We start from the raw sequence: 56,238 nt of genomic DNA, 5'->3' as shown, positions 1-56,238 counted from the left end.
GCTAGAGCAGGGCAAGGCGAAAGTGGGCGAGGGAGCGGAGTTTGCTGCTGCAAATGAGCATCCCGAGCCCAGTTTCAACGCAGCCCTGCCGACGCGCAGTCGATCAGAGCAGGTTCTAAGCCGGTTAGCCGCCGGAGCAGCCATTACCCCACACCTGGTATTCGACGGTGTGGCGCTGACCCTGGGAGTCTTCATAGGTCATGCGTGCCGGCACGATGCCGCATTGGGTGGACACGTCCGTGGTGGAGATCACATGGGCGACGTCCAGCTTCATGTCGTAGGTGTACTGCTCCGCGGCCGCGCTTTGCGCCTGGTCGGCGGCGTTCACCTGCTCGGCCAGGGCGAGCGAAGAGAAGCCCAGCATGGCCAGGATGACTACAGCTTTCATGAATTTACCTGCCTTGTCCCGGTGTCCGGGCATGACCTGCCCGTGACGCTCAGCCGGAGCTGCGTCGGGAAGCGTTGGGGATGGTTACGGGTCTTGGATGGTGTTGCGGCGCGCGCTGTAACAGCACGGAAATAATAGGATTTGCCTGACTTGAGTCATATATCCAGGCGCCAACAAGACTTCGTACTCAGAGGCAACAATCCAGGCGCGGTGCGGGTCTGAGGAGAGGTCTTGCGGCGGGCTGTCGCAGATTCGAAGGATTCGCGCGGGGTTGCCGGCAGGCGTAGGAGCGGACTCCGTCCGCGATTGGTTCGCATCGCGGACGGAGTCCGCTCCTACGGAAGATGGCAGCGCTGTGCCGTGCGGTTCGCGAGCAAGCTCGCTCCTACGAAGAGCGCGCCGGCGCATACCCTGTAGGAGCGAGCTTGCTCGCGAGCCTGGGAGATCTCAATCGCGCAACGGCGATTGCGGATCGAGCAGCGAGGTGCGGATGAAGTGCAGGTAGCTGCACACCCGGCGCAGGGGCGAGGAGTCGAAGTGCGGCGGTCGACGGTCGTCGGTGCTGCGCGTCGCATGGATGGCATGCTCAACCGCGGCCAGAGCGCGCTGCCGGTTGCTCTCGCTGGGCTGGATGAACAGGCGGATCAGCGCCCGGCCCAGTGCGCGAATCGCGCGGCGCCAGGGCATGCGTTCGGCGTACCAGGGTTCCTTCGGCAAGGCCTCCTGCTCGCGGCGCAGCTCGATGATCGACAGGCCGATCTCCTGCACCTGGAAGGTCCAGCGCAACAGTCGGCGCTGCACGTCCGGGCGGCCTGTGGATAACCCGTAGGCCTGGTTCAGCAGGTCGCGGGTGCCGCTCTCGAAACTGGAGGACAGGCCCTTCAGCGGATCGCTGATCACCCGCACCACGCGCAGGCGCAGTTCGGCTTCCAGGCGTTCCCACAGCCACGGCCGGTTCGGCGGCAGGATGACGATCGAGGCGACCACCGCCATGCCCATCGACAGCAGCATCGCCAGGTACTCGTTGATGAAGGTGTAGGCGTCGTAGCGCGCCAGGTTTGCCGGCAGCGAGGCGATGCAGAACCACACCAGCAGGCCGACGCCGTAGCCACTCCACTTGGGACGGGTGATGAGGAAGGCGCCGAGGGCGAACACCGGAGCGAGCACGAAGCACAGCAGCGGGAAGCCATCGATGTGCGGCAGCACGCGGAAGGTGAGGATGAAGCCGAGCGTGGCGCCGAGCAGCGTGCCCAAGGTCAGTTGCAGTGACAGGCGTTTGGGATTGGGCGAAGCGGATGAAAGCGCGGCGATCAGCACGGAGGTCAGCGCGAAGGTGGCGCCGCTGAGCCAGGAGGTCTCGATCCAGAACACCCCGCCGACGATCACCAGCAGCGCGCAACGAAAGCCCGCGACGGCAGCGGCGAGGGCGTTGGCCTTGGGTGTGAAGCGCTCCTTCCACTGTTCGCGCTCATGCTTGTGCGCGGCCAGCGAAGCGTGGGTCTGGGCGTAGTTGTGCATATCGTCGGCGAAGCGGTAGAGCAGCTCGGCGGCGGTCTCGAAATCCAGCTGGTCGGCTTCCCGTGGGCAGGTATGGCCAAGGGTGGATCGAGCCTCGCGGATGCGCGGCATCAGGTGGTGCTTGCACAATTCCAGCTGCACGCTGAGCCGCTCGGCGTCGGCTTCAGTGAGCGGCCGGCAGTGCCAGCTGGAGAGCAGTTCGCTGACGTCGATCAGGCACGGCATCAGCACTTCCAGCACGTTGCTGGCCTGGCGCTGACGCAGGCGGTCGAGCAGGCGCTGCAGGGCGTGGAAGCGTGTGGTCAGCTGCATGAACTCGCTGTTCAGACGCGCCAGGCGGCCGCTGCGCAGGCGCATGTGCGGGTCTTCGAAGGCGGTGACGTTACGCAAGCTTTCCAGACCGACCACTTCGGCGGCGATGCGCGCGCTGGCCTGTTCGAAGCGCTCGGGGTCGAGGGTGCCGTTGAGGCCGGCGCTGGCGAGGCCGGCGAAGTCGCCGAAGCGGGTGTTCAGCGCGTTGCGCAGGGCGGCGGTGCTGGTCTGCGGCAAGACCACGGCGCTGACCACGCCGGTGCAGAGAATCCCCAGGGTGATCTCGATCACCCGCCACAGCGCCTGCATGAAGGCACCTTCGGGGTGCAGGGTGGCGGGGATACCGATCATCACCGCGGTGTAGCCGGCGAGCAGACAAGCGTAGGCGCGGAAATCCCGGTAGCGCGCCGCACCGGCCGTGCACAGGCCGACCCAGATCGCCACGCAGAGCAGGAACAGCACGCGCTCCTGGGCGAACAAGGCGATGAAGGTGACCATCACCGTCAGCCCGGCCAACGTGCCGAGGATGCGGTAGAAACTCTTCGCCAGCACCTGCCCGCTCTGCGGCTGCAGCACGATGAAGGCGCTCACCAGCACGGTATTGGGCTGCGGCAGCTCCAGGCGATAGGCCAGCCACAGGGCGGTGAAGGCGGTGATCAGCGTCTTGAGGATGAACATCCAGGTAACGCCGTCGGTATGCGCCCAGTCGGACAGGGCGAAGCGCAGCGCGGCAGCCTTGGGCAGGCGCACGGAGAGACTGCTCATCGGGCTTATCTCGTCTGGCTTTGGGTGGGGATCAGGCCTTCAGGGCCTTGTAGTCGGGAGATAGAGCGAAGGGGTGGAAGCACGTTGCGCGAAAGGCGGAGCACGGCTGCTTGTCCTGGGGCGTGGCGGGAGACCGCGTTGGGGACGGCGATTCTAGAAGTGCGCCGGGGGCAGGATAAGCTGACGGATGGGCGAATTATTGTTACCTGAAAGTACAATAATCCCCGCGCGACACCTGTGCGACAATTCGCCGCCTGTCATGAATCTGTAACAAGGCGTTGCTCGGTCGAGCGCCGTTGCAGAGGCCGCCCGCCGTGGTGCGCCGACAGGCTCTTATGGAGAAATGATGGACCTGCTGCACAACATGCGTGCTTTCGTCTGTGTCGCCGAGACCGGCAGTTTCACCGCCGCCGCCCAGCGCATGGACCTCACCACCGCGTACGTCTCGCGGACGGTGGCCAAACTCGAAGCGCACCTGCGCACCCGCCTGCTGCACCGCACCACCCGCCGCATCGCCCTCACCGAAGCCGGCCAGCGTTACCTGCAGCGCTGCCAGCAAATCCTCGGCTACATCGAGGAGGCCGAGGCCGAGGCGGGCGACGCCCACGCCCGGCCCCATGGCAAGGTGAAGGTGCATGCCATGACCGGCATCGGCCAGCACTACCTGATCCGCGCGATCTCCCAGTACTGTGAGATCTACCCCGAGGTCAGCTTCGACCTGACCCTGGCCAACCGCATCACCGACATCCTCGACGAGGGCTACGACATCTCCGTGGTCATCGCCCAGGAGCTGCCGGATTCGGGCTTCGTCTCCAAGCGTATCGGCAAGACCTACAGCGTGCTCTGCGCGTCGCCCGAGTACGTGGCGCGCAACGGCATGCCGACAAAGCTGGCCGAGCTTACCGATCACCGTTGCCTGCGCCTGGTGAACTCGGTGATGTCCCTGGACAAGTGGCTGTTCGATGGTCCGGATGGCCAAGAGTTGGTGGGGGTCAACCACAGCCATTTCCAGGTCAACACCGCCGATGCCATGACCGAGGCGGTGCGCGCCGGCATGGGCATCGGCGCGCTGCCGGTGTATTCCGCCGTGCAGGGCCTGAAGGACGGCAGCCTGGTGCGCGTGCTGCCCGACTACAGCCTGTTCCACCTCAATGTTTATGCGCTGTACCCGTCGCGGCAGTACCTCGACGCGAAGATCCGCACCTGGGTGGAGTTCCTGCGTGACTGCGTGCCCGGCATGCTCGAGGAGCACGAAAGGATGATGGTTCAGCACGGGCGTACGGCTTTGGTCTGAGGTCGCTACAACCGCCAGAAGTCGCACTTATGGGGCTCATCAGTACAGGGCCCCGAGTGGTAAGACCATGGTCGAATGGTTCGGAGGAGGGTGTCGCCGTTACAACTGACGGCAACAAAAACAACACTCTTCACCGAGGTAGAACGCCATGACTGCGGCATCCGTGTACCCCGTGCGTCCCGAAGTGGCCGCGACCACTCTGACCGACGAGGCCACCTACAAGAAGCTGTACCAGCAGTCGGTGGTCAACCCCGACGGCTTCTGGCGCGAACAGGCCCAGCGCATCGACTGGATCAAGCCGTTCACCAAGGTCAAGCAAACCTCCTTCGACGACCACCACGTCGACATCAAGTGGTTTGCCGACGGTACCCTGAACCTCTCCTACAACTGCCTCGACCGCCACCTGGCCGAGCGCGGCGACCAGATCGCCATCATCTGGGAAGGCGACGATCCTTCCGAGCACAAGGAAATCACCTACCGCGAACTGCACGAGCAGGTCTGCAAGTTCGCCAACGCCCTGCGCGGCCAGGACGTGCACCGTGGCGACGTGGTGACCATCTACATGCCGATGATCCCGGAAGCCGTGGTCGCCATGCTGGCCTGCGCCCGCATTGGTGCGATCCACTCCGTGGTGTTCGGCGGCTTCTCTCCCGAAGCCCTGGCCGGCCGCATCATCGATTGCCGCTCCAAGGTGGTGATCACCGCCGACGAAGGCGTGCGCGGCGGCAAGAAAACCCCGCTGAAAGCCAATGTCGACGACGCGCTGACCAACCCGGAAACCAACAGCGTGCAGAAGATCATCGTCTGCAAGCGCACCGGTTCGAACATCAAGTGGAACCAGCACCGCGACGTGTGGTTCGAGGACCTGATGAAGGTCGCCGGCTCCACCTGCGCGCCGAAGGAAATGGGTGCCGAGGACCCGCTGTTCATCCTCTACACCTCCGGCTCCACCGGCAAACCCAAGGGTGTGCTGCACACCACCGGCGGCTACCTGGTCTATGCCTCGCTGACCCATGAGCGTGTGTTTGACTACCGTCCGGGCGAAGTCTTCTGGTGCACCGCCGACATCGGCTGGGTCACCGGCCACACCTACGTCGTCTACGGCCCGCTGGCCAACGGCGCGACCACCGTGCTGTTCGAGGGCGTGCCGAACTACCCGGACATCTCCCGCGTTGCGAAGATCGTCGACAAGCACAAGGTCAACATCCTCTACACCGCGCCGACTGCCATCCGCGCCATGATGGCCGAGGGCAAGGCCGCGGTCGAAGGCGCCGACGGCTCCAGCCTGCGCCTGCTGGGTTCGGTGGGCGAGCCGATCAACCCGGAAGCCTGGCAGTGGTACTACGAGACCGTCGGCCAGTCGCGCTGCCCGATCGTCGACACCTGGTGGCAGACCGAAACCGGCGCCTGCCTGATGACCCCGCTGCCGGGCGCCCATGGCCTGAAGCCGGGCTCCGCCGCCAAGCCGTTCTTCGGCGTGGTGCCGGCGCTGGTGGACAACCTGGGCAACATCCTGGAAGGGGCCACCGAGGGCAACCTGGTGATCCTGGATTCCTGGCCGGGCCAGGCGCGCACCCTCTACGGCGACCACGACCGCTACGTGGACACCTACTTCAAGACCTTCAAGGGCATGTACTTCACCGGCGACGGCGCCCGTCGCGACGAGGACGGCTACTACTGGATCACCGGCCGCGTCGATGACGTGCTCAACGTCTCCGGCCACCGCATGGGCACCGCCGAGATCGAGAGCGCCCTGGTCGCCCACCCGAAAGTGGCCGAGGCCGCAGTGGTTGGCGTGCCGCACGACATCAAGGGGCAGGGCATCTATGTCTACGTCACCTTGAATGCCGGCGAGGAAAACAGCGAGCAACTGCGCCAGGAACTGCGTGCCTGGGTGCGCAAGGAAATCGGCCCGATCGCCACCCCGGACGTGATCCAGTGGGCGCCCGGCCTGCCGAAGACCCGTTCGGGCAAGATCATGCGCCGCATCCTGCGCAAGATCGCCACGGCCGAATACGACGCCCTGGGTGACATCTCCACCCTGGCCGATCCGAGCGTGGTGCAGCATCTGGTGGAGACACACCAGTCCATGCGCGCGGCCTGATCCTAGGCTCCATGAAAGACGCCCCGCTTGCCGGGGCGTTTTTCTTTTCGGGGTGGGGCTCTTCGTAGGAGCGAGCTTGCTCACGAACCCTGCCTGACGCCGGCCTTGCCGGCGGGTCTCGGGCAGAGTCCGCTCCTACAGGCTGGGCTCGGTACATCTCCTGTAGGAGCGGACTCCGTCCGCGATACTTTTTGTTCTTGTTTGGGTGTCCATGCGCCGCTTCGGCGTTTGCTGGGGCTTTTTGTTTCGCCCCCTCGGGCGAGTCCCTTTTGGGGCCCAAAAGGAACCAAAAGGCCTTGCCCCTGCATCCGGTTTTTCGCTTAGGCGAAAAATGCCCTCGCTCCATCGAAGTTTCATGGGCCCGCCGTGAAGGGCCATCCCTGGCCCATCACGGCTCTCGCGACATCCATGTCGCTCAACCCCTGAAACTCCGATTCCACTCAGGCCTCCTGAAGGGGCGCTCCGGTGCGTGCGGAGATTTCTCTGGAAGTCTTTAAATCCAGAGCCAGATCCAGGGCTATGTGGTGCGTATTCCCGTAGGAGCGGACCTTGTCCGCGAAATCCCTCGCGGATGAATCCATTTCCACAGGGGGGGGGGACGGTGCTTTGCGCTTGCGTAGGAGTGGACTCTGTCCACGATGAGGCGGTGCGGTGCGGTGCGGTGCGGTGCGGTGCGGTGCGGTGCGGTTCGCGAGCAAGCTCGCTCCTACAGTGTGTCTTGTGCTCCCCGGTAACATTTCAGCGCGACAAATTGAGGCGCTAGGGAACAAATCGCACAGTCTCTGTGCGCTTTTTCTGTCGACTTCGATCGGGTCAATATTCCGCAGCCCGCATGAATACTGAGCAGCTAAGTTGTTGGCCTGATAACTGCAAGTAAAATTGGTTTTACTACTTACTTCTGCATCACGTATTATCCGCGCCGTCAAGCTGCAGGGGCTCTGTCTCCAGCGCTTCTATAATTACTTGTCGCATTGAAGAAATAACCTCTCAGGGGCTGTCGCTAGAATGCCGTTCACCCCGGTAGGCGTGCTTTTCCACGAGAAACACGCCGGCAATGCGCAGAGAAACAATAACCTTCACTTCTGCCGGGCAGCCTGGGCCAACCCCTTTTCTCCTGCCAATCGAAGTCTTACCCTCGAAGGAGTTACTGATGAAGAAGTTTGCACTTCTCGGTGCGCTGGCCCTGTCCGCGCTTTCCCTGGTTGCCCACGCTGACGACAAGCCGGTCCGCATCGGCATCGAAGCCGGTTACCCGCCGTTCTCCTTCAAGACGCCCGACGGCAAGCTCGCCGGTTTCGACGTGGATATCGGCAACGCCCTGTGCGAAGAAATGAAGGTCAAGTGCACCTGGGTCGAGCAGGAATTCGATGGCCTGATCCCGGCGCTGAAAGTTCGCAAGATCGACGCCATTCTCTCGTCCATGACCATCACCGACGAGCGCAAGAAGTCCGTCGACTTCACCAACAAGTACTACCACACCCCCGCGCGCTTCGTGATGAAGGAAGGCGCCACCCTGGCCGATCCGCTGAAGGATCTGAAGGGCAAGAAAGTCGGCGTGCTGCGCGCTTCCACCCACGACCGCTACGCCACCGACGTCCTGGCTCCGGCCGGCATCGAAGTCGTGCGCTACAACTCCCAGCAGGAAGCCAACATGGACCTGGTCTCCGGCCGCCTCGACGCGGTCATGGCTGACTCGGTCAACCTCGACGACGGCTTCCTGAAAACCGACGCCGGCAAGGGCTACGCTTTCGTAGGTCCGGAATACAACGATCCGAAGTACTTCGGTGGCGGCGCCGGCATTGCCGTGCGCAAGGGTGATACCGCCCTGGCCGAGAAATTCAACGCGGCCATCGCCGGCATCCGTGCCAACGGCAAGTACAAGCAGGTACAGGACAAGTACTTCAAGTTCGACGTCTACGGCGAGAACTGATCAACGTCCACGAAAGTGGCGCAAACCCGGGCCTGTTCCTGAAGTTTGTGCCACTTTTTTATTGGGTGCGATCCCGCGTCGGGTGATCGCCCTGCAGCGTCCGTACGGTTGCGGACGGCGTCCGGTCTAGAGGTGCGAAACTATGTTCAATGGCTACGGAGCCACCATCGTCGATGGTGCCTGGCTGACGCTCCAGCTGTCGTTGCTGTCGATGGCGTTGGCGATCGCACTGGGCCTGCTCGGTGCGGCCATCCGCCTGTCGCCGGTGAGGTGGCTGGCCTGGTGCGGCGACCTCTATGCCACCGTGATTCGCGGCGTGCCGGACCTGGTGCTGATCCTGCTGATCTTCTACGGCGGCCAGGCTGCGGTGAACTGGGTCGCGCCCATGGTTGGCTATGAGGATTACATCGACCTCAATCCCTTCGCCTCCGGCGTCGGCACCCTGGGCTTCATCTTTGGTGCCTACCTGTCCGAGACCTTCCGTGGCGCCTTCATGGCCATTCCGAAAGGGCAGGGCGAGGCCGGCTTCGCCTATGGCATGAGCCCGCTGCAGGTGTTCTTCCGCATCCAGGTGCCGCAGATGATCCGCCTGGCCATCCCCGGCTTCACCAACAACTGGCTGGTGCTGGTCAAGGCCACCGCGCTGATCTCCGTGGTCGGCCTGCAGGACATGATGTTCAAGGCCAAGCAGGCCTCGGACGCCACCCGCGAACCCTTCACCTATTTCCTCGCCGTGGCGGCGCTGTACCTGGTGGTCACTACCGTTTCCCTGGTACTGCTGCGCTTGCTCGAACGCCGCTATTCGGTCGGCGTGAAAGTCGCCGAGCTTTGAGTCAGAGGACGCCATCGTGATATTCGACTTCTCCGTCATCTGGGACAGCCTGCCGCTCTACTTCAGCGGCCTGCTAGTGACCCTCAAACTGCTGGCGATCTCGCTGTTCTTCGGCCTGGTCGCGGCGGTGCCGCTGGCGCTGATGCGCTGCTCGAAGAACCCGGCGGTGAACCTGCCGGCCTGGCTGTACACCTACGTGATTCGCGGCACCCCGATGCTGGTGCAGCTGTTCCTCATCTATTACGGCCTGGCCCAGTTCGAGGCGGTACGTGAAAGCTCGCTGTGGCCGCTGCTGTCCAACGCCACGTTCTGCGCCTGCGCCGCGTTCGCCATCAACACCAGCGCCTACACCGCCGAGATCCTCGCCGGCAGCATTCGCGCCACCCCGCACGGCGAGATCGAAGCGGCCAAGGCCATGGGCATGTCGCGGATCAAGATGTACCGCCGCATCCTCCTGCCCTCGGCGCTGCGCCGCGCCCTGCCGCAGTACAGCAACGAAGTGATCATGATGCTGCAGACCACCAGCCTGGCGTCCATCGTGACCCTGGTGGACGTCACCGGCGCCGCGCGCACCGTCTACTCGCAGTACTACCTGCCGTTCGAGGCGTTCATCACCGCCGGCATCTTCTACCTGATCATGACCTTCACCCTGGTGCGCCTGTTCAAGGCCGCCGAGCGCCGCTGGCTGGCCTATCTCGCGCCGCGCAAGCACTGAGGAGTCGACTGTGGAACGTATCGATCATCTGTTGCCGTGGAGCAGCCTGGGTAGCGAGCGCCGCCTGAGCGTGTTCCGTTACGGCAAGGGCCCGCGCAAGGTCTACATCCAGTCCAGCCTGCACGCCGACGAGCTGCCGGGCATGCGCACCGCCTGGGAACTCAAGCAGCGCCTGGCCGACCTCGAGTCGCGCGGGCAACTGAACTGCGTTGTCGAGCTGGTGCCGGTGGCCAACCCCATCGGCCTGGGCCAGACCTTGCAGGCCAGCCACCTGGGCCGTTTTGAATTCGGCAGCGGGAAGAACTTCAACCGCGATTTCGTCGAGCTCTCCGCGCTGGTGGCCGAGCGTGTCGGTGACAAACTCGGTGCCGATGAAGCCGCCAACGTCGAGCTGATCCGCCAGGCCATGCGTGACGGCCTCGATGCGCTGCCGCCGGCCGCGTCCGAGCTGCAGGGCATGCAGCGCGTCCTGCTGCGCCACGCCTGCGACGCCGATGTGGTACTCGACCTGCACTGCGACTTCGACGCCGCCATCCATGTCTATGCGATCCCGCAGCACTGGCCGCGCTGGAAATCCCTGGCCGCGCGACTCAAGGCCGGTGTGGCGCTGCTCGCCGAAGATTCCGGCGGCAGCTCCTTCGACGAATCCTGCTCGCTGCCCTGGCTGCGCCTGTCGCAAGCCTACCCGCAGGCGGCGATTCCGCTGGCGTGCCTGGCGACCACCGTCGAGCTGGGTGGCGTGGCCGATACCCGTGTCGACCAGGCCCGGGACAACGCCGAAGCCATTCTCGGCTTCCTCGCCGAGCAGGGGCTGATCGCAGGCGACTGGCCGGCGGCCCCGACCGAATGCTGCGAAGGCATGCCCTTCGAAGGCACCGAATACCTCCACGCGCCCCATGCCGGTGTCGTGAGCTTCCTGCGCAAGGCGGGGGAGTGGGTGGAGAAGGGCGACGCGCTGTTCGAGGTGGTCGACCCGCTGAACGACAAGGTCAGCACCGTTTGCGCCGGGACTTCCGGCGTGCTGTTCGCCATCGAGCGTGGGCGCTATGCCCAGCCAGGGCTTTGGCTGGCCAAGGTGGCCGGGCGTGAGCCGTTCCGCAAGGGCCGGCTGATCAACGACTGAATTCGAGAACCGACACCATGTACAAACTGGAAATCCAGGACCTGCACAAGCGCTACGGCAACCACGAGGTGCTCAAGGGCGTCTCCCTGGCGGCGAAGGCGGGCGACGTGATCAGCATCATCGGCTCCTCCGGCTCGGGCAAGAGTACCTTCCTGCGCTGCATCAACCTGCTGGAGCAGCCCCACGCCGGCAAGATCCTGCTCAACGGCGAGGAGCTCAAGCTCGTACCGAACAAGGACGGCGCACTCAAGGCCGCCGACGCCAAGCAGTTGCAGCGCATGCGCTCGCGCCTGTCGATGGTGTTCCAGCACTTCAACCTGTGGTCGCACATGAGCGCCCTGGAAAACGTCATCGAAGCGCCGGTCCATGTACTGGGCGTGTCGAAGAAAGAGGCGCTGGAAAAGGCCGAGCACTACCTGGCGAAAGTCGGTGTGGCGCACCGCAAGGATGCCTATCCCGCGCACATGTCTGGTGGCGAGCAGCAGCGCGTGGCCATCGCCCGTGCCCTGGCGGTCGAGCCGGAAGTCATGCTGTTCGACGAACCGACCTCGGCGCTGGACCCGGAACTGGTCGGCGAAGTGCTGCGCGTGATGCAGGACCTTGCCCAGGAAGGTCGCACCATGGTGGTGGTGACCCACGAGATGGGCTTTGCCCGTGAGGTTTCCAACCAGCTGGTATTCCTCCACAAGGGCTTGGTGGAAGAGGCGGGCTGCCCCAAGGAAGTCCTCGCCAATCCGCAATCGGAACGTCTCAAGCAGTTCCTTTCCGGCAGCTTGAAGTAAGCTGTCTGTCATCCCGTGTCGCCTGGTGACCTCGTCGCATGACTGCACAACGCATCGGATTCCTCCTCTGGCCGCACACCCGCGCGCTGACCCTGGCACTGGCCGAGGAGGCCCTGCGGGTCGCCCGCCGGCTGCATCCGGAGGCGCTCTACGATCCGGTGTTCATGAGCGCCGAAACGGTCGCCGAGGCCGACGGCTGGCGCCTGCCGGGGCAGCCCTGGGCCGGAGCGCTGGAGCAGTGCCAGCGCATTTTCCTGGTCGCCGATGAAGTTCCCCATACGGTCTCCGCACCGCTGGCCTCCGCGCTCAAGCAGCTGTCGCGCAGCGGCGTGAGCATCGGTGCGCTGTCCGCCGGCATCTACCCGCTGGCGCAGCTCGGCTTGCTCGACGGCTACCGCACCGCCGTGCACTGGCGCTGGCACGACGACTTCACCGAGCGTTACCCCAAGGTCATCGCCACCAACCATCTGTTCGAATGGGACCGCGACCGCCTGAGCGCCTGTGGCGGCATGGCGGTGCTCGACCTGCTGCTGGCCGTGCTGTCCCGCGACCATGGTGCGGAACTGGCGGGCGCGGTGTCCGAAGAACTGGTGGTCGAGCGCATCCGCGAAGGCTCCGAACGCCAGCGCATCCCGCTGAAGAACCGCCTCGGTTCCAGCCACCCGAAGCTCACCCAGGCGGTGCTGCTGATGGAGGCGAACATCGAGGAGCCGCTGACCACCGACGAGATCGCTCAGCACGTGTGTGTCTCGCGCCGCCAGCTGGAGCGCATCTTCAAGCAGTACCTGACCCGTGTGCCCAGCCAGTACTACCTGGAACTGCGCCTGAACCGCGCGCGGCAGATGCTCATGCAGACCAGCAAGTCGATCATCCAGATCGGCCTGTCCTGCGGCTTCTCCAGCGGTCCGCATTTCTCCAGCGCCTACCGCAATTTCTTCGGCGTGACCCCGCGCGAAGACCGCAACCAGCGTCGCGGGCAGAGCGCCGCCGAGGCTGCTCCGGTGGTCGCCGAGCGCGGCTGAAGCTGCGCTTTTCGTAGGGCGGCTAACCTGGAACAGGTTATCCGCCGCTGTGGCCGCGGCGGATAACGCTGGCGCGTTATGCGCCCTACGAGTCTCCTGCCGTAAATGCGAACAATCTTGTCGGATACGCCGGTTTAAAGCGGTTCGCGAGCAAGCTCGCTCCTACGAAAACTCCCTCTGCTTTATTTCTGACCGTTCATTCGCCACGCGAACAAATTCCACGTCCCCGTGTACCCGCAGCAGTCCGCAGGCCTTACACTGCGCCTTCCCGACGCTTTCTGTCGCATTTCCATAAAGCTCGGCAATCCGCGGGTTGGCGCTATAACAAGTTGTCGCATGGCGACAATGCCGACCCGACAATCGTCCCTACAATCCTTCCAACGATAGCCGCCTCAACCAGGCAGGAGAACACCGATGTCCGCTCCGCAAGCTCAGGTCCAACGTTCCGATTTCGACCAGGTCATGGTTCCCAACTATTCGCCGGCCGCTTTCATTCCGGTGCGTGGCGAGGGTTCCCGAGTCTGGGATCAGAGCGGCCGAGAGCTGATTGACTTCGCCGGCGGCATCGCAGTGAACTCCCTGGGCCACGCCCACCCGGCGCTGATGCAGGCGCTGACCGAGCAGGCCGGCAAGATCTGGCACGTCTCCAACGTGTTCACCAACGAGCCGGCCCTGCGCCTGGCCAAGAAGCTGATCGATTCGACCTTCGCCGAGCGCGTGTTCTTCGCCAACTCCGGCGCCGAGGCCAACGAGGCTGCGCTGAAGCTGGCCCGTCGTTATGCCCACGATGTCTACGGCCCCGAGAAGTACGAGATCATCTCGATGGTCAACAGCTTCCACGGCCGTACCCTGTTCACCGTCAACGTCGGTGGCCAGGCCAAGTACTCCGACGGCTTCGGCCCGAAAGTGCAGGGCATCACCCACATTCCGTTCAACGACCTGGACGCGCTGAAGGCCGCTATCTCCGACAAGACCTGTGCTGTGATCATCGAGCCGGTGCAGGGCGAGAGCGGCGTGCTGCCGGCCGACCAGGCTTACCTGGAAGGTGTGCGCAAGCTGTGCGACGAGAACAACGCACTGCTGATCTTCGACGAAGTGCAGAGCGGTTTCGGTCGTATCGGCTACCTCTACGCCCACCAGTACTACGGCGTGAACCCGGACATCCTGTCCAGCGCCAAGGGCCTGGGCGGCGGCTTCCCGATCGGCGCCATGCTGACCACCGCGAAGATCGCCGAACACCTGGTCGTCGGCACCCACGGCACCACCTACGGCGGCAACCCGCTGGCCTGCGCCGTCGCCGGCGCGGCCTTCGACGTGATCAACACCCCGGAAGTGCTCGAAGGCGTCAAGGCCAAGCACGAGCGCTTCAAGGTCCGCCTGGAGAAGATCGCCGCCGAGTACGGCATCTTCACCCAGGTTCGCGGCATGGGCATGCTGATCGGCGCCGTGCTGGCCGACGCCTGGAAAGGCAAGGCCAAGGACGTGCTGAACGCTGCCGAGAAAGAGGCCGTGATGGTCCTGCAGGCCGGCCCGGACGTGGTGCGCTTCGCCCCCAGCCTGGTAATCCCGGATGCGGACATCGACGAGGGCCTGGATCGCCTGGAGCGCGCCATCGCCAAGCTGACCCGCGGCTAACAGCTGCGACTAAGCTGAATCTGCGGCGGAGCGATTTCGCCGCGCCACCGGCCGGGACACCCCGGCCGGTCTTCCGAATGCCCTGGTGAGTGCGGCACAGGTTGTGTCGCGCCCGCGAATCATGAACTTTTGTCTGGTTAGAGGAGTGACGCCATGCTGGTGATGCGCCCCGCCCAAGTGGCCGACCTGCAGCAGGTGCAGCGTCTCGCCGCGGACAGCCCGGTCGGCGTCACGTCGCTGCCGGACGACGCGGAACGTCTGCGGGAAAAGATCCTTGCCTCGGAGGCCTCGTTCGCCGCCGAAGTGAGCTTCAACGGTGAAGAGAGCTATTTCTTCGTGCTGGAAGACAGCCTCAGCGGTCGCCTGGTCGGCTGCTCGGCGATCGTCGCGTCGGCCGGCTTCTCCGAGCCGTTCTACAGCTTCCGCAACGAGACCTTCGTGCACGCTTCCCGCGAGCTGAAGATCCACAACAAGATCCACGTCCTCTCGCTGTGCCACGACCTCACCGGCAACAGCTTGCTGACCAGCTTCTACGTCGAGCGCGACCTGGTGAACACGCCGGTCGCCGAGCTCAACTCCCGCGGCCGCCTGCTGTTCATGGCCAGCCATCCGGAGCGCTTCGCCGACGCAGTGGTGGTGGAAATCGTCGGCTACAGCGACGACCAGGGCCAATCGCCGTTCTGGAACGCCATCGGCCGCAACTTCTTCGACCTCGACTACTCCGAGGCCGAGAGGCTTTCGGGCCTGAAGAGCCGCACCTTCCTCGCCGAGCTGATGCCGCACTACCCGATCTACGTGCCGCTGCTGCCGGACGAGGCGCAGGAGTCCATGGGCCAGGTGCACCCGCGTGCGCAGATCACCTTCGACATCCTGATGCGCGACGGCTTCGAGTCCGACAACTACATCGACATCTTCGACGGCGGCCCGACCCTGCACGCGCCCATCTCCAGCATCCGTTCCATCGCCCAGAGCCGGCAGGTACCGGTGCGTATCGGCGAAGGCGGCAAGGGGAATCGCGGCTACCTGGTCACCAACGGCCAGCTGCAGGACTTCCGCGCCATCGTCGCCGAACTCGACTGGGCACCCGGCAAGCCGGTGACCCTGAACCAGGAAGCCGCTGACGCCCTGGGCGTCGGCGAGGGCGCCAGCGTGCGCCTGGTCGCGATCTGAGGGGAGAGAACATGATCGTCCGTCCCGTAACCAGCGCCGACCTTCCGGCCCTGTTCGACCTGGCCCGCAGCACCGGCACCGGCCTGACCACCCTGCCGGCCAACGAGCAGCGCCTGCAGCACCGCGTCAGCTGGGCCGAGAAGGCCTTCCGTGGCGAGGCCGAGCGTGCCGACGCCGACTACCTGTTCGTCCTCGAGGATGACGACGGCAAGGTGGTGGGGATTTCCGCCGTGGCCGGCGCCGTCGGCCTGCGCGAGCCCTGGTACAACTACCGTGTCGGCCTGACCGTCAGCGCCTCCCAGGAACTGGGTATCCACCGCGAGATTCCTACGCTGTTCCTTGCCAACGACCTCACTGGTCAGTCCGAGCTGTGCTCGCTGTTCCTGCATGCCGACCACCGCACCGGCCTCAATGGCCGTCTGCTGTCCAAGGCGCGTTTCCTGTTCATCGCCGAGTTCCGCGAACTCTTCGGTGACAAGGTGATCGCCGAGATGCGCGGCATGTCCGACAGCGAAGGCCGCTCGCCGTTCTGGGAGAGCCTGGGCCGGCACTTCTTCAAGATGGAGTTCAGCCAGGCCGACTACCTGACCGGCGTGGGCAACAAGTCCTTCATCGCCGAGCTGATGCCCAAGTTCCCGCTCTACACCTGCTTCCTCTCGGAAGAGGCGCGCGCGGTGATCGGCCGCGTACACCCGGACACCGAGCCGGCGCTGGCCATGCTCAAGGCCGAAGGCTTCAGCTACCAGGGCTATGTCGACATCTTCGACGCCGGCCCCGCCATCGAGGCGCCGACCGACAAGATCCGTCCGATCGCCGACAGCCAGACCCTGGTGCTGGCCATCGGTACGCCGGGCGACGACGCCGAACCCTTCCTGATTCACAACCGCAAGCGCGAGGAAAGCCGCATCACCGCGGCTCCGGCGCGCGTGGCTGCCGGCTCGCTGGTGGTCGACGCGCTGACCGCCAAGCGCCTGCGCCTGTCCGCCGGGGCTTCGGTCCGCGCGGTGCCTCTCTCCGGAAAACGCAACTGATGCCGCGAGGCGTCAGGGGAGTCTGATGATGAATACCCACTACATTGCCGGCCAGTGGCTGGCGGGCGAAGGCGAGTCGCTGGAGTCCCTCTGCCCGGTCAGCCAGACCGTGGTCTGGAGCGGCCGCGCCGCCTCGGCCGCGCAGGTCGGCGCCGCCGTTGCCGCCGCACGCGCCGCTTTCCCGGCCTGGGCCCGTCGCCCGGTGGAAGAGCGCATTGCCGTGCTGGAGCGCTTCGCCGCTGCCCTCAAGGGGCGCTCCGAGGAACTGGCCCGCGCCATCGGCGAGGAAACCGGCAAGCCGCTGTGGGAAGCCGCCACCGAAGTGACCAGCATGGTCAACAAGGTCGCCATCTCGGTTCAGGCCTTCCGTGAACGTACCGGCGAGAAGAGTGGCCCGCTGGCCGACGCCACCGCCGTGCTGCGCCACAAGCCCCATGGCGTGGTCGCCGTGTTCGGCCCGTACAACTTCCCTGGCCACCTGCCCAACGGCCATATCGTGCCGGCCCTGCTGGCAGGGAATGCCGTGGTGTTCAAGCCCAGCGAGTTGACCCCGAAGGTCGCCGAGCTGACCCTGCAGGCCTGGATCGAGTCGGGCATTCCCGCCGGCGTGATCAATCTGGTGCAGGGCGCCCGCGACACCGGCGTGGCACTGGCTGGCAACGACGACATCGACGGCCTGTTCTTCACCGGCTCCAGCCGTACCGGCAACCTGCTGCACAGCCAGTTCGGCGGCCGTCCGCAGAAGATCCTGGCGCTGGAGATGGGCGGCAATAACCCGCTGGTGGTCGACGAAGTGCAAGACGTGGACGCCGCCGTCTACACCATCATCCAGTCCGCCTTCATTTCCGCCGGCCAGCGCTGCACCTGCGCCCGCCGCCTGCTGGTACCGCAGGGCACCTGGGGCGACGCGCTGATCGAGCGCCTGGTGGCCGTGGCCTCGACCATCAAGGTCGGCCGCTTCGACGAGCAACCGGCGCCTTTCATGGGCTCGGTGATCTCGCTTGCCGCCGCCGAACACCTGATCAAGGCCCAGGAGCAACTGCTGGCCAAGGGCGCCAAGCCGCTGCTGGCGATGACCCAGCCGCTGGCCGGTGCCGCGCTGCTGACGCCGGGCATCCTCGATGTCACCGCCGTGGCCGAGCGCCCGGACGAAGAATTCTTCGGCCCGCTGCTGCAGGTGATCCGCTATGCCGACTTCGACGCCGCCGTGCGCGAAGCCAATGCCACCCAGTACGGCCTGGCCGCCGGCCTGCTGTCGGATTCCCGCGAGCGCTATGAGGACTTCCTCATCGAGAGCCGCGCCGGCATCGTCAACTGGAACAAACAACTGACCGGCGCCGCCAGCAGTGCGCCCTTCGGCGGCATTGGCGCCTCGGGCAACCATCGCCCGAGCGCCTACTACGCGGCCGACTACTGCGCCTATCCGGTCGCCTCGCTGGAAAGCGAAAGCTTGAGCCTGCCTGCAACCCTGACCCCGGGAGTGAGCCTGTGATGACCGCCTATGAAATGAACTTCGATGGTCTGGTCGGACCGACCCACAACTACGGTGGCCTGTCCTACGGCAACGTTGCTTCGCAGAGCAACAGCCAGGCGGCGTCCAACCCGCGCGAAGCGGCGAAGCAGGGCCTGTCGAAGATGAAGGCGCTGATGGAGATGGGCTTCAAGCAGGGCGTATTCGCCCCGCAGGAACGCCCGGCCGTCGCCTCGCTGCGCGCCCTGGGCTTCTCCGGCACCGACGCCGAGGTCATCGCCAAGGCTGCCAAGGAGGCCATGCCGCTGCTCGCCGCCACCAGTTCGGCGTCCTGCATGTGGACCGCCAACGCGGCCACCGTCAGCCCCGGCGCCGATACCGCCGATGGCCGCGTGCATTTCACCGCCGCCAACCTGAACTGCAAGTTCCACCGCTCCATCGAGCATCCGCAGACCAGCCGTATCCTCGCGGCGATGTTCAACGACGAGAAGCACTTCGCCCACCACGCCGCTCTGCCGGCGGTCGCCCAGTTCGGCGACGAGGGCGCGGCCAACCACACGCGCTTCTGCAAGTCCTATGGCGAAGCCGGCGTGGAGTTCTTCGTGTTCGGTCGCAGTGCCTTCGACAGCCGCTTCCCGGCGCCGCAGCGCTACCCGGCGCGGCAGACCCTGGAAGCCTGCCAGGCGGTGGCCCGCCTGCACGGCCTGAGCGATGACGGCGTGGTCTACGCCCAGCAGAACCCGGCGGTGATCGACCAGGGCGTGTTCCACAACGACGTGATCGCAGTGGGCAACGGCGAAGTGCTGTTCTACCACGAAGATGCCTTCCTCGACACCGAGCGCGTGCTCGCCGAGCTGCACGACAAGCTGGGTCGCCGTGGCGGTCGCTTCCAGGCCGTGTGCGTGCCGCGCGACCAGGTCACGGTCGAGGACGCGGTGAAGTCCTACCTGTTCAACAGCCAGCTGCTGACTCGCGCGGACGGCAACATGCTGCTGATCGTCCCGGAGGAGTGCCGCAAGAACGAGCGCGTGTGGAACTACCTGTCGCGCCTGACCAGCGAGGACGGCCCGATCCGCGAGGTGAAGGTGTTCGATCTCAAGCAGAGCATGCAGAACGGCGGCGGCCCTGCCTGCCTGCGCCTGCGCGTGGCGCTGACCGACAAGGAGCTGGCGGCGGTCAATCCGGGCGTGATCATGACCCCGACCCTGCACGACACGCTGGTCACCTGGGTCGACAAGCACTACCGTGATCGGCTGTCCGAGTCCGATCTGGCCGACCCGCAACTGCTCATCGAGTGCCGTACGGCGTTGGATGAATTGACCCAGATCCTTAAACTGGGCTCGGTTTATCCCTTCCAGCAGATTTGAGTAACTGACATGACCGAAAGCCTCCCGCTGATTCTCGAAGACAACAAGGGCGAGCGCCGCGAGACTCACACCGCGCGCCTGGCCATTCGCCTGGAAGGGCGCGAGCTGTGGCTGGAGGCCGATGGCAAGGGCGGTTTGGTGATCTACGCCGACTCCCATGAGGACGACACCGAGATCCCGCTGCTGGTGGTGCGCCCGCAGGCAGTCAACCAACTGGGCCTGACTCTGGAGCTGGAAGCCGCCGAAGTCCACGAACATGGTCCAGACTGTGGATGTGACCATCACCACTGATCGCGGAGTCCACGGCCCGATCCGGCCGTGGGACTGATGGAGGCGTCCGCATGCTAGCTCTGGGCAAACTGCTCGAACTGACCCTCGCCGGCCGTGAGCCGACGGAAAAGATCCAGCTCACCGCAGACGGCACCCGCCTGCACTGGCTGGCCGAGGGCGCCCTGGAAATCAACCCGTCCACGACCCGCGACCAGGGTGGCGACCTGCTGCTCTCGGCTGGCATTCATGGCAACGAGACCGCGCCCATCGAGCTGCTCGACCGCCTGGTGCAGCGTATAGCCCGTGGCGAGCTGAAGCCGGCGGTGCGCATCCTGATCCTGCTCGGCAACCCCGAAGCGATGCGCCGCGGCGAGCGCTACCTGGAGCAGGACATCAACCGCCTGTTCTGCGGTCGCCACGAAGAGGGCAGCGGCAACGAAGCCCTGCGTGCGTCCGAGCTGGAGCGCCTGGCCGCTGCGTTCTTCGCCCGCGAAGGGCGCACGCGCCTGCACTACGACCTGCACACCGCTATCCGCGGCTCGAAGATCGAGCAGTTCGCCCTCTATCCCTGGAGCGAAGGCCGCCAGCACTCCCGCGACGAACTGGCGCGTCTGCGCAGCGCCGGCATCGACGCGGTGCTGCTGCAGAGCAAACCGGGCATTACCTTCAGCGCCTACACCTACAGCCATCTGGGTGCCGAGGCCTTCACCCTGGAACTGGGCAAGGCGCGGCCGTTCGGGCAGAACCAGGCAGTCAATCTCGATCGCCTTGAAAGCATGCTGCAAAGCCTGATCCGTGGCGACGCGCCGGAGGCTGATGGCAGCCATCTCGACGGCCTCAAGCTGTTCGCCGTGTCCCGCGAGGTGATCAAGCACAGTGACCATTTCCGCCTGCACCTGGACGATGCTGTGGATAACTTCACCGAGCTGGATCAGGGCTACCTGCTCGCCGAGGACATCGGCGGCACCCGCTGGATCGTGGAAGAGCAGGGCGCACGGATCATCTTCCCCAACCCTCGGGTGAAGAACGGATTGCGTGCCGGCATCCTGGTCGTCCCCACCGAGCTCTGACCGCTTTTTGCTCTCGTAGGAGCGAGCTTGCTCGCGAACGGAATTGTCGGCGGCTCCTGCGCTGGGCGGTTCGCGAGCAAGCTCGCTCCTACAGTTATCCAACCCTTGTCCCGCCACTGGCGAGCGCTTAGCATCGGCCTTTCCGCCTGATGCCCGAGGAGCCCGCCATGTCCATCATCGACCTTCGCAGCGACACCGTGACCCTGCCCACCGCCGGGATGCGCGAGGCCATGGCGCGCGCCGAACTGGGCGATGACGTGTATGGCGAAGACCCCACCGTCAACCGCCTCGAAGCGTCCCTGGCCGAGCGCCTGGGGTTCGCCGCCGCGCTGTTCGTGCCCACCGGCACCATGAGCAACCTGCTCGGCCTGATGGCCCACTGCGGCCGGGGCGACGAGTACATCGTCGGCCAGCAGGCGCACACCTATAAATACGAAGGCGGTGGCGCTGCAGTCCTCGGCTCCATCCAGCCGCAACCCCTCGATGGCGAAGCCGACGGTTCGCTCGACCTGGCCAAGGTCGAGGCGGCCATCAAGCAGGACGACTTCCACTTCGCCCGCACCCGCCTGCTGGCGCTGGAAAACACCATGCAGGGCAAGGTGCTGCCCCAGGCCTATCTCGCCGCCGCGCGAGAAATGACCCGCCGCCGTGGCCTGGCCCTGCACCTGGACGGTGCGCGCCTGTACAACGCAGCGGTGAAGCTGGGTGTGGACGCCCGCGAGATCACCCGCCACTTCGACTCCGTTTCCGTGTGCCTGTCCAAGGGGCTGGGCGCGCCGGTGGGTTCGGTGCTGTGTGGCGATGCCGAGCTGATCGGCCGGGCGCGCCGTCTGCGCAAGATGGTCGGCGGTGGCATGCGTCAGGCCGGCGGCCTGGCGGCCGCGGGGTTGTATGCGCTGGACCACCAGGTCGAGCGCCTGGCCGAGGATCACGCCAATGCCGAGGCGCTGGGCCGTGGTCTGGCCGAACTGGGCTATGCCATCGAGCCGGTACAGACCAGCATGGTCTACGTCGGCCTCGGTGAGCAGGCCGGCGCGCTGGCGACTCACCTTGCCGAGCGCGGCATTCGGGTCAGCCCGGCGGCACGCCTGCGGCTGGTCACGCATCTCGACGTGAAATCGGCGGATATTCCGCGTATCGTCGCAGCTTTCGCCGCCTTTCGTCGCAACTGAGCAAGCGTAAGGCGCAATAGCCGCCGGCTATCGCACAAACACACTGTACCGAGCACGCAGGGCCGATCATAATGCGGCCCTTTGCCGGCGATTTGTGGCCGCATTTTTCCGTGGAAGAATCTATGAAAAGCGCTGAAATCCGTGAAGCCTTCCTCCGCTTCTTCGAAGAGAAGGGGCACACCCGCGTAGCGTCCAGTTCGCTGATCCCCGCGAACGACCCGACCCTGCTGTTCACCAACGCAGGCATGAACCAGTTCAAGGACTGCTTCCTGGGCCTGGAAAAGCGCGCCTACACCCGCGCCACCACCAGCCAGAAGTGCGTACGCGCCGGCGGCAAGCACAACGACCTGGAAAACGTCGGCTACACCGCGCGCCACCACACCTTCTTCGAGATGCTGGGCAACTTCAGCTTCGGCGACTACTTCAAGCGCGACGCCATCACCTACGCCTGGGAATTCCTGACCTCCGACAAGTGGCTGAACCTGCCCAAGGAAAAGCTCTGGGTCACCGTCTACGCCACCGATGACGAGGCCTACGACATCTGGACCAAGGAAGTCGGCATCCCCGCCGAGCGCATGGTCCGCATCGGCGACAACAAGGGCGCACCCTACGCCTCGGACAACTTCTGGGCGATGGGCGACACCGGCCCCTGCGGCCCCTGCACCGAGATCTTCTTCGACCACGGCGCCGACATCTGGGGCGGCCCGCCCGGCTCGCCGGAAGAAGACGGCGACCGCTACATCGAGATCTGGAACAACGTCTTCATGCAGTTCAACCGCACCGCGGACGGCGTCATGCACCCGCTGCCGGCGCCGAGCGTGGACACCGGCATGGGCCTCGAGCGCATCAGCGCCGTGCTGCAGCACGTCCACTCGAACTACGAGATCGACCTGTTCCAGAGCCTGCTGAAGGCTTCCGCCGACGCCATCGGCTGCGCCAACGACAACGCGCCGTCGCTGAAAGTCGTTGCCGACCACATCCGTTCCTGCGGCTTCCTGATCGCCGACGGCGTGCTGCCGTCCAACGAGGGCCGCGGCTACGTGCTGCGCCGCATCATCCGTCGCGCCTGCCGCCACGGTAACAAGCTGGGCGCCAAGGGCACCTTCTTCCATAAGATCGTCGCCGCGCTGGTGGGTGAGATGGGCGAGGCCTTCCCGGAGCTCAAGCAGCAGCAGGCGCACATCGAGCGCGTGCTCAAGACCGAGGAAGAGCAGTTCGCCAAGACCCTGGAGCAGGGCCTGAAGATCCTCGAGCAGGACCTGTCCGAACTCAAAGGCAGCGTCATCCCCGGCAACGTGGTGTTCAAGCTGTACGACACCTACGGCTTCCCGGTCGACCTGACCAACGACATCGCCCGCGAGCGCAGCCTGACCCTCGACGAGGAAGGCTTCGAACGCGAGATGGAGGCCCAGCGTGAGCGCGCCCGCTCCGCCAGCGCCTTCGGCATGGACTACAACAGCCTGGTGAAGGTCGACGGCGACACCCGCTTCCTCGGCTACCAGGGCGTTTCCGGCGCCGGCCAGATCATCGCGCTGTTCAAGGACGGCAAGGCCGTCGAGCAGCTGGGTGAAGGCGAGGAGGGCGTGGTCGTCCTCGACCAGACCCCGTTCTATGCCGAGTCCGGCGGCCAGGTTGGCGACTGCGGTTACCTCGCCGGTGCCGGCGTGCGCTTCGACGTGCGCGACACCACCAAGGCCGGCGGCGCGCACCTGCACCACGGCGTGGTCGCTCAGGGCAGCCTGAGCGTCGGCGCCGCGGTGAAGGCCGAGGTCGACGCCAGCGTGCGCCAGGCCACCGCGCTGAACCACTCCGCCACCCACCTGCTGCACTCCGCGCTGCGCCAGGTGCTGGGCGATCACGTCCAGCAGAAGGGCTCGCTGGTGAACAGTCAGCGCCTGCGCTTCGACTTCAGTCACTTCGAGGCGATCAAGCCTGAGCAACTGAAGCAGCTGGAAGACATCGTCAACGCCGAGATTCGCAAGAACACCGAAGTCGAGACCGAAGAGACCGACATCGACACCGCCAAGGCCAAGGGCGCTACCGCGCTGTTCGGCGAGAAGTACGGCGACCTGGTGCGCGTGCTGAGCATGGGCGGCGACTTCTCCGTCGAGCTGTGCGGTGGCACCCACGTGTCCCGTACCGGCGACATCGGCCTGTTCAAGATCACCAGCGAGGGCGGCGTGGCCTCCGGCGTGCGTCGTATCGAGGCGGTCACCGGCGCTGCGGCACTGGCCTACCTGAACGGTGCGGAAGAGCAGCTCAAGGAAGCGGCCGGCCTGGTCAAGGGCAGCCGTGACAACCTGCTGGACAAGCTGTCCGGCCTGATCGAGCGCAACCGTCAGCTGGAAAAGGAGCTGGAACAGCTCAAGGCCAAGGCTGCCAGTGCGGCCGGTGATGACCTGGCTTCCTCGGCCATCGAGGTCAGCGGTGCCAAGGTGCTCGCCGCGCGTCTCGACGGCGTGGACGGCAAGGCGCTGCTGGCGCTGGTCGACCAGCTCAAGAACAAGCTCGGCAGCGGCGTGATCCTGCTCGGCGGCGTGTTCGAGGAGAAGGTCGTGCTGGTTGCCGGCGTGACCCAGGACCTGACCGCCAAGCTCAAGGCCGGCGATCTGATGAAGCAGGCCGCTGCGGCCGTGGGCGGGAAGGGCGGTGGTCGCCCGGACATGGCCCAGGGCGGCGGCGTTGACGCCGGCAAGCTGGACGAGGCTCTGGCGCTGGCACGCAGTTTTGTCGAACAGGGCCTCTAAGGCCCTGAAATACCGGGGTCCGCAGCGCGTCCGGCGGACCTTGGCAGCATGCGGTGATGCATGTTAAATGGGCGCCCTTCAGGAATCAGGCGGCTTTTGAAATGGCTTTGATCGTACAGAAGTTTGGAGGGACCTCCGTCGGCACCGTCGAGCGAATCGAGCAGGTGGCCGAGAAGGTGAAGAAATTCCGTGAGGCGGGCGACGACATCGTCGTGGTGGTGTCCGCCATGAGCGGCGAGACCAATCGCCTGATTGGCCTGGCGAAACAGATCATGGACCAGCCGATTCCGCGCGAGCTGGACGTGATGGTCTCCACTGGCGAGCAGGTGACCATTGCACTGCTGAGCATGGCGCTGCTCAAGCGCGGCGTGCCGGCGGTGTCCTACACCGGCAACCAGGTGCGTATCCTGACCGACAGTTCCCACACCAAGGCGCGTATTCTGAGCATCGATGATGCGAACATTCGCGCAGATCTGAAGGCCGGCCGCGTTGTCGTGGTCGCAGGCTTCCAGGGTGTGGACGAGCACGGCAACATCACCACCCTCGGCCGTGGCGGTTCCGACACCACCGGCGTGGCCCTGGCCGCGGCGCTGAAGGCCGACGAGTGCCAGATCTACACCGATGTCGATGGCGTCTACACCACCGATCCGCGCGTCGTGCCGCAGGCGCAGCGTCTGGACAAGATCACCTTCGAGGAGATGCTGGAAATGGCCAGCCTCGGCTCCAAGGTCCTGCAGATCCGTTCGGTCGAGTTCGCCGGCAAGTACAACGTCCCGCTGCGCGTGCTGCACAGCTTCCAGGAGGGTCCGGGCACCCTCATTACCCTTGATGAAGAGGAATCCATGGAACAGCCGATCATCTCCGGCATCGCCTTCAACCGCGACGAAGCCAAGCTGACCATCCGTGGCGTACCGGATACCCCCGGCGTTGCTTTCAAGATCCTTGGTCCGATCAGCGCTGCGAACATCGAAGTCGACATGATCGTGCAGAACGTTTCGCACGATAACACCACCGACTTCACCTTCACCGTGCACCGCAACGATTACCAGGCCGCCCTGGATATCCTCAAGCAGACCGCCACCAGCATCGGTGCGCGCGAAGCCACCGGCGACACCAATATCGCCAAGGTTTCCATCGTCGGTGTCGGCATGCGTTCCCACGCCGGTGTCGCCAGCCGCATGTTCGAGGCTCTGGCCAAGGAATCCATCAACATCCAGATGATCTCCACCTCGGAAATCAAGGTGTCCGTGGTCATCGAAGAGAAGTACCTCGAACTGGCGGTCCGTGCCCTGCACACCGCGTTCGAACTCGACGCCCCGGCCCGACAGGGCGAGTAAGGCGGGATATACCGAAAGGCGCGGCTACCCCGCGCCTTTTGTCGTTTTTGACTGGCTGACAGGAACTTTCATTCCGACAGGACTGGTCAATACTTGGTGAAGGATTCGCGCACTTGATCTTCACGAATCTGCCACCATTTCTATTTTTGCAGACTGTTTATCCGTAATTCGTAAGGAGAAAGGAATGCTGATTCTGACTCGCCGGGTCGGAGAGACCCTGATGGTCGGTGATGACGTCACCGTGACTGTGTTGGGTGTCAAAGGAAATCAGGTGCGAATCGGTGTGAATGCGCCGAAGGAAGTCGCTGTGCACCGTGAGGAAATCTACCAGCGCATCCAGAAAGAGAAAGACCAAGAACCAAACCATTAATTTTCTTAAAAATTTTCTTTGCAAACGGGGAAAACATGGTTATCATGCGCCCCGTGTTGCGGAGAGGTGGCCGAGTGGCCGAAGGCGCTCCCCTGCTAAGGGAGTACACCTCAAAAGGGTGTCGGGGGTTCGAATCCCCCCCTCTCCGCCATTGCATCCTCTGGTGCGATGAGTTGTCCGGTTACGTAAGTGACTGAAATGATTGAAAAATCTTGTTGACAGCTCAGAAAAATCGCTCTAGAATTTGCGCCCTCATCAGCGCACTCATAGCTCAGCTGGATAGAGTACTCGGCTACGAACCGAGCGGTCGGAGGTTCGAATCCTCCTGAGTGCGCCATATACGAGGCAACGCGAAAGCGGGGCTTCAGTGGCGAAAGGGCTGAAAAGCCATTAGCTGCAACCAGTTGGTGAATCTGGTTAAACTTTGCCAACGACGCACTCATAGCTCAGCTGGATAGAGTACTCGGCTACGAACCGAGCGGTCGGAGGTTCGAATCCTCCTGAGTGCGCCACATACGAAAGGGCCTGCAGAAATGCAGGCCCTTTTTCTTTGTGCGGTAAAAAGCCTTTGTACGGTAAAAAGCCTTTGTGCGGTAAATAGCCATTGCACAGTCAAAGGCCTTTGTGCTGTGGAAAGTTTCCCGCAGACGCTTCGTGTCGCGAATTTCAGCGTTTTTTCTTGCCCGCCACGCAGCCGTCCTCGTCGAAGGTCACGCTGCGCGCGCCGCGCTTTTTGTCCGCCTCGTAGTGATAGCGCAGCGTCCCATTATGCTGGCTGACCTTGTCCGGCCTGCCGAGGGCGCTTTCCACGTCGCTGCGGGTCATCCCGGTCCTGATCCGGCCTTCGATGATCGCCTTGCGCCGGGCTGCTCCGGTCACGCGATTGCCACAGCCGTTCTGCTGTTCGCCAACCACGACCACTTCATTGTCGATTTTCTGGTCTTTCCCGCGCGCTGCGGCACGGGGTTGCGCTGCGGGCTTGGGATTCGCCAGCGGCACCGGTTCGCCGCTGCCGGGCGTGGCGTTGAAGGCTTCCTGTTGGTCCTGATGCTGGTCGCCGGGGCAGCCATACTGGCTGAAGAGGACTTTTCCGCCGGCGGATGTGCAACGGAACACCATTGCCGCTTCGCTGGTCGGTAACAGAAGCAAGGTCGAGAAGAGCAGGGCGGGCAGGCGCATGGTGTCCTCCGTGACGGCGGGTCTGCCAGGAGCCTAGGTGGCGGGTTTGTAATCCGGGTCCGGGTGTCTTGTCGGGGATTTCGCGCGTCGAACCGACCGATGAACCTGCACTGAGCTTTCGGGCGCAAGCGATTGTTCTTGCCGCGATTTTGTAACGCGTACCGACCCCCGGAGTGTTATCATTTCCCGCATCTGCCCTTGATGGGCGCATGGGACAACCACCATGGACTTACCCAGTAGTTACTCAGAACCCCGATTGCGTACACACGACCTGATGTATTGATCCCCAATGGCGCGTTCTGCCACTGGGGGTGGAGCGTGCTATGACCGAAGTAGAAGCCAAGAAGCCGCAGGAAAGCCTGCAGGACCGCCTCAGCCAGGTGGTCGACCTGCTGCACAAGCACAAGCTGGTGGAAGACCTGACGCACCGTCAGGAAGGCCAGCATCACGATCTCGTCGAAAACCTGGTCCACCGCCAGAATCTTGCCGAACTTCAGCGCAAGCTGGATGAGCTGCACCCGGCCGACATCGCCCACATCCTCGAATCCCTTCCGCTGGATGACCGCCTGACGGTCTGGCAGCTGGTCAAGGCCGAGCGCGACGGCGACATCCTCCTCGAAGTTTCCGACGCTGTGCGGGAAACCCTGATCGCCGACATGGATGATCACGAGATTCTCGCCGCCGCCAAGGACATGGATGCCGACGAGCTCGCGGACCTGGCGCCGGAGCTGCCGCGCGATGTAGTCCATGAGCTGATGGAAAGCCTCGATGCGCAACAGCGCGAGCGCGTGCGTTCGGCGCTGTCCTACGAGGAAGATCAGGTCGGCGCGCTGATGGACTTCGAGATGGTCACCATCCGCGACGACGTCAGCCTGGAAGTGGTACTGCGCTACCTGCGTCGCCTGAAGGAGCTGCCGGGCCATACCGACAAGCTCTTCGTGGTTGACTACGACGGCGTGCTCAAGGGCGTGCTGCCGATCAAGCGCCTGCTGGTGAACGATCCGGAGAAGGACGTGGCCGAGGTCATGGCTACCGATCCGGTGACCTTCACCCCCGACGAGGACGGCTACGATGCCGCCCAGGCGTTCGAGCGCTACGACCTGATTTCCGCCCCGGTGGTGGACAAGAACGGCAAGCTGATCGGTCGTCTGACCATCGACGAGATGGTCGACCTGATCCGTGAGGAGAGCGAGAGCGAAGTGCTGAGCATGGCCGGTCTGCGCGAAGAGGAAGACATCTTCGCCTCGGTCTGGAAGTCGGTACGCAACCGCTGGGCCTGGCTGGCCACCAACCTGATCACCGCCTTCATCGCCTCGCGGGTGATCGGCCTGTTCGAAGGCTCCATCGAGAAGCTGGTGGCGCTGGCCGCGCTGATGCCCATTGTCGCCGGCATCGGCGGCAACTCCGGCAACCAGACCATCACCATGATCGTTCGCGCGATGGCCCTGGACCAGATCCAAACCAACAGCGCCAACCGCCTGCTGCGCAAGGAACTGGGTGTGGCTTTGGTCAACGGCCTGGTGTGGGGCGGTGTGATCGGCCTGGTGGCCTACTACCTGTATGGCAACTGGGAGCTGGGCGCGGTGATGACCGGCGCCATGACCCTGAACCTGCTGCTGGCGGCGTTGATGGGCGTGCTGATCCCCATGACGCTGCTGCGCCTGGGGCGCGATCCGGCCATGGGCTCCAGTGTGATGATCACCGCCATGACCGACAGCGGCGGCTTTTTCATCTTCCTCGGGCTGGCCACGCTGTTCCTCATGTAGCAACCAGCCCCGCCGAAAAGGCCGCCCGCGAGGCGGCTTTTTTGTGCCCGGAACAAAAGCGGCAGGCATGAAAAAGCCGGCGCGAGGCCGGCTGTTTCGGTGCTGCGTACGACTCAGGCGTCGTTCTGCGCCATTTCGGCGTCGTGCGCGATCAGGGCGATCAGCGCGTTCTGCTGACGATGGGTCAGCTGGCGGAAGCGTTGCAGCAGTTCGCGTTCGTGCAGGCTCAGCTCCGGGCTGTCCAGACGAATGCCGAGATTGTCTTGCAATGCGCCTTCCTGGAGCAGGCTCTGCTCCAGGCGCGCGATGATCTCGGAGTTCATGCTGCGATGGTGGCTGCGAGCAACTTCAGCGATGCGCTCGCGCATGCCTTCCGGCAGACGTACGACGAATTTGTCAGCGGTGCGGCTGGAGTAGGTAGGGGTTGCCTGTTTCATTGGGCGCATACATTAAACCTGTAAGTCAGGGAGGCCGATGCCATGGGTCAGCGTTCGTTCAGGCCCTTTGACAGCAATTTCTGTTGGCCGTTCAGCGCGTCGTCAACGGTTTCGAAAAAACCAATAACTTGACGTCAAATCTGCGACATATTGTGGCGTGGGTGAAGGCTAAATGCCAGCACCAATCATCCGAAATGCGACGTCTTCGGCAGACCTTTCTTTCGATGGGTTGAGGCGACGTCAGGCCCGATGTTGACAGCTTAGTCGAACGAATGACGGCTCCGCGCCAGCACTGCGACGGGGGGCGGCGTGTATCCGATGAGGGGCGCGCATGATGGCACAGCTGAGGTTATATGGGGGCGTGTCGGCGAAAATCCAGGCGAGATTCGCTGATTTCGTACAAGGCCGCGAGTATCATGCGTCAGGCGGATCAGAATCGATGTATCGCCGAGCCGCCGGCCCCTCCAGAGAGTGTCATGACCCCAGGCAGACTCATTTACCTGATGGGCCCTTCGGGCTCCGGCAAGGACAGCCTGTTGCAGGCCGCCAGCGTTCCCCTGGCGGCGCGGGACTGCCGGATTGTCCGGCGCGTCATCACACGCTCCGCCGAGGCGCGAGGGGAAGAGGCGCATTCAGTGAGCGTCGAGGAGTTCGCACGGTTGGAGCAGTCCGGTGCCTTCGCCATGAGCTGGCGCGCCAACGGCCTGCACTACGGGATTCCCCGCGAAATCGATGACTGGCTCGCTGCTGGGCACGACGTGCTGGTTAATGGTTCGCGCAAGTACCTGCCTGAAGCGCGGCGCCGCTATCCCAGGCTGATTGCAGTGTTGCTGCGGGTCGAGCCCGAGGTGCTGCATCAGCGTCTGCTCAAGCGCGGACGCGAGACGCTGGCAGAGATCGAGGAGCGCTTGGCCCGCAATGCGCATTTCGCCGATGGCCTGCCCGGCCCCCTGGTGGAGCTGGACAACTCGGTGTCCCTGGATGTCACCGTCGGCCATCTGCTGGACCTGCTCGATCCGCCGGATGCCCAGGCGAGCTGAGGGTCAGTCCAGCTGCAGCGACAGGCTCACGCCGTGGGGAGCGAAGCCCATCGCCGCATAGAAACGATGGGCCATCTCCCGGTCCTGGTGGCTGGACAGCGCCAGCTTGTAGCAGCCCCAGCCGCCGGCCCATTCCACCGCACGCCGGATCAGTGCCTGGCCTATGCCCTGGCCGCGGGCGCGGCTGTCCACCACCATGTCTTCGAGGATTGCCGAACGGGCGAAGCCGTGGGCGATGTGCTCGATGAGGTGAAGGGTGCAGGTGCCCAGCAGGGTGCCGTCGCGCTCGGCCACCAACGTGACCCGGGTCGGCCGCTGCTGGCCCAGCTCCAGCGCCAGCAGTGCGACGTCCGGGCTCGGGTCATGGAGGCCCAGTTGCTGCAGCAGTGGCGCGAGGGCAGGGGCATCGTCCGGCGTGGCGACGCGCACGTCGAAGGTGGCGAATGGCGAATCGGGTGTCGCTTCGTGGTCCGGTGAGCTGGTGTTCACGGCAGTCCTCCACAGTTGGAAAAATTATGGACCCGTCCGGTGGCAGCGACATGACAAATTCGCCATCGGTGGTTAACATGCCGACCCGATCGTGTCCCGGTAGCTCAATTGGATAGAGCGTCCCCCTCCTAAGGGGAAGGTTGGAGGTTCGACCCCTCTCCGGGACACCAATAAAATCAATGGATTAAGAGTTTTTGGCCTTCCGTTGATGTTTGAGTTTTAAAGAATTTTCCCCGCTCGTTCCCCGTTTCGCGAGCAGGCAAAAAGAAGCCGCCAATAGGCGGCTTTTTTGTTGTCTCGACTTTCAACTGGATGCCAGATGATGGACCTGGACAGCAAGTTCTTCCTGTCCAGCCGCACGTAGGGCGGCAGCGGCCAGCGCAATGGCCTGGCGGCGCCGATCAGGTGGATCGGAAAGGAAGCGCGGGCCTAGTAACTGCCGCACCAGGTCGTCCCACAGGGCGGTGTCATCGTCGCGGGTGACACCGCAGCGCTGCAGCATCGTTGGTTTGTTCGTGCTCATTCGCCAGGCTTCGGCGGGATCGGTTCGGACGGGTCTAGGTCGTAGTCCCGTAGCGCAAAGGCTGTTGGCTTGATCGACTCGCAGAGTCTGCGGATGCTTTCTCCGCGCTGGCGGGCTTCGGCGGGCAGGCGCCAGTCATCTTCGATACGGCGAGCAAGCGCGAGCGTATCGGCGATCTGCTGGTGCATATTCATTCGACAGACTCACCAGCGCGATGGATGAGGCTCAGAACCTCCAGACCGATATCGCCGCGACCAGCACGCACCAGGTGCTCGATAGATTGGCGCAGCAGTTCAACACCTCCGCAGAGAGCATCTTCGCGCTCGATTGGCGAGGCGTATGGAGGCAGCAGAAACACCATGGCGTTCTTGGCGGCTTGATTCACTTTGTCATTCATTTTCGGACAGTTCCTTTTCGGGGGTGTAATCGGCTGCTGCTTGCAGCGCCAGGGAGATTTCTTCGCGCAGCACTTTCTTTAGGCGGCGTTCGTCGGTTTCGCCGACGATGGCCCCAGCGATGCGATTCGGGATGTTCAGCATGTTGCTACGCAAGACGACACAGAATTGCTCCCATGCCTTTTCACACTCCGACAGCGGTGCAACCAGGTCCCTGGCACGTGCATATTCCAGTTCGGCCAGGTTGGCGTCGGCGCGGAGCTTGCGAACTCGTTCGGCGGTCAGTTCGCTGGCCTTATCTCCCCCGGACATTTCCTCGACCAGGGCGGCGAAGGCTTCGCCCAGCTCGTAACGGTTACGGCCGACGCGGGTCAGTCGGCCGGCCTCGGCCAGTTGACGAATGCGGCGCGTGCTGACGCCCGCCACGGCTGCTAACTGGGCGTCGGTGACTTCCAGCATGGCGAGGTTTTCAGCGCTCACAGGCCGAATCCTGGCGCGTTGATATCTCCAACAAGGCAGCCACGTTTAAACATGTCACGGCGCGCGCGTTGTCCAGGGCTTGAGTGGCGGCTCGGCTTCCACTTCGGGCGGCTGGCCATTTCCTTGGCGTGCTCGGCGTCGGCGTGCTCCACCAGGGCTGTAGCCAGCTGCTGAGCGGCAGTCTTTAGACTGTCGGCATTGCGGCGCAGATCGCGTAGGACCTGCGGCAAGTCAGCATTGAGCGGGTTGGTTTTGAGCGAGACTTTCACGGTCTTGGCTTCATGAAACAGCCTTGCGGCAATGTCTTCAGCGTTCTGTTGCAGCCGGAAAAGCTCGGCCAATGTTTCTTCTGGTGACGGCATGTGGTTGCACTCTGGAAAAAAGGTGCCGGGGCGGGCGAGCACCCGGCAAGTCCGAGGAAGGGGATTCTTTTACTGCTGCATTCCACGTTCCATAGCGCGCGCGGCAGCGGCGCTGATGCTCACCTTGAAGCCGGTAGCGGCGGCGATCTTCTTGCGTTCGTCTTCCAGTCGCTCAAACTGCGCGTGACTCAGCAGGACGGTAATCGGGCGAGGTTCTGCTTCGTGTTTCATGTTCGTGGTTTTCATATCGTCACCAGTCAATTTCACCAACGGTTCACCCAGCTGCTGCGCTTCGTCTCGCCGCCGTTATCGACCATGCGCAAATGGTGATTTCTCACCAGGCTGGACAGATAACGGCAGGCTCGCTGCAGCTGGGCTTCGGTCAATTCGGGGAATGCTCTGGTAAGGCGCTCGGCGTCGTTATCGCCGTGAACCCAGCCACTCAGGCCGGCAGGCTGCACAACAATGCGCGGTTCGCCGTCGTCACCAGGTTGGCGCTGATGGAAACTCGCGCCTTCCAGGGCGGCCAAGACTTCGGCCGGCAGGGCGGTGGATTCCACCGCCTCGCCTTCCTTGCACTTGTCGCGCAGCATCACGCGGTCACCTTGAAGAACGCACCAGGCAGCGGCAGCAGGGCCTGAGCGTTCAGCCACGCCGTGAGAACCAACTCACCCTGTTTGCTCGTCCTTTCCGCGACGAGCCGGATGTCTTCATGCACCGCGACGGCGGCGCGGCTGAAGCTGCCTACGATGGTTTCAGCGCTTGCCGGAGTCAGCTCGGCCAGCACGCCAGCGGCGCGCAAGGTGCCGTCCTGGCCGACTGCGGCACCAGTGCCAGCTGTGCCGACCAAGGCGCGCAGCTCAGAGAACTCGACGCCCAGCGCAGCGGCTGCGCCAAGGCTGAAGGTGGCCGGAGTGCTGGCGTTGATCGCGGACAGCAGCACCTGGTCGGCGACGCGGGCGAGGCCCAGGGCGATGCTGACTAGGGCGTGGTCAGATAGTTGGCCTTCTTCGTAGGCCTTCTGCTCGGCGCGGGACAGGGCGACGCGGAAGCCGTAGGCCGGCATGGTGTCCAGGTCGATCATGTCGCGGTAAACCGGCAGCGCACTGTCGGACACATCGGCGCCGTCGGCGACCAGGGCGAAATCGGCGGCTTCGACCAGGGTATAGCCGGCGTTGCGTTTCACTAGGGCGATGCCGCCGCCGGGAATCTGCTGGGCGTCGTCGGCTTCCGCCACCAGGATGATGCGGGCGCCGGCCTGCGACACACGGCTGGCTTGCAGAAGCACGCTGCTGAAAGTGATTTTCTTGCCGGCCTCGGTGCCCAGCGGGACACGCACCTGGTGCAGACCCTGCTGGGCCAGGAACGGCGGCAGGCTCATTTCGCGGATGCTGCGGGACATCATGCTGGCCGGAGCCTTGGGGATCACATGGCGGACGTTTCCGGCGTTGTCGTAGATGACGTTGGCAGCCGATTGGCGGCTGGCGTCTTGGAGTAGCTTGCGAATTGGCATTTTGGGCGTGGCCTCGGGTCGTGGGCGGTAGTTGCTGGCCAAGATACGGATGCCTCTGCCGCCGTTCCTCTTGGGTTTTTTCCAGAGTTGTTCTGGAGCGAGGCCAGTTTGTGAGACCTGTTGAGGGGAATCCTCTTGTGGGATTTCCATGGCACGGCTCAGGCGTGACAGAGCTGAAAACTGGAAATTGGAAGCGCGAATTGAGGGCACGCAGAGGACAAGTGTCGCGGATCGTTGCGACCCGCATGGGGTATGCCGTCAGGGAGGACCCGAAGCCATTCAGGGGGGGGGGCATACTTGGTTTGGGTGCAGAATCCGGTTGTCGCTTGAGTGCGGCCTTGGCATCGTCTGAGAACCCCAACAGAGGAGATGCGCGATGCAGCTACCGGAACGCTACAAGGTGAATGGCTATTGGGTTATGAGGGTTGCTGATGGGTGGGAAGTCGGAAACGACGACCGGCGCCTTGATGGTCCATTCGCTATAAAGGCTGGAGCTGTCGCTGCTGCGGAGCGGCGTCCGTCGAAGGGGTGATAAGCAGCTAGCCCTCTGCGGCTCGTTAGCATTGTCACTGGACTGCCAGGCGCGCTGTGGTGTGGTGGGATGGAGGGATAGTGGTGGGATAGAAAAACGCATCCCACCACGCCTCTAGCCATAGTGCCACGCTGGCTAGAGACTGATGTGGTGGGATGTGGTGGGATATTTCTCTAAAGAGCGTGTGGGGTATCGAATTTCGCTTTTCAGAAACGCTTCCACATACCCCACACGTTTGTTTTTGAATTTATCCCACCATATCCCACCACTTTGCCTTTCAGGTGCTCTATCTCAAAGGTTTCAGGCGTGGTGGGATAGCTGGATTTATCCCACCACTATCCCACCACTCACGCCCTATCCCACCACGCGATAGCATGAAAAAGCCCCGCTTGGTGGCGGGGCTGTCGTGTTCGTGCTGGTGGCCAACAGTTCTGTTCGCAGCCTGCTGCGCCGGCAGTCGGTGCTGGCGCATGGTCTGAGATTAGAAGGGGCGGTCTGCATATCGATCGCTGCCCACTACAGCCAGGCGACGCGCCTCCATCGCGGCAGTTGGCATGTGGTAGACGGTCACGCCACGGCTGACCTTGCAGGTGAACAGCTTGCGGAGGATGGTGCCGGCCTTTCTGGTGTCGCCCACCTTGGCGTTCTGCACGCCAATTTCGTTCAGCACGTCGCTGGCGGATAGGTAGCGGCTGCGAATGGCGGCGGGATCGTAGAGGGACAAAATCATTTCCTCTACGCGGTCCTTACTGCGGAATGCTTCGTTGTGCTCGCCGATGGCGCGGTTCTCGTCCTGGTCCAGGTGCCAGGTTTCGCCAGCCTCGACGCGAGCCAGCGCCTCTGCCCATGCCTGCTGCACGTCGATGTTGTGCTGATAGTCCACACCGACCACCTGAATTGGCCAGAACCTGCGGTTGTTGGTGTCATCCATCAAGAACTGCACGCTGTTCACGCTGCCGAAAAATGCCGTGCGGCGCTGGTAGCGGTTGGCGGCGCGCGCATAGGCAGGACGCAGTTCGTCAGTGTCGCGGCTCAGGAAGGCTTTCAGGCTCTCGATGTCGGACTTGCTGAAGGTTGCGCCGATTTCGCCCAGCTCCACCAGCCATTTGCTGACCACCTGCAGCACGCTGTCCTTGTCGTCTGGATTCAGTGTGATGCCATCGGCCTGCAAGTCCTTCGGGCTCAGGGTGTTGAAGAATCGGGTTTTGCCGATGCCGCCCATGGGATCGACCAGGACTAGGACGTGTTCAAACTTGCGAGCCCTACCGCTCAAGATGGCAGCGGCGCCAAGGAACCACTTGCGGAACAGCGTCCAGCTGACTTCTGCCTTCGATTTGTCGGCCAGGGTTAGGCAGTCGAACAGGGCGCGGATGTTCTCGCCGCCGTTCCACGGCTGCGACTTCACCCAATCCAGCGCGGGGTTGTAGGCGTCCTGCGCGGCTATCCTGTCCAGGTGGCCAGCGGCAGCGGTGTAGGGATATTCGTTGATACGGCACAGGTCCTCGACGGTGGACAGCGACACGTTGCGCGCCAGGTCGCCAGCTGGCAGCTTGCCGTTCACGCTGATTTCCACGTCGCGCGACAGCTCGTTGTAACGGATGCGCACGCCATAGGCTCGCACCAGGCGCGCCAGGTTCTCGGCTGTGCCCTTCGCCTGGTGGAATGCCCACTCACCAGTTTCCTTGTCGCGCTTCCAGCTGATTTGGTCGGGGTGATAGATGGCTTCTGGAGCATCCAGCGGTCTGTCCAGCGGCTGCGCTTCGTTGTCGTTTGCCGGCGGCGGCAGGTTCTCGGCCATCGCCAGCAACTCGGCGGCATTGTGGCCAGCGTCTAACCAGTCGGACACGTCGCCTTTCTGCGGCAGGCCTGGCAACTCCAGGACGCGAACGGATGCGGCCACGCCAGCCAGCTTGCCAGCAACCATGGCAGCGTGACTGCGGCCGGCGTCGTCGTTGTCGGGCAGGATGACGACGTGACGGCCGGCGAAGTGAGGCGCCAAGGCGTTCGGCCACTTGTTGGCGCCCCCGGCGTTACAGGTGGCCACCAGGCCAGCTGCGGCCAGCGCGTCGGCGTCCTTCTCACCCTCGACAACGAACACCAGGGCGTCTGGCTGTTCCAGCATCTGCGGCAGACGGTAGGGCACCTGCTGCACACCCTTCACGGACCAGGACCAGCCGCTGCCGTTCGGCTTGCGCTGACGGAAGTCCTTCGGGTCCATGCGGCAGACCTGGAAAAGCAATTCTCCGGTCTCGCTCACGTAGTCGTAGGCGGCCACGATCTTGGCGCGTGGCTTGGTGGCGGACTTCGGTTCGTTATCGTTCGCGGGCTGGTGGATACCCTGGCGCTCCAGCCACTCGACGGCGGCACAGCCAGTCTTGCCCGTCTCGCGCTCGATCAGGTCCAGGACGCCACCACCATGGCCGCTTTCATGGTCATGCCAGACGCCTTGCTTTAGGTCCACGGACAGGCTGCCACGGCTGCCGAAGCGCAGATTATCGGGCGTGCTCTGGTCGGTGTTGGGCTTGCCCAGCAGCAGGCGCGCAACGGGCTCCATGTAGCTGGCGAACTGGCTGTTAGGAGTGCTCATGCGGCCACCGCCATACGCGCATGCATCGCGTCCACGACCATGCGCCAGGCATCCAGCGCGGTGAAAGCGAAGGGCAGTTCACGCGGCGCGCTGCCTGCCATTTGGCAGAGGTCCAGGGCATAGCTGGGATCGGTGCAGATCACGCGCTGGGCTGCTGCCAGGCGCTGGAGGTTCAGGGCGCCGACGCTTGCGTGTTGCGCCATTCGTGGGCAGATCACCAAGTCTGCATACTGCTGCAGGACGCGGCGAATCTTTCTAGAGCTGCATCGCGCGGACGCACCTCGGGTGTTCCCGGCTTCCTGCCGGGTTGAGTTCGCGGACATGGTTAGGCCCCGCTGGTCAGCGAGCGGCTATCCAGCCAAGCCTGCACCTCGGATGCGAGCCAGCCGACGCGGCGCGGGCCGATCTGACGGCCTTGTGGGAAAAGGCCGTCGCGGCACCAGCGCCAAAGCGTAACGCGGCTGACGCTTAGGGTATTGCAAACGGTTTCTGCGGAAAGGATGCGGTCTGTGTGCTGCATTTGTTGTCGGTCCCTTGCGAGGCCGAGGCGATGTGCGATGCTTGACCAATGAAGATCAGTGACGCAGCATTAACAGGCGTGTAAGAAGCGCTCTGATGTGCCTCGGCATTTCAGACTTGGGGCTGGCATATGCGCGCCAACGCGCCAGCCCCGCCTATTTCAAGAGCCCAGCCCTTAAAGCTGGGCTCTTACGTTTCATGATTCTACATATGAAAAATCTATTGTTAAGCTGTTTTTAATAAAGTATTTACATATGTAAACAGGTTTATTTGCTACCCGACGAACGGTCTCACCGGCCTTCATTCCTGCTCATTCTCTCGGCCGCCAACCTTGCGTCGCTTCGCCAGAACGATGACGTTCTTGCCGGTTTCCTGCTCGCCGGATACCAGGCCATCCAGATAAGTGCCCCACATCTGCAGTGCGGCAGTTTTCTCCGGCAAGTAAGAGTTGCGGTCGTAATGCTTGGCCTGTACGCCTGTTCTCCCGTGCGACAAAAGCCAGGCACGGACATCCGTTGAAACTCCATTGGCTGCCAGCAGCGTTTCACACGTTGCTCTGACGCGTTGCCAGTTGAAGGGGCTAGTCTTGCCGGCGGCCACCAATACTTTGCTGGCATCGCTGAAGATGCGTGACACGGTGTCTTTGTGGACTGCGAATGGACCTGGGCCGCTCTGATCGGCAAGCAGGGGCGCGATGATTTCACTGACGCGTCGCGTGATCGGCAGTAGATGCTCCCATGCCGCTGCTTTTCGGCCTTTGGCATCCAGCAGGCAAATGGTGTCGTCGTCGATGTCGTCCCAGCGAACGGCGAGCAACTGCTTGATGCGCTGTCCACCGAGATAGATCAGGGTCTTGGCGATGGCCTGCTTTTGTTCAGGCAGCGTATCCAGAAGACGCAGCAGTTCCCCTAGTTCGGCAGGTTCTAGTGATTCGGTATTGCCGCCCTTGGCGTCTTCGATGGTGGGAATCAGCGCAGCGGGATTGCTGGTTACGGCAAACCATTTGCTGGCGCTTTTTCCCTTCTTCCCAACCGCAAGGTGAGAGGCGGCGGCGTGATTGAAGGCTGTGCGCAGGTATCGGCGCAACTCGTCGGTGGTGCTGCGCATGTTCGTACTCGGGGCCTTGGCCTTGTGGCCTATCCCGCGAGGTTTCGGAGTCCGCTCCAGCACAGCTGACAGCAGTTCTGAAATCTCTTCAGGCTGAACTTCGTTCGCGTATTTCGCCGCAAGGGCAGGGCGGAACTCGCTGACGTTGACGCGGAACAATGAGCGCACCTTGCGAGCGCTTGCCTTGCCAGACTGCTCTAGGTGGTCGGCATAGGCGTCAAGCATTTCCCCGAAGGTCCCGCGCCTGGCTTCGTCTTCGGCTTTCCTTTTGAGTAGCTCGCGCTCTACCTCGGCGGCGGCTTCCCGCTCAGCTTTCAGTTCCAGGTACTTTCCCAGGCCGCCGGCAGCCCCGGCCTCGGTGGCCACTCGCAATGCTTCAGCGCGTAGCTCGTTCAGGGTTTGTTCGCTGGTGCCTGGCTGCGGCTTCTTGGCAAGGATGCCGAGTTGGAGACGTTTGTCAGTGGCAGCTGTTCGCTCGCGGTAGAAAGCGAGGATTGCTCCAGATGCTTTGCGTTCAAGTAGCAGCGTTCCCTTTCCCCGTGATCCTACCGGCTCGGATTGGCGGCTCTTGACTGCGTGAGCCTCCATCTCTGTGAGGCGAGTGCGTTTGGCCATGGCTGTTCCCCGTTTTCCCCGTTCGTTCCCCGTTTCTCAGGCAAAGTTATGCTATCCAGTGAAACGAAGGAAAACAATGTGGTCAGCTGTATGGCCCGTGGGCTATGGGTTTTTCGTGAATTTGCGTGATTCGTTGAAACAACATGAAACAGCGCTGCGTCCCTCTCCTAAGGGGAAGGTTGGAGGTTCGACCCCTCTCCGGGACACCAGCATGCCAAGGCCCGCACTCGCGGGCCTTTTGTTTTTGCAGGGCCGATGGAAAGGGCGGCCATCATCGGAAGGCGATGAGTGCGCCAATGCACCATCGTCGAGGTGCTGTCCCATGGCGACCATGTGGGCCCGCCGCAGTTCATAATGAGAGCGGCTCTGATCCCGGCCGGTATGCGGCCAGTCCTCGTCTCAGAGGGCTGGCAAAGCCTGGAAGCGTATCGATGATTTCTACCAACGAGCGAGTCTAGCGGATGCTGAGTGCGGAACTTAAAGCGTTCTATCGGGTGGCGAAGCTGGGCAGCATCACCCAGGCGGCGAAGAAGCTCGGCCTGAGCCAGCCCACCGTCACAACCCAGATCCGCAACCTGGAAAGCCAGTACGCGGTGGAGCTGTTCTACCGTGGCGGCCGCCGCCTGACCCTGAGCGACGAGGGCGCCCGTCTGTTGCCGATGGTCGAGACGTTGCTGCAGCAGGAAGCCGACATCGAGTTCTACCTGCGCAACTGCGGGCAGATGCAGGGCGCGTTGCGCATCGGCGCCACCTCTCCTTATTACGTGCTCGGTTTGATCAAGACCTTCCGCGAGCGTTATCCACAGATCGAGGTGTCGGTGGAGATCGGCAACTCCCAACAGGTGCTCGAAGCGCTGGTGGAGTGCCGGGTCGACCTGGCGGCGTCCTCGCAGCAGGTGGACGATGCGCGCCTGACCCGTGTGGTGCTCGGCAGCGATCCGCTGGTGCTGGCGGTGCACCGCAGCCATCCGCTGGCGATGCAACAGTCGGTGGCCCTGGGTGATCTGCGCAGTCACTGTCTGCTGATGCGCGAGGCCGGCTCCACCACCCGCCAGCTCACCGAGGCGATGCTGTTGGAAGCCGGTGTGACGCCGGCCTCGATGCTGGAGATCGGCAGCCGCGAGTCGATCCGCGAGGCGGTGATCCGCAACCTGGGGGTGAGCATCATTGCCCGTCAGGAGGTGCCGGATAATCCGCAGTTGTGTGTGCTGGAGATCATCGGGGCACGGCGGATCGACGAGTACCTGTATTGCCTGAAGGACCGGCGGCAGGCGCGGTTGCCGAGTGCGTTTCTGGGATTGGCGCAGACGTGATTCGGTGAGTCAGTGCCACGTGGGTGGCTTTTGTTGCATATCCGAAGGACATCGCGGACGGAGTCCGCTCCTACGCGGGCGCATAGCACTGGCGCGTTCCTGTAGGAGCGGATTCATCCGCGATGGATTTCGCGGACAAGGTCCGCTCCTACGAAGAGCACCCTCGGCTCTGGCTTTGGAGACTTCCAGAAAAATTGCCGCACACGCCGGAGCGCCCCTTCAGGAGGCCGAGTGGAATCGGAGTTTCAGGGGTTGAGCGGCATGGATGCCGCGAGAGCGTCGTTGGGCCAGGGATGGCCCGTCGACGCGTGCCCCTGAAACTTCGATGGAGCGAGGGAAGTCCCGCGAAGCGGGACCCGGATGATGGGGCAGAGACTTTTGCCTACTTTGCGTCGTTTGGCAAAGTAGGTCGCCCGAGGGGGCGAAACAAGAAGCATCCAAACACGCCGAAGCGGCGCAGAAAACCCAAACCTGAAATCTGCGCGGCTTTTGTAGGAGCGGACTCCGCCCGCGATTCGCCTCTCGCCTTGTTGCGAGACAAACTGCCCCATTCGTAATTTTTTTCGCCCCCATACCAAAATTTGCCTATGGATCTATCGGTGCACTTTTAGTCATCGCAACAGAGCCGTCGTAATCCCTCCCTAGCATGAACCTCGTCAAGTCACGTCGCCGCCCACGGCAACGTGAGCCACAGGAATACGAGGTACCGCCATGCACACGACCATCGCCGGCACGCCGCTCAGCGTACGCCACATCCGCAAGCGCTTCGGCCAGTTCGTCGCCCTCGACGGCGTGTCGCTGGACGTCAAGGCGGGCGAACTGGTCTGCCTGCTCGGCCCCTCCGGTTGCGGCAAGACCACGCTGCTGCGCTGCATCGCCGGCCTGGAGCGCCAGGACGAGGGCGCCCTGCACCTGGGCCCGCGAGATGTTTCCCTGCTGCCGCCGCAGGCGCGGGACTACGGCATCCTGTTCCAGTCCTACGCGCTGTTCCCCAACCTGACCGTCGAGCAGAACATCGCCTACGGCCTGGCCAACGTCAGCAAGGACGACGCCCGCCGCCGCGTCGCCGAGATGCTCGAACTGGTCGGCCTCTCCGGCAGCGAGAAGAAGTATCCCGGCCAGCTCTCCGGCGGTCAGCAGCAACGCGTGGCCATGGCCCGTGCGCTGGCACCGAGCCCGTCGCTGCTGCTGCTCGACGAGCCGATGTCCGCGCTGGACGCCCGCGTCCGCGAGCACCTCTGCGGTGAGCTGCGCCAACTGCAGAAGAGCCTGGGCATCACCACCGTGATGGTCACCCACAACCAGGACGAGGCGATGCTGATGGCCGACCGCATCGCGGTGATGAACCACGGGCGCATCGAGCAGTACGGCACCGCCCAGGAGATCTACAGCACCCCGGCGACGCCCTTCGTCGCCGAGTTCGTCGGTCAGGGCAACTGGCTGCCGTTCGAGCGCGGCAGCGATGGCCATGCCCGTGTCGGCAGCCTCAACCTGCGCCTGCAGGGGCAGGCCGCGAGCGCTTCGGGCCGGTTGTTCTGCCGCCCGGAAGCGATCAGCGTGAACCCGGTGGTGCACCAGGAAAACCTGTTCCGCGCGCAGATCCGAGAGATCACTTTCCTCGGCAACCGCTGCCGCATGAGCTTCGAGCTGGAACAACTGCCGGGCCACCCGCTGTTGGCCGAGCTGGCGCCGGAGGACATGCCGCGCCTGGGCTCCCCGGATGTCTGGGTCTCCCTTCCTCCGCGCAGCCTGCAGGTGTTCGCCTGAGATGGATGCCGTGGTGAATCACAATCCGGCGCTGTCCGCCGGCAAGCTCCGTAGCGATCTCGGTGATCGCCTGTTCGTGCGCGGTGGCAAATGCCTGCTGCTGGTGCTGCTCACTGTCGCCGTGCTGCTGCCGCTGCTGGCCATCTTCTGGCGCGGTTTCAGCAGCGCGGCGGGGCAGGGCGGTGGCGTCGCCGCCATGGCCGAGCTGCTGCGCAGCGACAACTTCCACTGGCTGCTGGGCAACAGCCTGAAGGTCTCGCTGAGCGTCGCCGCCATCGTGGTGCCGCTGGCCTATGCGTTCGCCTATGCCCTGCAGCGCACGCTGATTCCGGCCAAGGGCCTGTGGCGAGGGATTTCCCTGCTGCCGCTGCTGGCGCCGTCGATGCTGCCGGGTATCGCGCTGATCTACCTGTTCGGCAACCAGGGCCTGCTGCGCGGCTGGGTGCCGGACAATATCTATGGCTTCTGGGGCATCGTCCTCGGTGAAGCCATCTACACCTTTCCCCACGCGCTGATGATCCTGCTGTCCGCGCTGTCGTTGGCCGACGCGCGCCTGTTCGACGCCGCCTCCAGCATGGGCGCGAGTCCGTGGAAGGCCTTCCGCAGCATCACCTGGCCGGCCTCGCGGCAGGGTGTGTTCGCCGCCTTCTGCCTGGTGTTCACCCTGACCATCACCGACTTCGGCGTTCCGGTGGTGGTGGGCGGCGACTACCAGGTGCTGGCGCTGGAAGCCTACAAGGCGGTGGTCGGCCAGCAGCAGTTCGGCCGTGGTGCGCAGATCGGCATGATCCTGCTGCTGCCGGCCTTGCTCAGCTTTGCCGTGGACACCTGGCTGCGCCTGCGCCAGCGCGAGGCCATGAGCGGCCGCGCGCAGGTCTACCATCCCAAGCCATCACGCCGCCGCGATGCCGCCTTCCTCGCCATCGTGCTGCTGATCTGCGCGGTGCTGCTGGGCGTGCTGGGCATGGCCGTGTACTCCTCGCTGGTGAAGTTCTGGCCGTACAACCTGTCGCTGTCGCTGCATCACTACGACTTCGACACCACTGCCGGCGGCGGCTGGCTGGCCTACCGCAACAGCCTGACCATGGCCGCCTGCACCGCCATCATCGGCAGCGCGATGATCTTCACCGGCGCCTACCTGATGGAGAAGACCCGCGAGCAGCCATGGTTGAACCAGTTGCTGCGGATGCTCTGCTTCGTGCCCATGGCCGTCCCCGGCCTGGTGCTGGGCCTGGGCTACGTCTTCTTCTTCAACCTGCCGGGCAACCCGCTGCATGTGTTCTACGGCAGCATGGCCCTGCTGGTGGTGTGCACCATCGCCCACTACCTGACCACCGCGCAGATGACCGCCACCGCCGCGCTGCGCCAGCTCGACGGCGAGTTCGAGGCCGCCGCGCTGTCGCTGAAGATGCCGCTGTGGCGCCACTACCTGCGCGTTACCGTGCCGATCTGCCTGCCGGCGCTGCTGGACATCATCCGCTACCTGTTCGTCTCGGCGATGACCACGGTGTCGGCGGCGATCTTCCTCTACAACCCGGACACCATCCTCGCCGCCGTCGCCGTGCTGAACATGGACGACTCCGGCAACGTCGGCGGTGCCGCTGCCATGTCCACGCTGATCCTCTTCACTTCCGCCGCCGTGTCGCTGCTGCTGGCCGGCGCCTCGCGCGGCCTGCTGCGCCGCTCCCAGGCCTGGAGGAAGTGATGCCCGGTTTCCCGTTGCACCTCGCTGAACACCAACCGTACTGATCGTCATCCCCGCGAACGCGGGACGCAGCCTCATCGCGAACAGCGCTTGCGCTGGCCCGAAGGGGAATCAACCAACAGACACTGCCAAGGAGCTCCACATGTTCAAACGTCTTGCCCTCGCCGCCGCCGTGGTTGCCGGTTTCGCCGCACAGGTCCATGCCGCCGACACCGAGCTGACCGTCTACACCGCCCTGGAGCCGGAACAGCTGACCGCCTACAAGCAGGCCTTCGAAGCCGAGAACCCGGACATCAAGATCAAGTGGGTGCGTGACTCCACCGGTATCGTCACCGCCAAGCTGCTGGCCGAGAAGGATCGCCCGCAGGCCGACGCTGTTTGGGGCCTGGCTGCTTCCAGCCTGGCCATCCTCGATGCGCAGGGCATGCTGGAGAAGTACGCGCCCAAGCACCTGGACGCCATCGGCAAGAACTACCGCGACCCCGCCAACCCGCCGGCGTGGGTGGGCATGGACGTCTGGGCAGCGACCATCTGCTTCAACACCGTCGAGGCGCAGAAGCTGGGCCTGGAGAAGCCGGTGAGCTGGCAGGGCCTGACCAAGCCCGAGTACAAGGGCAAGATCGTCATGCCCAACCCGGCGTCCTCCGGCACCGGCTTCCTCGACGTCTCCGCCTGGCTGCAGACCTTCGGCGAGAAGCAGGGCTGGGCCTACATGGACGCCCTGCACGAGAACATCGGCCAGTACGTCCACTCCGGCTCCAAGCCGTGCAAGCTGGCCGCTGCCGGCGAGTTCCCGATCGGCATCTCCTTCGAGTACCCGGCCGTGCAGCTCAAGCGCCAGGGCGCGCCGCTGGACATCGTCCTGCCCAAGGAAGGCCTGGGCTGGGAGATCGAAGCCACCGGCATCGTCAAGGGCACCCAGCATGAAGACGCGGCGAAGAAGCTCGCCGACTTCTCCGCCAGCCCGAAAGCCATGGAGCTGTACAAGGAAAACTTCGCCGTGCTGGCCCAGCCGGGCATCGCCAAGCCGCAGACCGAACTGCCGGCCGACTACGAGCAGCGCCTGATCAAGAACGACTTCGCCTGGGCCTCGAAGAACCGCGACGAGATCCTCGCCGAGTGGCGCAAGCGCTACGACGGCAAGTCGGAGAAGGTTGCGCAGAAGTAAGCGCATGAGCCCTCTTTCCAGCGGGAAGAGGGCGCTGCTCCGGGCAACATCGTTGAACCCTCGCGCCTGCTGCAATCTGCGCGGCCGGTGCGAAGGGCACCTCGCAAGAAGGATTTCCCCATGACCCAGACCCACTGCGACGTCGCCATCGTCGGCGCCGGTATCCTCGGCCTTTCCCACGCCTACGCCGCCGCCCGCCGCGGCCTGTCCGTGCGCGTCTTCGAGCGGACCGCCACGCCTCTGGGCGCCTCGGTGCGCAACTTCGGCCAGGCCCTGGTCACTGGTCAGCCGCCGGGCGTGATGTCGGACCTGGCGCGGGCCAGCCGCTCGATCTGGGCGCACTGGGCCGAGCAGGCCGGGTTCTCCCTGCGCCGCCACGGCTCGCTGCTGTTCGCCCGCACCGAAGCCGAGGAGCACCTGCTGGAGGTCTTCTGCGCCGGCCGCGCCAAGGAGCTGGACTACCGCGTGGGCCTGCTGCGCGGCAGCGAACTGAATGACCTCTACCAAGGCCACTTCCGCCACCACCGCGCCGCGCTACTGGGGTTCGACGACCAGCAGCTGTATTCCCGCGAGGCGTTGCCGGCCCTGATCGACTACCTGCGCCGCGAGTACGGCGTAGCGTTCCATTTCTCCACCCTGGTGCGGGACGTCGACGCCGGCGTGCTGCATACCACGGCGGGCAGCTTTACCGCAGGGCAGGTGATCGTCTGCTCCGGTCACGACTATCAAACCCTGCTGGCCGAGACCATTGCTCCGCTGGAGCCGCAGGTGTGCCGCTTGCAGATGCTGCGCGCGCGTCCGCAGGTCGACTTCGGACTGGGGCACGCGGTGCTGACCGGGCTGAGCTGCGTGCACTACGGTGCCTTCGCCGACCTGCCGGAAGCCGAGGCGATCCGCGCGCAGATCCGCCGCGAGACGCCGGAGCTGGAGGCGCACGGCATCCACCTGCTGATCAGCCCGACGCCCCATGGCGAGCTGATCATCGGCGACTCGCACCACTACGGCAGCGACGCCACACCGTTCAACGCGGAGGCTGTGGATAAGCTGATGCTGGCGTTGGCCGAGGACACCCTGGGCATGCGCGTGGAAGTGGTCGAGCGCTGGCAGGGCGTTTATGGCGCGCGCGGGCCGGGACCGTTCTCGGTGCTGCACGCGGTGGATGGCGTCACGGCTGTATTGATGCATACCGGCGTGGGCATGAGCGTCGGCCCGGAGCTGGGCGAACGTACCGTCGCCGCGCTGTTCGGCTGACACGGGTCTGTCATCTGACTTTCACCGGGTTCTGATACTACCGGCTGACGCGGATTCGCTTTTTGTAGGAGCGAGCTTGCTCGCGAACTTGCACGGCACGGAGCTATGCGGTTCGCGAGCAAGCTCGCTCCTACACGCACCTTCCACCTGCGTGCACGGAGTCCCATGAACCACAGCATCGTCCAGAGCCACCAGGATTCCGACCTGTTCGGCCTGCTTTATGGCTTCAGCTTCCGTCCCGACCAGCCCGGCCTGGAGATCGACTCGCCCACCGCCTTGCAGCGCCTGCGGGAACCGCGCGCGGAAGATGAGTTCCTCTGGCTGCACCTGAACCTGGCGCACGCGGCCTGCGAGCGCTGGATGAAGTCGCACCTGGCGCTGCCCGACTACTTCTTCGAGACCCTGCGCGAAGGCTCGCGCTCCACCCGTATCGAGCACGTCGACGGTGCGCTGCTGGCGGTAGTCAACGACGTGGTGTTCGACTTCGGCAGCCGCATGTCCTCGGACGTCTCTACCCTGTGGGTCTGTGCCCGTGGCCGCCTGCTGGTCACCGCTCGCGCCCAGCCGCTGCGCTCGGTCGACACCCTGCGCTCCTCGGTCAAGCACGGCGAGCGCTTCCGCTCGCCGCTGGAGTTGCTGGTACACCTGCTGCGCGACCAGGGCGACATCCTCACTCGCATCCTGCGCGAGACCAGCATCAGCGTGGATCGCATCGAGGATCAGCTGCTGTCAGCGCGGCTTTCCGATAATCGTGCCGACCTGGGCGCGATGCGCCGCGTGCTGGTGCGCCTGCAACGCCTGCTGGCGCTGGAGCCGGGCTCGCTGATGCGCCTGCTCAACCGCCCGCCGGTGTGGCTGAAGGAGGGTGACGTGCGTGTGCTGCGCGAGGCCACCGAGGAATTCTCCCTGGTGATCAACGACCTCACCGCCCTGGGCGAGCGCATCAAGCTGCTGCAGGAAGAGATCGCCGCGAAGATCAACGAGCAGAGCAACCGCACCCTGTTCACCCTCACCGTGGTCACGGTGCTGGCGCTGCCGATCAACATCATTGCCGGCTTCTTCGGCATGAACGTTGGCGGCATTCCCTTTTCCAGTGACCCGGAAGGTTTCTGGATTCTCGTCGTGCTGGTGGCCAGCTTTACCGGGCTGGCCGGGCGCTGGGCGTTTCGCAAGCGGGATGATTATTGAGTTGGCCCTGTAGGAGCGGGCCATGCCCGCGATTCGCGCGCATGGCGCGCTCCTACAGGGGAATTCCGTATTTCCCGCTGGGTCTGCTTGAAATATCGAACGAGCGGTGCGTATTTTGTACGGGGTCGCGCGCATCGCGCGGCGTCCTGTAACAGGGACAAGAAGAACAAGGATAAGAAGTCATGAGTAGCGATCCAGCAATCCCGCTCGCCGAACGCTTGGCTGGAGTGGAAGAGATCGAGTGCGTCACCCCCGACCTCAACGGGGTGCCGCGTGGCAAGGTGATGACCGGGGAAGGCTTCCTCACCGGCCGCCGCCTGCAGCTGGCGCGCGGCGTCCTGTTGCAGTGCATCATGGGTGGTTACCCGCCCGCGCGGTTCTATGGCAGCGACGACGGCGACCTCGCCCTGGTCGCCGAACCGACCCAGATTCATCGACTGCCCTGGAGCGACGAACCCCGCGCCTTCGCCATCTGCGACGCGGTCGAGCTCGATGGCCAACCCTCCGGCTTGTCTACCCGTGGCTTGCTCAAGCGTGTGCTGGCGCGTTACGCCGAGCGCGGCTGGAGCCCGGTGGTGGCCACCGAGCTGGAATTCTTCGTCTTCGCGCCCAATCCTGACGCCAACGAGCCTTTCCAGGCGCCGCTCGGTCCGGACGGTCGCCGCGAGATCGGCCACTCGGCCTTCAGCGTGTCCTCCAACAACGGACTGCGTCCGTTCTTCCAGGATGTCTACCGCTGCATGGCGGCAGTGGGGCTGGAGCGCGACACCTTCATGCACGAGATGGGCACCAGCCAGTTCGAGATCAACTTCCTGCATGGCGACCCGGTGCTGCTGGCCGACCAGACCTTCCTGTTCAAGCACCTGCTCAAGGAAGTCGCGCTCAAGCACGGGCTGAGCGTGGTGTGCATGGCCAAGCCGCTGGCGAAGACGCCGGGCAGTTCGATGCACATCCACCAGAGCATCGTCGACGGCGAGGGCCGCAACATCTTCACCGACGCCAACGGCGAGGCCACGCCGGCCTTCCGTCACTTCATCGGCGGCCAGCAGGCGTGCCTGGCGGACTTCACCCTGCTGTTCGCGCCGAACGTGAACTCCTTCCAGCGCCTGTGCCACCCCTACGCTTCGCCGAACAACGCCTGCTGGTCCCATGACAACCGCGCCGCCGGCCTGCGCATTCCGGCCAGTGCGCCGGTGGCTCGTCGGGTGGAGAATCGCCTGCCGGGCGCCGACGCCAACCCCTACCTGGCGATTGCCGCCAGCCTCGCCGCCGGCCTGCATGGCATCGAGCATGCGCTGGAGCCGACCGAGGCGATCCAGGGCGAGTTCGAGGTGCCCGAAGCCCTGCTGCTGCCATGCACGATGTATGACGCGCTGCAACGCCTCAAGCGCAGCCAGCTGGCGCGCGAGGTGTTCGGCAACGAGTTCATCGATGGCTACACGGCGACCAAGTCGATGGAGCTGACCAGTTTCTTCGACGAAATCACCCCGTGGGAGCGCCGCGTGCTGGCCGCCCAGGCCTGACGCGCGGGCACGCCGACAGAGCTGCGCGCCGGTATGGGCGCAGCTGCGATCGGCAGCCATTTCCAGCGTTCTCCAACCCATCCTCGTTCATCCCGTCGTCATCCTTCAGGATGCCCGGCAGCGCACTCCGCGACCCGCTCTGTTCCAGGCCCGGCAGCCCTCTCGACGCGCCGTCTGGCAAGCTCTAAGGTGTCACCGCAAGTCCCGCTTTCCGTCGCCCGGGGACCGTCCCGGGGTTGTTCTGGGCCAGGAGGTCCGATGCTCCGGATCGTCACCGCTTTTCGCGCTCTGTACTTCGCCGCTGTCATGCTCCTGACCGGTTCCGGTCTGCTCAGTACCTACCTCGCTCTGCGCCTGGGCGCGGAGAAGGTCGATGGACTGTGGATCGGCGCCATGATGGCGGCCTACTACCTCGGTCTCGTGCTGGGCGGCAAGATCGGCCACCGGCTGATCGCCCGCGTCGGCCACATCCGCGCCTATGTCGCCTGCGGCGGCCTGGTGACGGCGGCGGTGCTGGGGATCGGCCTGTTGCCCTGGCTGGGCTTCTGGCTGGTGCTGCGAACGGCCATCGGCCTGGGCATGATGTGCCAGTACATGGTCATCGAGAGCTGGCTCAACGAGCAGGCCGAGGCGCGCCAGCGCGGCCTGGTATTCGCCGGCTACATGGTGTCGTCCTACCTCGGCCTGGTGCTTGGCCAACTGGTGCTGGTCGTGCATCCGGGGCTGGGGCCGGAGCTGCCGATGATGATCGCGCTGTGCTTCGCCCTGTCGCTGATTCCGGTGGCGATCACCCATAAGGTCCACCCCGCGCCGCTGCGTCCGGCGCCGCTGGAGCCGCGCTTCTTCCTCAAGCGGGTGCCGCAGTCGCTGACCACGGTGCTGGTGTCGGGCCTGGTGATCGGCGCCTTCTACGGCCTGGCGCCGCTCTACGCCTCGCAGCAAGGGCTCACCACCGAGCAGATCGGTCTGTTCATGGGCGGCTGCATCTTCGCCGGCCTGCTGGTGCAATGGCCGCTGGGCTGGCTCTCGGACCGCTACGACCGCGCCGTGCTGATCCGCAACGCGGCGATCCTGCTGCTGCTCTTCGCACTGCCGCTGGCGCTGCTGCCGATGCTGCCGTTGCCGGATATGTCGCTGCCGCTGGTATTGCTGTTGCCGGCGGGTTTCCTGGTCTGCCTGGTGCAGTTCACCCTCTATCCGTTGGCGGTGGCGTTTTCCAACGACCACGTCGAAGGCGACCGCCGCGTGTCGCTGACGGCGATGCTGCTGGTGACCTTCGGCGTTGGCGCCTGCATCGGGCCGCTGGCGGCCGGCGCGCTGATGAAGTTGTTCGGTCCGAACATGCTCTACGCCTTCGTCTGCGCCTGCTCGCTGATCCTGATCTGGCGCGTGCAGCCGGAGAAGGTCAGCGGCATGCACCGGGTCGACGAGGCGCCGGTCAAGCACGTGGCCACGCCGGACAGCATGGTCTCGTCGCCGCTCTCGGCGGCGCTCGACCCGCGGGTCGATGACCGGGCGGTGGCCGAACAGATGAAAGGCACCGACAGCAAGGTGTCGGCGCCGGAAGCGGAAGAGGAAAGCCGGCCCGCATAAGGGCCGTGGGTGAGGGCGGCAAAGCGTTGCCGCCCGACTCTCGTGGCGGGCTAGAACAGCTCGTCTTTTTCGAAGCGCCGGGCTTCGCGCTGCAGCTGGTAGACGAAACGCTCGATGTTGCGCTGGACCAGGCCGCTGACCTGCTGGAAGCGCAGGCCGGCGAAGCTTACGCCGACCTTTTCCTCGAAGTGCACGTGGCGCAGCTCCACCTCCAGGGTGATGGCGCCGATGGGCAGGCGGGCGGTGAAGCGCTCGTAGACCTGGCCCGGTTGCAGGCGGCTGCTGACGTCGCCTTCCAGGCGCACCTTGCAGCCCGTGGCGGAAATGTCGATCAGGCTGCCCTTGAGCGGGACCTTGAGCTTGTCGCCGGCGATTTCCACCGTTACCGGCTGGCTCTGGCTGACGCTGGCGCGGAAGGCGTTGCGGCGCTGGTGATAGAGCACCTCGGCCGGTACTGGCAGCCAGTAGCAACGGGCGCCGTCGATCTCGGCGAAATAGGCGTTCTGGGTGGATTCCCAGGCGATGCGCACGCCGTCATGGAAGGCTTCGATGCGGAACGGCTCGCCATTCTGCAGGAAGCGTTCGCCGTCGTTGGGGATCAGTTCGTCCAGGGCGATCAGGTTGCGTTCGCGGTTGACCTCGACAACGAAGCTCTGGAAACGCTGGGTACGGCCTTCGAAGGTGAGCAGCAGGGGATCGTGGCTGTCCATGAGCGTGCGCAGGCAGGCATGGATCTCCACCGGGGCCTTGAGCATCTTCGGTGGTTGAGGGCCGTTCTCCTCGACAAACAGGTTGGCCACGGTCCGCAAGTCTCCATCTAGATTATGTTTGTTATGGCGTTGGCACGGGGCGATGCCGATGCTGGCATTGTGCCCAAAGGCGGGCCGTCAGGCCAGTGCTCAGGCCTGGCTGAGCGGACGCTGCCGGCTGCTCTGGGTCGAGCTGCCGCGGCGGTCGTAGAGATTGGGAGTGTCCTGCCCGCGCAGGATGTCGAGCAGGCGGCCGGTGCTGGCCTGGCCGGCGCGGATGATCCGGCCGTTGCGCTGGTTGGCGTCCTGGCACTGGTCGAGCAGGGCGCCCAGCTCATCGCCACGCGCCAGCAACTCGCTGTTGCCGCTGCGCTGGGCGAATTGCTCGAGTCCCTGGCGATCAACGCTGACACCGGCCTGTTGCAGGGCGGTGGCGCGTTCGCGGCCGTTGCGCTCGAGCTGCTGCATCAAGGGTACCTTGCGTTCCAGCAGCTGTTGCAGCTGCGCCAGATCGCGCGCTTGCAGCGCCTGGTATTCGTCGTCGATCAGCTGCAGCAGCTGACGGGCTGCGTCGATGTCACCGGTGATCAGGAAAAGCAGGGCATCGGACATCTTGGGCTCGGCACTTTTGCGGGCTGGTCCCCGGCGCGACGCGTAGGTCAGCGCTGGGATTCGAAATCGAGCAGCTTGCTGGCGACTTTCTGACTGTCGACCTGGTAGCTGCCATCGGCGATCGCCTGCTTGAGGCGGGCCACTTTTTCCTTGTCGACCACGGGCTGATCCTTCAGCTGATCGCTGACTTTCTGCAACTGCTGGGCGGTATCGCTGAGTTGCACCGATTCGCCGCTCCGGGTCGGGGCGCTGGTGGTGGCAGACTCGGCCGGGGCTTCGCTGCGACCGTTCTGCGCAGCTCCGCTACGGCCAGTGGTCGCTGGCGTAGAGGCTGGATTCAGCCGGTTGAAGTCGATAACCATGTTGAAAACCTCTGGAGGTATTTGGACGCTTGCCAAGCTTTTCGGCCGGCTGGCGGAAAACTTTAGGCCGATTTTTTGCGCACCCGAGCACAGTTTAGTGAAGGCTGCGCCCATCATGCCAGACTCGGCTTACTACAGGCTGACTTCGACGGTTCCGGGCTCCACCACGCGCGCCTTGACGATACGCTGCGAGCGCAGGTTGCGCACGCGGATCTGCTGTCCGGGGACGCCGTCGGAGAGCGCCTCGCCAGGCATCACCACGTTGACGGCGCTGGTGCGCGCGCGGATCACCACCTGGTCGCCCTTGCGGATCGCTTCGGCCTGTTCGAGGAAGACCGGCGCGAGCACCTGATCGTTCACCGTGGCGCGCTTGAGCTTGAGGCCGATCACCTGTTGCGGGTCGGTCAGGTAGCCCTGTTTCAGTGGGCCGACGTCGCGTTCCACCACCGAGATGTCGGCGGCGTCGATGACATGGTCGCGCTTGAGTGGCAGGGTGGTGACGACCACCTGGCGGAACAGCTTCACCGTGGCCGGTACGAACACCGTCCAGGGCGAACTGCCGTCGCAGCGCACCCGCACGGTGACGCGCCCGACCGGCTGCGCCGGGCTTTCCAGGGCCTGCGTCAAGCCCTTGTCGCACTGCACCAGGCGCAGGCGGGGATCGATGCGCGCCACTTCGATTTCGTAGCGTGCTTCAATTCCGCTGGTCTGCAGATAATCTTCGACTTTGAACTCAAGAAAGCCCTGGGTGGAGCCGATAAGGATTTCAGGCGCGGTAAAGCCCTCGGCTCTCGTGGGGCCGGCGGCGAGCGCAGCGCACACCCCGAGCACGGCGGCCATCAGGTCGCGCGCGCTTCGGAGCTGTCGGAAAAATGTCGTTGCCTGTTTCATGCAACGGGTTAAGCAATGGTCGTGCCGCCTGACGGGTCAGGTGGCGTTGCGTGCAGGGGAGGCTCAATGGCCGGAGTCATGGATTCAGTCAACCAGCGTACGCAGCTGGTCGGCCAGAATCGTCTCGAGCTGCTGCTGTTCCGGCTGAACGGCAGCCAGTTGTACGGGATCAACGTGTTCAAGGTGAAAGAGGTACTGCAGTGCCCGCGCCTGACCGTGATGCCCAAATCCAGCCAGGTGGTGCGCGGGGTGGCGAACATCCGTGGCGGCACCATCCCGATCCTCGATCTGGCGCTGGCCACGGGGCGTCATGCCCTGCGGGACATCGGCAACAGCTTCGTGATCATTACCGAGTACAACACCAAGGTGCAGGGCTTCCTGGTGCATTCGGTGGAGCGCATCGTCAACATGAACTGGGAGTCGATCCATCCGCCACCCAAGGGTACCGGCCGCGACCACTATCTGACGGCGGTCACGCGGGTCGACAACCAACTGGTGGAAATCATCGACGTGGAGAAGATCCTCGCCGAGGTGGCGCCGACTTCGGAAGACATCTCAGAAGGCGTGCTGGATGCCGACACCCAGGCCCGCGCGGTGAGCAAGCGCGTGCTGGTGGTGGACGATTCCTCGGTGGCGCGCAAGCAACTGGTGCGTTGCCTGGAAACCGTCGGCGTGGAAGTGCTGGCGCTCAACGATGGCCGCCAGGCGCTGGACTACCTGCGGCAGATGGTGGAGGCGGGCGGGCATCCGGGCAGCGATCTGCTGATGGTCATCTCGGATATCGAGATGCCGGAAATGGACGGCTACACGCTCACGGCAGAAATCCGTCACGACCCGCGCATGCAGGACCTGCACATTCTCCTGCATACTTCGCTGTCCGGGGTGTTCAACCAGGCCATGGTGAAGAAGGTCGGCGCCGACGACTTCCTCGCCAAGTTCCGTCCCGATGACCTGGCCGCCCGCGTGGCGGAGCGGATCAAGGCAGTGGACGGCACGGCGGTCTGACGCCGCGGGAAAAACGGGCGGCGCCGGTGCCGCCCCGGACCCTGGTCTTCGACTATGGTTTTTGGAACACCGGTCAGACGGTTGCCGCCACGGAGGCGGCAACCGTCCACGAGTAAAGAGGTCTATCTGTGACATCCACCAATGCTGAATTCGAGCTGTTCCGGGATTTCCTGGAGAAGACCTGCGGCATCCTCCTGGGCGCCAACAAGCAGTATCTGGTCTCCAGCCGCTTGAACAAGTTGATGGAGCAGCAGGGCATCAAGTCCCTCGGCGAGCTGGTGCAGAAAGTCCAGATGCGCAGCCAGCTGCGGGAGCAGGTGGTGGATGCGATGACCACCAACGAGACCTTGTGGTTTCGCGATACCTATCCCTTCGAGGTGCTGAAGAACCGCGTGCTGCCGGAGATGATCAAGGCGTCGCCGGGGCAGCGCCTGCGCATCTGGTCGGCGGCCTGCTCCTCGGGGCAGGAGCCTTACTCGCTGTCGATGTCCATCGACGAGTTCGAGCGCACCAACCTCGGCCAGCTCAAGGCGGGCGTGCAGATCGTCGCCACCGACCTCTCCGGCTCCATGCTCACCGCGTGCAAGGCGGGCGAGTACGACAGCCTGGCCATTGGCCGGGGGCTGTCCCAGGAGCGCCTGGCCCGCTACTTCGTCCAGAAGACGCCGGGGCGCTGGACGGTCAAGCCGGCGGTGAAGAGCCGCGTGGAGTTCCGCGCGCTGAACCTGCTGGACAGCTACGCCACCCTGGGCAAGTTCGACATGGTGTTCTGCCGCAACGTGCTCATCTATTTCTCCGCCGAGGTGAAGCGCGACATCCTGCTGCGCATCCATGCCACGCTGAAGCCGGGTGGGTACCTGTTCCTCGGCGCCTCCGAGGCGCTCAATGCGTTGCCGGAGCATTACCAGATGGTTCAGTGCAGTCCGGGGATCATCTACAAGGCCAAGTGATTGGCTTGGGTCTGCCGGCGCGAGGCGGGCAATGAGCTTGCGTAGGAGCGGACTCTGTCCGCGATGCTCTCGCCTTTCGTAGGGCGGATAACGCCTAAGGCGTTATCCGCCGTTGTGGGGTATGGGTGTTCCAGCGCCGCTTCGGCGTGTGCTGAGAGATTTCGTTTCGCCCCCTCGGGCGAGTCCCTTTTG

The 56,238-nt window shown here is 64.2% G+C and carries 52 protein-coding genes and 4 tRNA genes; 35 read left to right on the top strand and 21 right to left on the bottom strand.

Annotation, left to right across the window (positions count from 1 at the left end):
- Positions 1-124: 124 nt before the first annotated feature.
- Positions 125-388 carry a DUF2790 domain-containing protein gene (locus J5M67_RS21890; protein WP_207887420.1) on the bottom strand — a complete coding sequence of 88 codons (264 nt, stop codon included), beginning with the start codon at positions 386-388 and terminating at the stop codon, positions 125-127.
- Between the two features lie 447 nt (positions 389-835).
- A complete protein-coding gene (locus J5M67_RS21885) occupies positions 836-2,983 on the bottom strand; it encodes an FUSC family protein (RefSeq protein ID WP_207887419.1) in 2,148 nt (715 codons plus the stop codon).
- Positions 2,984-3,329: 346 nt separating this feature from the next.
- Between J5M67_RS21885 and J5M67_RS21880 the strand changes: the two genes are divergently transcribed.
- The 22 genes from J5M67_RS21880 to J5M67_RS21775 all read left to right on the top strand — a co-directional run bounded on the left by J5M67_RS21880 (position 3,330) and on the right by J5M67_RS21775 (position 26,937).
- Complete coding sequence (locus J5M67_RS21880; RefSeq protein ID WP_207887418.1) at positions 3,330-4,277, top strand: LysR family transcriptional regulator; 948 nt, start codon at positions 3,330-3,332, stop codon at positions 4,275-4,277.
- A gap of 148 nt (positions 4,278-4,425) precedes the next feature.
- Positions 4,426-6,381, top strand: coding sequence for an acetate--CoA ligase (acs, locus tag J5M67_RS21875; protein ID WP_207887417.1), 1,956 nt, complete (start codon positions 4,426-4,428; stop codon positions 6,379-6,381).
- Between the two features lie 1,150 nt (positions 6,382-7,531).
- A complete protein-coding gene (locus tag J5M67_RS21870; RefSeq protein ID WP_207887416.1) occupies positions 7,532-8,311 on the top strand; it encodes an ABC transporter substrate-binding protein in 780 nt (259 codons plus the stop codon).
- Positions 8,312-8,453: 142 nt separating this feature from the next.
- Complete coding sequence (locus tag J5M67_RS21865; protein WP_207887415.1) at positions 8,454-9,143, top strand: ABC transporter permease; 690 nt, start codon at positions 8,454-8,456, stop codon at positions 9,141-9,143.
- A gap of 16 nt (positions 9,144-9,159) precedes the next feature.
- Complete coding sequence (locus J5M67_RS21860) at positions 9,160-9,858, top strand: ABC transporter permease (protein ID WP_207887414.1); 699 nt, start codon at positions 9,160-9,162, stop codon at positions 9,856-9,858.
- Between the two features lie 10 nt (positions 9,859-9,868).
- On the top strand, positions 9,869-10,981 hold the full coding sequence (locus J5M67_RS21855) for a succinylglutamate desuccinylase/aspartoacylase family protein (RefSeq protein WP_207887413.1): 1,113 nt from the start codon (positions 9,869-9,871) through the stop codon (positions 10,979-10,981).
- 17 nt (positions 10,982-10,998) lie between these two features.
- Complete coding sequence (gene aotP / locus J5M67_RS21850; protein WP_207887412.1) at positions 10,999-11,763, top strand: arginine/ornithine transport ATP-binding protein AotP; 765 nt, start codon at positions 10,999-11,001, stop codon at positions 11,761-11,763.
- A 38-nt stretch (positions 11,764-11,801) separates the two neighbouring features.
- Positions 11,802-12,785, top strand: a complete 984-nt coding sequence (gene argR / locus J5M67_RS21845; protein WP_207887411.1) for a transcriptional regulator ArgR — start codon at positions 11,802-11,804, stop codon at positions 12,783-12,785.
- Positions 12,786-13,199: 414 nt separating this feature from the next.
- Positions 13,200-14,420, top strand: a complete 1,221-nt coding sequence (locus tag J5M67_RS21840; RefSeq protein WP_207887410.1) for an aspartate aminotransferase family protein — start codon at positions 13,200-13,202, stop codon at positions 14,418-14,420.
- 153 nt (positions 14,421-14,573) lie between these two features.
- On the top strand, positions 14,574-15,590 hold the full coding sequence (aruF, locus tag J5M67_RS21835) for an arginine/ornithine succinyltransferase subunit alpha (protein WP_207887409.1): 1,017 nt from the start codon (positions 14,574-14,576) through the stop codon (positions 15,588-15,590).
- An 11-nt stretch (positions 15,591-15,601) separates the two neighbouring features.
- Positions 15,602-16,621: an arginine N-succinyltransferase gene (astA, locus tag J5M67_RS21830; RefSeq protein WP_207887408.1), complete on the top strand. Its 1,020-nt coding sequence runs from the start codon at positions 15,602-15,604 to the stop codon at positions 16,619-16,621.
- Between the two features lie 25 nt (positions 16,622-16,646).
- Positions 16,647-18,113 (top strand): succinylglutamate-semialdehyde dehydrogenase, encoded by a 1,467-nt coding sequence (gene astD / locus J5M67_RS21825; protein WP_207887407.1) that lies wholly within the window; start codon positions 16,647-16,649, stop codon positions 18,111-18,113.
- The gene (astB, locus tag J5M67_RS21820; RefSeq protein ID WP_207887406.1) at positions 18,113-19,459 is read left to right on the top strand and encodes an N-succinylarginine dihydrolase; all 1,347 of its coding nucleotides are present in this window, start codon (positions 18,113-18,115) and stop codon (positions 19,457-19,459) included. The genes astD and astB overlap by 1 nt, the downstream gene beginning before the upstream one ends.
- Positions 19,460-19,468: 9 nt before the next feature.
- A complete protein-coding gene (locus tag J5M67_RS21815) occupies positions 19,469-19,750 on the top strand; it encodes a GTPase (protein ID WP_207887405.1) in 282 nt (93 codons plus the stop codon).
- A 50-nt stretch (positions 19,751-19,800) separates the two neighbouring features.
- Positions 19,801-20,799, top strand: coding sequence for a succinylglutamate desuccinylase (astE, locus tag J5M67_RS21810; protein ID WP_207887404.1), 999 nt, complete (start codon positions 19,801-19,803; stop codon positions 20,797-20,799).
- A gap of 167 nt (positions 20,800-20,966) precedes the next feature.
- The gene (gene ltaE, locus J5M67_RS21805; RefSeq protein WP_207887403.1) at positions 20,967-21,971 is read left to right on the top strand and encodes a low-specificity L-threonine aldolase; all 1,005 of its coding nucleotides are present in this window, start codon (positions 20,967-20,969) and stop codon (positions 21,969-21,971) included.
- Positions 21,972-22,093: 122 nt separating this feature from the next.
- Entirely contained in the window at positions 22,094-24,718 is a 2,625-nt protein-coding gene (gene alaS / locus J5M67_RS21800) for an alanine--tRNA ligase (protein ID WP_207887402.1), read from the top strand.
- Between the two features lie 101 nt (positions 24,719-24,819).
- Positions 24,820-26,055 (top strand): aspartate kinase, encoded by a 1,236-nt coding sequence (locus J5M67_RS21795; RefSeq protein WP_207887401.1) that lies wholly within the window; start codon positions 24,820-24,822, stop codon positions 26,053-26,055.
- Between the two features lie 184 nt (positions 26,056-26,239).
- Positions 26,240-26,425, top strand: coding sequence for a carbon storage regulator CsrA (gene csrA / locus J5M67_RS21790; protein ID WP_003085981.1), 186 nt, complete (start codon positions 26,240-26,242; stop codon positions 26,423-26,425).
- A 60-nt stretch (positions 26,426-26,485) separates the two neighbouring features.
- Positions 26,486-26,576 (top strand) — tRNA-Ser (locus J5M67_RS21785).
- Between the two features lie 109 nt (positions 26,577-26,685).
- Positions 26,686-26,762: transfer RNA gene (locus tag J5M67_RS21780), tRNA-Arg, on the top strand.
- Positions 26,763-26,860: 98 nt separating this feature from the next.
- A tRNA-Arg gene (locus tag J5M67_RS21775) sits at positions 26,861-26,937 on the top strand.
- Between the two features lie 154 nt (positions 26,938-27,091).
- On the opposite strand, the gene bamE is transcribed toward J5M67_RS21775, so the two are convergent.
- Complete coding sequence (gene bamE / locus J5M67_RS21770) at positions 27,092-27,604, bottom strand: outer membrane protein assembly factor BamE (protein ID WP_207887400.1); 513 nt, start codon at positions 27,602-27,604, stop codon at positions 27,092-27,094.
- Between the two features lie 323 nt (positions 27,605-27,927).
- Here bamE and mgtE point away from each other — a divergent pair, with 323 nt between their 5' ends.
- A complete protein-coding gene (gene mgtE / locus J5M67_RS21765; RefSeq protein WP_207887399.1) occupies positions 27,928-29,370 on the top strand; it encodes a magnesium transporter in 1,443 nt (480 codons plus the stop codon).
- A gap of 113 nt (positions 29,371-29,483) precedes the next feature.
- On the opposite strand, the gene amrZ is transcribed toward mgtE, so the two are convergent.
- A complete protein-coding gene (amrZ, locus tag J5M67_RS21760) occupies positions 29,484-29,816 on the bottom strand; it encodes a transcriptional regulator AmrZ (RefSeq protein ID WP_207887398.1) in 333 nt (110 codons plus the stop codon).
- Positions 29,817-30,283: 467 nt separating this feature from the next.
- On the opposite strand from amrZ, the gene phnN reads away from it, so the two are divergent.
- A complete protein-coding gene (phnN, locus tag J5M67_RS21755; protein WP_207887397.1) occupies positions 30,284-30,847 on the top strand; it encodes a phosphonate metabolism protein/1,5-bisphosphokinase (PRPP-forming) PhnN in 564 nt (187 codons plus the stop codon).
- A gap of 3 nt (positions 30,848-30,850) precedes the next feature.
- Here phnN and J5M67_RS21750 read toward each other — a convergent pair whose 3' ends face one another.
- Entirely contained in the window at positions 30,851-31,336 is a 486-nt protein-coding gene (locus J5M67_RS21750; RefSeq protein ID WP_207887396.1) for a GNAT family N-acetyltransferase, read from the bottom strand.
- A 93-nt stretch (positions 31,337-31,429) separates the two neighbouring features.
- Here J5M67_RS21750 and J5M67_RS21745 point away from each other — a divergent pair.
- A tRNA-Arg gene (locus J5M67_RS21745) sits at positions 31,430-31,506 on the top strand.
- A gap of 134 nt (positions 31,507-31,640) precedes the next feature.
- Here J5M67_RS21745 and J5M67_RS21740 read toward each other — a convergent pair.
- The 12 genes from J5M67_RS21740 to J5M67_RS21685 form a co-directional block, all read right to left on the bottom strand.
- On the bottom strand, positions 31,641-31,859 hold the full coding sequence (locus J5M67_RS21740; RefSeq protein ID WP_207887395.1) for a hypothetical protein: 219 nt from the start codon (positions 31,857-31,859) through the stop codon (positions 31,641-31,643).
- A complete protein-coding gene (locus J5M67_RS21735) occupies positions 31,856-32,047 on the bottom strand; it encodes a hypothetical protein (RefSeq protein ID WP_207887394.1) in 192 nt (63 codons plus the stop codon). The genes J5M67_RS21740 and J5M67_RS21735 overlap by 4 nt, the downstream gene beginning before the upstream one ends.
- A gap of 2 nt (positions 32,048-32,049) precedes the next feature.
- Positions 32,050-32,256, bottom strand: a complete 207-nt coding sequence (locus J5M67_RS21730; RefSeq protein ID WP_207887393.1) for a hypothetical protein — start codon at positions 32,254-32,256, stop codon at positions 32,050-32,052.
- The gene (locus J5M67_RS21725) at positions 32,249-32,734 is read right to left on the bottom strand and encodes a type IV toxin-antitoxin system AbiEi family antitoxin domain-containing protein (protein ID WP_207887392.1); all 486 of its coding nucleotides are present in this window, start codon (positions 32,732-32,734) and stop codon (positions 32,249-32,251) included. The genes J5M67_RS21730 and J5M67_RS21725 overlap by 8 nt, the downstream gene beginning before the upstream one ends.
- Positions 32,731-33,138 (bottom strand): hypothetical protein, encoded by a 408-nt coding sequence (locus J5M67_RS21720; protein ID WP_207887391.1) that lies wholly within the window; start codon positions 33,136-33,138, stop codon positions 32,731-32,733. Before J5M67_RS21720 ends, J5M67_RS21725 begins: the two co-directional genes overlap by 4 nt.
- Positions 33,139-33,165: 27 nt before the next feature.
- Positions 33,166-33,342: a hypothetical protein gene (locus J5M67_RS21715; protein ID WP_207887390.1), complete on the bottom strand. Its 177-nt coding sequence runs from the start codon at positions 33,340-33,342 to the stop codon at positions 33,166-33,168.
- A gap of 17 nt (positions 33,343-33,359) precedes the next feature.
- Positions 33,360-33,689 (bottom strand): hypothetical protein, encoded by a 330-nt coding sequence (locus tag J5M67_RS21710; protein WP_207887389.1) that lies wholly within the window; start codon positions 33,687-33,689, stop codon positions 33,360-33,362.
- Positions 33,689-34,609 (bottom strand): hypothetical protein, encoded by a 921-nt coding sequence (locus tag J5M67_RS21705; protein WP_207887388.1) that lies wholly within the window; start codon positions 34,607-34,609, stop codon positions 33,689-33,691. Before J5M67_RS21705 ends, J5M67_RS21710 begins: the two co-directional genes overlap by 1 nt.
- Positions 34,610-35,622: 1,013 nt before the next feature.
- On the bottom strand, positions 35,623-37,728 hold the full coding sequence (locus J5M67_RS21700) for a VapE domain-containing protein (protein ID WP_243434808.1): 2,106 nt from the start codon (positions 37,726-37,728) through the stop codon (positions 35,623-35,625).
- The gene (locus tag J5M67_RS21695) at positions 37,725-37,931 is read right to left on the bottom strand and encodes a hypothetical protein (RefSeq protein ID WP_207887387.1); all 207 of its coding nucleotides are present in this window, start codon (positions 37,929-37,931) and stop codon (positions 37,725-37,727) included. The genes J5M67_RS21700 and J5M67_RS21695 overlap by 4 nt, the downstream gene beginning before the upstream one ends.
- A gap of 122 nt (positions 37,932-38,053) precedes the next feature.
- Positions 38,054-38,248: an AlpA family transcriptional regulator gene (locus J5M67_RS21690; protein ID WP_207887386.1), complete on the bottom strand. Its 195-nt coding sequence runs from the start codon at positions 38,246-38,248 to the stop codon at positions 38,054-38,056.
- Between the two features lie 299 nt (positions 38,249-38,547).
- A complete protein-coding gene (locus J5M67_RS21685) occupies positions 38,548-39,969 on the bottom strand; it encodes an integrase (RefSeq protein WP_207887385.1) in 1,422 nt (473 codons plus the stop codon).
- Positions 39,970-40,430: 461 nt separating this feature from the next.
- Between J5M67_RS21685 and J5M67_RS21680 the strand changes: the two genes are divergently transcribed.
- The 8 genes from J5M67_RS21680 (at position 40,431) to J5M67_RS21645 (ending at position 51,477) form a co-directional block, all read left to right on the top strand.
- Positions 40,431-41,282 carry a LysR family transcriptional regulator gene (locus J5M67_RS21680; RefSeq protein WP_207887384.1) on the top strand — a complete coding sequence of 284 codons (852 nt, stop codon included), beginning with the start codon at positions 40,431-40,433 and terminating at the stop codon, positions 41,280-41,282.
- A gap of 711 nt (positions 41,283-41,993) precedes the next feature.
- Complete coding sequence (locus J5M67_RS21675; protein WP_207887383.1) at positions 41,994-43,049, top strand: putative 2-aminoethylphosphonate ABC transporter ATP-binding protein; 1,056 nt, start codon at positions 41,994-41,996, stop codon at positions 43,047-43,049.
- Between the two features lies 1 nt (position 43,050).
- Complete coding sequence (locus J5M67_RS21670) at positions 43,051-44,754, top strand: putative 2-aminoethylphosphonate ABC transporter permease subunit (RefSeq protein WP_207887382.1); 1,704 nt, start codon at positions 43,051-43,053, stop codon at positions 44,752-44,754.
- A 142-nt stretch (positions 44,755-44,896) separates the two neighbouring features.
- The gene (locus J5M67_RS21665) at positions 44,897-45,922 is read left to right on the top strand and encodes a putative 2-aminoethylphosphonate ABC transporter substrate-binding protein (protein ID WP_207887381.1); all 1,026 of its coding nucleotides are present in this window, start codon (positions 44,897-44,899) and stop codon (positions 45,920-45,922) included.
- A 120-nt stretch (positions 45,923-46,042) separates the two neighbouring features.
- The gene (locus tag J5M67_RS21660) at positions 46,043-47,173 is read left to right on the top strand and encodes a TIGR03364 family FAD-dependent oxidoreductase (protein WP_207887380.1); all 1,131 of its coding nucleotides are present in this window, start codon (positions 46,043-46,045) and stop codon (positions 47,171-47,173) included.
- A 165-nt stretch (positions 47,174-47,338) separates the two neighbouring features.
- The gene (locus J5M67_RS21655; protein WP_207887379.1) at positions 47,339-48,361 is read left to right on the top strand and encodes a transporter; all 1,023 of its coding nucleotides are present in this window, start codon (positions 47,339-47,341) and stop codon (positions 48,359-48,361) included.
- Between the two features lie 284 nt (positions 48,362-48,645).
- The gene (locus tag J5M67_RS21650; RefSeq protein ID WP_207887447.1) at positions 48,646-49,884 is read left to right on the top strand and encodes a glutamine synthetase family protein; all 1,239 of its coding nucleotides are present in this window, start codon (positions 48,646-48,648) and stop codon (positions 49,882-49,884) included.
- 258 nt (positions 49,885-50,142) lie between these two features.
- Positions 50,143-51,477, top strand: a complete 1,335-nt coding sequence (locus tag J5M67_RS21645; protein ID WP_207887378.1) for an MFS transporter — start codon at positions 50,143-50,145, stop codon at positions 51,475-51,477.
- Positions 51,478-51,527: 50 nt separating this feature from the next.
- Here the strand turns inward: J5M67_RS21645 and J5M67_RS21640 are convergent, their stop codons facing one another.
- From J5M67_RS21640 to flgA, 4 genes are all read right to left on the bottom strand, one after another.
- On the bottom strand, positions 51,528-52,277 hold the full coding sequence (locus tag J5M67_RS21640; protein WP_207887377.1) for a flagellar brake protein: 750 nt from the start codon (positions 52,275-52,277) through the stop codon (positions 51,528-51,530).
- Between the two features lie 99 nt (positions 52,278-52,376).
- Complete coding sequence (locus J5M67_RS21635) at positions 52,377-52,838, bottom strand: flagella synthesis protein FlgN (RefSeq protein WP_207887376.1); 462 nt, start codon at positions 52,836-52,838, stop codon at positions 52,377-52,379.
- A gap of 47 nt (positions 52,839-52,885) precedes the next feature.
- On the bottom strand, positions 52,886-53,200 hold the full coding sequence (gene flgM / locus J5M67_RS21630; protein ID WP_207887375.1) for a flagellar biosynthesis anti-sigma factor FlgM: 315 nt from the start codon (positions 53,198-53,200) through the stop codon (positions 52,886-52,888).
- A 132-nt stretch (positions 53,201-53,332) separates the two neighbouring features.
- A complete protein-coding gene (flgA, locus tag J5M67_RS21625; RefSeq protein ID WP_243434807.1) occupies positions 53,333-54,091 on the bottom strand; it encodes a flagellar basal body P-ring formation chaperone FlgA in 759 nt (252 codons plus the stop codon).
- Positions 54,092-54,157: 66 nt separating this feature from the next.
- Here flgA and J5M67_RS21620 point away from each other — a divergent pair, with 66 nt between their 5' ends.
- Together J5M67_RS21620 and cheR are read left to right on the top strand one after the other, a co-directional pair.
- A complete protein-coding gene (locus J5M67_RS21620) occupies positions 54,158-55,096 on the top strand; it encodes a chemotaxis protein CheV (RefSeq protein WP_207887373.1) in 939 nt (312 codons plus the stop codon).
- 128 nt (positions 55,097-55,224) lie between these two features.
- Entirely contained in the window at positions 55,225-56,046 is an 822-nt protein-coding gene (gene cheR, locus J5M67_RS21615; protein ID WP_207887372.1) for a protein-glutamate O-methyltransferase CheR, read from the top strand.
- The last annotated feature ends 192 nt before the right edge of the window (positions 56,047-56,238 follow it).

The organism is Pseudomonas sp. 30_B (genome assembly GCF_017491605.1).
GTDB lineage: Bacteria > Pseudomonadota > Gammaproteobacteria > Pseudomonadales > Pseudomonadaceae > Pseudomonas.
Note: the sequence above shows the minus strand (reverse complement) of the source record. Positions and strands in the feature narration are given on the sequence as shown.

Excerpts from the sequence above, each read along its gene's own strand:
- J5M67_RS21670 (WP_207887382.1), top strand. The coding sequence starts at position 43,051 with ATGGATGCCGTGGTGAATCACAATCCGGCGCTGTCCGCCGGCAAGCTC.
- J5M67_RS21685 (WP_207887385.1), bottom strand. The coding sequence starts at position 39,969 with ATGGCCAAACGCACTCGCCTCACAGAGATGGAGGCTCACGCAGTCAAG.
- J5M67_RS21675 (WP_207887383.1), top strand. The coding sequence starts at position 41,994 with ATGCACACGACCATCGCCGGCACGCCGCTCAGCGTACGCCACATCCGC.
- argR (WP_207887411.1), top strand. The coding sequence starts at position 11,802 with ATGACTGCACAACGCATCGGATTCCTCCTCTGGCCGCACACCCGCGCG.
- J5M67_RS21620 (WP_207887373.1), top strand. The coding sequence starts at position 54,158 with ATGGCCGGAGTCATGGATTCAGTCAACCAGCGTACGCAGCTGGTCGGC.
- J5M67_RS21795 (WP_207887401.1), top strand. The coding sequence starts at position 24,820 with ATGGCTTTGATCGTACAGAAGTTTGGAGGGACCTCCGTCGGCACCGTC.
- astE (WP_207887404.1), top strand. The coding sequence starts at position 19,801 with ATGCTAGCTCTGGGCAAACTGCTCGAACTGACCCTCGCCGGCCGTGAG.
- J5M67_RS21645 (WP_207887378.1), top strand. The coding sequence starts at position 50,143 with ATGCTCCGGATCGTCACCGCTTTTCGCGCTCTGTACTTCGCCGCTGTC.
- phnN (WP_207887397.1), top strand. The coding sequence starts at position 30,284 with ATGACCCCAGGCAGACTCATTTACCTGATGGGCCCTTCGGGCTCCGGC.
- J5M67_RS21705 (WP_207887388.1), bottom strand. The coding sequence starts at position 34,609 with ATGCCAATTCGCAAGCTACTCCAAGACGCCAGCCGCCAATCGGCTGCC.
- acs (WP_207887417.1), top strand. The coding sequence starts at position 4,426 with ATGACTGCGGCATCCGTGTACCCCGTGCGTCCCGAAGTGGCCGCGACC.
- flgA (WP_243434807.1), bottom strand. The coding sequence starts at position 54,091 with ATGAAACAGGCAACGACATTTTTCCGACAGCTCCGAAGCGCGCGCGAC.
- J5M67_RS21700 (WP_243434808.1), bottom strand. The coding sequence starts at position 37,728 with ATGAGCACTCCTAACAGCCAGTTCGCCAGCTACATGGAGCCCGTTGCG.
- bamE (WP_207887400.1), bottom strand. The coding sequence starts at position 27,604 with ATGCGCCTGCCCGCCCTGCTCTTCTCGACCTTGCTTCTGTTACCGACC.
- J5M67_RS21735 (WP_207887394.1), bottom strand. The coding sequence starts at position 32,047 with ATGCACCAGCAGATCGCCGATACGCTCGCGCTTGCTCGCCGTATCGAA.
- astA (WP_207887408.1), top strand. The coding sequence starts at position 15,602 with ATGATCGTCCGTCCCGTAACCAGCGCCGACCTTCCGGCCCTGTTCGAC.
- J5M67_RS21730 (WP_207887393.1), bottom strand. The coding sequence starts at position 32,256 with ATGAATGACAAAGTGAATCAAGCCGCCAAGAACGCCATGGTGTTTCTG.
- J5M67_RS21665 (WP_207887381.1), top strand. The coding sequence starts at position 44,897 with ATGTTCAAACGTCTTGCCCTCGCCGCCGCCGTGGTTGCCGGTTTCGCC.
- J5M67_RS21690 (WP_207887386.1), bottom strand. The coding sequence starts at position 38,248 with ATGCAGCACACAGACCGCATCCTTTCCGCAGAAACCGTTTGCAATACC.
- astB (WP_207887406.1), top strand. The coding sequence starts at position 18,113 with ATGACCGCCTATGAAATGAACTTCGATGGTCTGGTCGGACCGACCCAC.
- J5M67_RS21740 (WP_207887395.1), bottom strand. The coding sequence starts at position 31,859 with ATGAGCACGAACAAACCAACGATGCTGCAGCGCTGCGGTGTCACCCGC.
- J5M67_RS21710 (WP_207887389.1), bottom strand. The coding sequence starts at position 33,689 with ATGCTGCGCGACAAGTGCAAGGAAGGCGAGGCGGTGGAATCCACCGCC.
- J5M67_RS21635 (WP_207887376.1), bottom strand. The coding sequence starts at position 52,838 with ATGTCCGATGCCCTGCTTTTCCTGATCACCGGTGACATCGACGCAGCC.
- flgM (WP_207887375.1), bottom strand. The coding sequence starts at position 53,200 with ATGGTTATCGACTTCAACCGGCTGAATCCAGCCTCTACGCCAGCGACC.
- mgtE (WP_207887399.1), top strand. The coding sequence starts at position 27,928 with ATGACCGAAGTAGAAGCCAAGAAGCCGCAGGAAAGCCTGCAGGACCGC.
- astD (WP_207887407.1), top strand. The coding sequence starts at position 16,647 with ATGATGAATACCCACTACATTGCCGGCCAGTGGCTGGCGGGCGAAGGC.
- csrA (WP_003085981.1), top strand. The coding sequence starts at position 26,240 with ATGCTGATTCTGACTCGCCGGGTCGGAGAGACCCTGATGGTCGGTGAT.
- J5M67_RS21715 (WP_207887390.1), bottom strand. The coding sequence starts at position 33,342 with ATGAAAACCACGAACATGAAACACGAAGCAGAACCTCGCCCGATTACC.
- alaS (WP_207887402.1), top strand. The coding sequence starts at position 22,094 with ATGAAAAGCGCTGAAATCCGTGAAGCCTTCCTCCGCTTCTTCGAAGAG.
- ltaE (WP_207887403.1), top strand. The coding sequence starts at position 20,967 with ATGTCCATCATCGACCTTCGCAGCGACACCGTGACCCTGCCCACCGCC.
- J5M67_RS21885 (WP_207887419.1), bottom strand. The coding sequence starts at position 2,983 with ATGAGCAGTCTCTCCGTGCGCCTGCCCAAGGCTGCCGCGCTGCGCTTC.
- J5M67_RS21890 (WP_207887420.1), bottom strand. The coding sequence starts at position 388 with ATGAAAGCTGTAGTCATCCTGGCCATGCTGGGCTTCTCTTCGCTCGCC.
- aotP (WP_207887412.1), top strand. The coding sequence starts at position 10,999 with ATGTACAAACTGGAAATCCAGGACCTGCACAAGCGCTACGGCAACCAC.
- J5M67_RS21660 (WP_207887380.1), top strand. The coding sequence starts at position 46,043 with ATGACCCAGACCCACTGCGACGTCGCCATCGTCGGCGCCGGTATCCTC.
- amrZ (WP_207887398.1), bottom strand. The coding sequence starts at position 29,816 with ATGCGCCCAATGAAACAGGCAACCCCTACCTACTCCAGCCGCACCGCT.
- J5M67_RS21865 (WP_207887415.1), top strand. The coding sequence starts at position 8,454 with ATGTTCAATGGCTACGGAGCCACCATCGTCGATGGTGCCTGGCTGACG.
- J5M67_RS21680 (WP_207887384.1), top strand. The coding sequence starts at position 40,431 with ATGCTGAGTGCGGAACTTAAAGCGTTCTATCGGGTGGCGAAGCTGGGC.
- J5M67_RS21815 (WP_207887405.1), top strand. The coding sequence starts at position 19,469 with ATGACCGAAAGCCTCCCGCTGATTCTCGAAGACAACAAGGGCGAGCGC.
- J5M67_RS21650 (WP_207887447.1), top strand. The coding sequence starts at position 48,646 with ATGACCGGGGAAGGCTTCCTCACCGGCCGCCGCCTGCAGCTGGCGCGC.
- J5M67_RS21840 (WP_207887410.1), top strand. The coding sequence starts at position 13,200 with ATGTCCGCTCCGCAAGCTCAGGTCCAACGTTCCGATTTCGACCAGGTC.
- J5M67_RS21655 (WP_207887379.1), top strand. The coding sequence starts at position 47,339 with ATGAACCACAGCATCGTCCAGAGCCACCAGGATTCCGACCTGTTCGGC.
- J5M67_RS21695 (WP_207887387.1), bottom strand. The coding sequence starts at position 37,931 with ATGGCGCAACACGCAAGCGTCGGCGCCCTGAACCTCCAGCGCCTGGCA.
- J5M67_RS21880 (WP_207887418.1), top strand. The coding sequence starts at position 3,330 with ATGGACCTGCTGCACAACATGCGTGCTTTCGTCTGTGTCGCCGAGACC.
- J5M67_RS21870 (WP_207887416.1), top strand. The coding sequence starts at position 7,532 with ATGAAGAAGTTTGCACTTCTCGGTGCGCTGGCCCTGTCCGCGCTTTCC.
- aruF (WP_207887409.1), top strand. The coding sequence starts at position 14,574 with ATGCTGGTGATGCGCCCCGCCCAAGTGGCCGACCTGCAGCAGGTGCAG.